This window comes from Streptomyces arenae (assembly GCF_022343545.1).
Classification (GTDB): Bacteria; Actinomycetota; Actinomycetes; order Streptomycetales; family Streptomycetaceae; genus Streptomyces; species Streptomyces humi.
On the sequence record NZ_JAKQYH010000038.1, the window covers coordinates 1 to 48,468 of the forward strand.

At 72.3% G+C, this 48,468-nt stretch carries 49 protein-coding genes and 2 pseudogenes; 21 read left to right on the forward strand and 30 right to left on the reverse strand.

Translation table 11 applies throughout. The annotated features are described in order from the left end of the window. From MB828_RS15755 to MB828_RS15775, 5 genes are all read right to left on the reverse strand, one after another. Window positions 1–1,052: serine/threonine-protein kinase (locus MB828_RS15755; protein WP_301648711.1), on the reverse strand; the 1,052-nt coding region annotated here is incomplete at its 3' end. Window positions 1,053–1,161: 109 nt separating this feature from the next. Beyond that, window positions 1,162–2,007 (reverse strand): oxygenase MpaB family protein, encoded by an 846-nt coding sequence (locus tag MB828_RS15760; RefSeq protein ID WP_301648712.1) that lies wholly within the window; start codon window positions 2,005–2,007, stop codon window positions 1,162–1,164. Between the two features lie 9 nt (window positions 2,008–2,016). Then, window positions 2,017–3,195 (reverse strand): acyl-CoA dehydrogenase family protein, encoded by a 1,179-nt coding sequence (locus MB828_RS15765; protein ID WP_301648713.1) that lies wholly within the window; start codon window positions 3,193–3,195, stop codon window positions 2,017–2,019. A 126-nt stretch (window positions 3,196–3,321) separates the two neighbouring features. Then, a complete protein-coding gene (locus tag MB828_RS15770; protein WP_133025141.1) occupies window positions 3,322–3,846 on the reverse strand; it encodes a cupin domain-containing protein in 525 nt (174 codons plus the stop codon). 143 nt (window positions 3,847–3,989) lie between these two features. Further along, window positions 3,990–4,364 (reverse strand): four-helix bundle copper-binding protein, encoded by a 375-nt coding sequence (locus tag MB828_RS15775; RefSeq protein ID WP_301648714.1) that lies wholly within the window; start codon window positions 4,362–4,364, stop codon window positions 3,990–3,992. A 173-nt stretch (window positions 4,365–4,537) separates the two neighbouring features. Between MB828_RS15775 and MB828_RS15780 the strand changes: the two genes are divergently transcribed. Continuing rightward, window positions 4,538–4,906: a DUF6479 family protein gene (locus tag MB828_RS15780; protein ID WP_301648715.1), complete on the forward strand. Its 369-nt coding sequence runs from the start codon at window positions 4,538–4,540 to the stop codon at window positions 4,904–4,906. A gap of 16 nt (window positions 4,907–4,922) precedes the next feature. On the opposite strand, the gene MB828_RS15785 is transcribed toward MB828_RS15780, so the two are convergent. Both MB828_RS15785 and MB828_RS15790 read right to left on the reverse strand, forming a co-directional pair. After that, the gene (locus tag MB828_RS15785) at window positions 4,923–5,378 is read right to left on the reverse strand and encodes an RpiB/LacA/LacB family sugar-phosphate isomerase (protein ID WP_301648716.1); all 456 of its coding nucleotides are present in this window, start codon (window positions 5,376–5,378) and stop codon (window positions 4,923–4,925) included. 9 nt (window positions 5,379–5,387) lie between these two features. After that, window positions 5,388–6,296 (reverse strand): NAD(P)-dependent oxidoreductase, encoded by a 909-nt coding sequence (locus MB828_RS15790; protein ID WP_301648717.1) that lies wholly within the window; start codon window positions 6,294–6,296, stop codon window positions 5,388–5,390. Window positions 6,297–6,579: 283 nt separating this feature from the next. Here MB828_RS15790 and MB828_RS15795 point away from each other — a divergent pair, with 283 nt between their 5' ends. Beyond that, window positions 6,580–7,386, forward strand: a complete 807-nt coding sequence (locus tag MB828_RS15795) for a class I SAM-dependent methyltransferase (protein WP_301648718.1) — start codon at window positions 6,580–6,582, stop codon at window positions 7,384–7,386. A 222-nt stretch (window positions 7,387–7,608) separates the two neighbouring features. Continuing rightward, on the forward strand, window positions 7,609–8,418 hold the full coding sequence (locus tag MB828_RS15800) for an SCO2400 family protein (RefSeq protein ID WP_301648719.1): 810 nt from the start codon (window positions 7,609–7,611) through the stop codon (window positions 8,416–8,418). Window positions 8,419–8,437: 19 nt separating this feature from the next. Here MB828_RS15800 and MB828_RS15805 read toward each other — a convergent pair whose 3' ends face one another. Beyond that, complete coding sequence (locus MB828_RS15805) at window positions 8,438–10,408, reverse strand: hypothetical protein (protein WP_301648720.1); 1,971 nt, start codon at window positions 10,406–10,408, stop codon at window positions 8,438–8,440. Between the two features lie 267 nt (window positions 10,409–10,675). Between MB828_RS15805 and MB828_RS15810 the strand changes: the two genes are divergently transcribed. Then, window positions 10,676–11,674 (forward strand): LacI family DNA-binding transcriptional regulator, encoded by a 999-nt coding sequence (locus MB828_RS15810; RefSeq protein WP_301648721.1) that lies wholly within the window; start codon window positions 10,676–10,678, stop codon window positions 11,672–11,674. A gap of 33 nt (window positions 11,675–11,707) precedes the next feature. Here the strand turns inward: MB828_RS15810 and MB828_RS15815 are convergent, their stop codons facing one another. The 5 genes from MB828_RS15815 to MB828_RS15835 all read right to left on the reverse strand — a co-directional run bounded on the left by MB828_RS15815 (window position 11,708) and on the right by MB828_RS15835 (window position 17,056). Beyond that, the gene (locus tag MB828_RS15815; RefSeq protein WP_301648722.1) at window positions 11,708–12,790 is read right to left on the reverse strand and encodes a hypothetical protein; all 1,083 of its coding nucleotides are present in this window, start codon (window positions 12,788–12,790) and stop codon (window positions 11,708–11,710) included. A gap of 47 nt (window positions 12,791–12,837) precedes the next feature. Then, entirely contained in the window at window positions 12,838–14,067 is a 1,230-nt protein-coding gene (locus MB828_RS15820; protein WP_301648723.1) for an SPFH domain-containing protein, read from the reverse strand. A 54-nt stretch (window positions 14,068–14,121) separates the two neighbouring features. Further along, window positions 14,122–14,694 carry a GNAT family N-acetyltransferase gene (locus tag MB828_RS15825; RefSeq protein WP_301648724.1) on the reverse strand — a complete coding sequence of 191 codons (573 nt, stop codon included), beginning with the start codon at window positions 14,692–14,694 and terminating at the stop codon, window positions 14,122–14,124. Window positions 14,695–14,838: 144 nt separating this feature from the next. After that, window positions 14,839–15,906, reverse strand: coding sequence for a phosphotransferase (locus MB828_RS15830; protein WP_301648725.1), 1,068 nt, complete (start codon window positions 15,904–15,906; stop codon window positions 14,839–14,841). 241 nt (window positions 15,907–16,147) lie between these two features. Next, window positions 16,148–17,056, reverse strand: a complete 909-nt coding sequence (locus MB828_RS15835; RefSeq protein ID WP_301648726.1) for a LysR family transcriptional regulator — start codon at window positions 17,054–17,056, stop codon at window positions 16,148–16,150. Window positions 17,057–17,156: 100 nt separating this feature from the next. Here MB828_RS15835 and MB828_RS15840 point away from each other — a divergent pair, with 100 nt between their 5' ends. Beyond that, a complete protein-coding gene (locus MB828_RS15840) occupies window positions 17,157–18,209 on the forward strand; it encodes an NADP-dependent oxidoreductase (RefSeq protein ID WP_301648727.1) in 1,053 nt (350 codons plus the stop codon). Window positions 18,210–18,239: 30 nt separating this feature from the next. Here MB828_RS15840 and MB828_RS15845 read toward each other — a convergent pair whose 3' ends face one another. The 3 genes and pseudogenes from MB828_RS15845 to MB828_RS15855 all read right to left on the reverse strand — a co-directional run bounded on the left by MB828_RS15845 (window position 18,240) and on the right by MB828_RS15855 (window position 20,148). Next, window positions 18,240–18,827 carry a hypothetical protein gene (locus tag MB828_RS15845; protein ID WP_301648728.1) on the reverse strand — a complete coding sequence of 196 codons (588 nt, stop codon included), beginning with the start codon at window positions 18,825–18,827 and terminating at the stop codon, window positions 18,240–18,242. 75 nt (window positions 18,828–18,902) lie between these two features. Continuing rightward, window positions 18,903–19,103: pseudogene (locus tag MB828_RS15850) on the reverse strand (transposase family protein); the annotation flags it as partial. A 34-nt stretch (window positions 19,104–19,137) separates the two neighbouring features. Next, complete coding sequence (locus MB828_RS15855; protein WP_301648729.1) at window positions 19,138–20,148, reverse strand: aldo/keto reductase; 1,011 nt, start codon at window positions 20,146–20,148, stop codon at window positions 19,138–19,140. A gap of 263 nt (window positions 20,149–20,411) precedes the next feature. On the opposite strand from MB828_RS15855, the pseudogene MB828_RS46890 reads away from it, so the two are divergent. Then, window positions 20,412–20,639, forward strand: a pseudogene (locus MB828_RS46890) (IS630 family transposase); the annotation flags it as partial. 61 nt (window positions 20,640–20,700) lie between these two features. Next, the gene (locus MB828_RS15860; RefSeq protein ID WP_301648730.1) at window positions 20,701–21,189 is read left to right on the forward strand and encodes a DUF5959 family protein; all 489 of its coding nucleotides are present in this window, start codon (window positions 20,701–20,703) and stop codon (window positions 21,187–21,189) included. A 110-nt stretch (window positions 21,190–21,299) separates the two neighbouring features. Here MB828_RS15860 and MB828_RS15865 read toward each other — a convergent pair whose 3' ends face one another. Genes MB828_RS15865 through MB828_RS15885 form a run of 5 tightly spaced genes read right to left on the reverse strand, consistent with a single transcriptional unit; the run spans window position 21,300 to window position 25,362 of the window. Beyond that, window positions 21,300–21,896 carry a hypothetical protein gene (locus MB828_RS15865; RefSeq protein WP_301648731.1) on the reverse strand — a complete coding sequence of 199 codons (597 nt, stop codon included), beginning with the start codon at window positions 21,894–21,896 and terminating at the stop codon, window positions 21,300–21,302. Next, a complete protein-coding gene (locus tag MB828_RS15870) occupies window positions 21,893–23,203 on the reverse strand; it encodes a hypothetical protein (RefSeq protein ID WP_301648732.1) in 1,311 nt (436 codons plus the stop codon). The genes MB828_RS15865 and MB828_RS15870 overlap by 4 nt, the downstream gene beginning before the upstream one ends. Beyond that, a complete protein-coding gene (locus MB828_RS15875; protein ID WP_301648733.1) occupies window positions 23,200–23,994 on the reverse strand; it encodes an ABC transporter ATP-binding protein in 795 nt (264 codons plus the stop codon). The genes MB828_RS15870 and MB828_RS15875 overlap by 4 nt, the downstream gene beginning before the upstream one ends. A 31-nt stretch (window positions 23,995–24,025) precedes the next feature. Further along, window positions 24,026–24,826 (reverse strand): hypothetical protein, encoded by an 801-nt coding sequence (locus MB828_RS15880; protein ID WP_301648734.1) that lies wholly within the window; start codon window positions 24,824–24,826, stop codon window positions 24,026–24,028. Beyond that, entirely contained in the window at window positions 24,823–25,362 is a 540-nt protein-coding gene (locus MB828_RS15885) for an RNA polymerase sigma factor (protein ID WP_301648735.1), read from the reverse strand. The genes MB828_RS15880 and MB828_RS15885 overlap by 4 nt, the downstream gene beginning before the upstream one ends. Window positions 25,363–25,562: 200 nt before the next feature. Here MB828_RS15885 and MB828_RS15890 point away from each other — a divergent pair, with 200 nt between their 5' ends. From MB828_RS15890 to MB828_RS15925, 8 genes are all read left to right on the forward strand, one after another. After that, window positions 25,563–26,198 carry a GDSL-type esterase/lipase family protein gene (locus tag MB828_RS15890; protein ID WP_301648752.1) on the forward strand — a complete coding sequence of 212 codons (636 nt, stop codon included), beginning with the start codon at window positions 25,563–25,565 and terminating at the stop codon, window positions 26,196–26,198. 488 nt (window positions 26,199–26,686) lie between these two features. After that, window positions 26,687–27,970, forward strand: a complete 1,284-nt coding sequence (locus MB828_RS15895; RefSeq protein ID WP_301648736.1) for a serine hydrolase domain-containing protein — start codon at window positions 26,687–26,689, stop codon at window positions 27,968–27,970. 34 nt (window positions 27,971–28,004) lie between these two features. Then, window positions 28,005–28,511 carry an MMPL family transporter gene (locus MB828_RS46895; protein WP_430381392.1) on the forward strand — a complete coding sequence of 169 codons (507 nt, stop codon included), beginning with the start codon at window positions 28,005–28,007 and terminating at the stop codon, window positions 28,509–28,511. Window positions 28,512–28,555: 44 nt separating this feature from the next. After that, window positions 28,556–29,773, forward strand: coding sequence for a sensor histidine kinase (locus tag MB828_RS15905; RefSeq protein WP_301648737.1), 1,218 nt, complete (start codon window positions 28,556–28,558; stop codon window positions 29,771–29,773). Continuing rightward, the gene (locus MB828_RS15910) at window positions 29,766–30,452 is read left to right on the forward strand and encodes a response regulator (protein ID WP_301648738.1); all 687 of its coding nucleotides are present in this window, start codon (window positions 29,766–29,768) and stop codon (window positions 30,450–30,452) included. The genes MB828_RS15905 and MB828_RS15910 overlap by 8 nt, the downstream gene beginning before the upstream one ends. Window positions 30,453–31,103: 651 nt before the next feature. Beyond that, window positions 31,104–32,096: a dihydroxyacetone kinase subunit DhaK gene (gene dhaK, locus MB828_RS15915; RefSeq protein WP_046733091.1), complete on the forward strand. Its 993-nt coding sequence runs from the start codon at window positions 31,104–31,106 to the stop codon at window positions 32,094–32,096. Window positions 32,097–32,144: 48 nt separating this feature from the next. Beyond that, window positions 32,145–32,744, forward strand: coding sequence for a dihydroxyacetone kinase subunit DhaL (gene dhaL, locus MB828_RS15920; RefSeq protein WP_133025126.1), 600 nt, complete (start codon window positions 32,145–32,147; stop codon window positions 32,742–32,744). After that, window positions 32,737–33,144 carry a PTS-dependent dihydroxyacetone kinase phosphotransferase subunit DhaM gene (locus MB828_RS15925; protein ID WP_301648739.1) on the forward strand — a complete coding sequence of 136 codons (408 nt, stop codon included), beginning with the start codon at window positions 32,737–32,739 and terminating at the stop codon, window positions 33,142–33,144. Before dhaL ends, MB828_RS15925 begins: the two co-directional genes overlap by 8 nt. A gap of 111 nt (window positions 33,145–33,255) precedes the next feature. Here MB828_RS15925 and MB828_RS15930 read toward each other — a convergent pair whose 3' ends face one another. Then, entirely contained in the window at window positions 33,256–33,942 is a 687-nt protein-coding gene (locus MB828_RS15930) for a glycoside hydrolase family 75 protein (RefSeq protein WP_301648740.1), read from the reverse strand. A gap of 440 nt (window positions 33,943–34,382) precedes the next feature. On the opposite strand from MB828_RS15930, the gene MB828_RS15935 reads away from it, so the two are divergent. Next, window positions 34,383–35,303, forward strand: coding sequence for a fibronectin type III domain-containing protein (locus MB828_RS15935; RefSeq protein WP_301648753.1), 921 nt, complete (start codon window positions 34,383–34,385; stop codon window positions 35,301–35,303). Between the two features lie 167 nt (window positions 35,304–35,470). After that, window positions 35,471–36,031 carry a hypothetical protein gene (locus MB828_RS15940; RefSeq protein ID WP_301648741.1) on the forward strand — a complete coding sequence of 187 codons (561 nt, stop codon included), beginning with the start codon at window positions 35,471–35,473 and terminating at the stop codon, window positions 36,029–36,031. Window positions 36,032–36,038: 7 nt separating this feature from the next. On the opposite strand, the gene MB828_RS15945 is transcribed toward MB828_RS15940, so the two are convergent. The 4 genes from MB828_RS15945 to MB828_RS15960 form a co-directional block, all read right to left on the reverse strand. Continuing rightward, entirely contained in the window at window positions 36,039–36,581 is a 543-nt protein-coding gene (locus MB828_RS15945) for a PadR family transcriptional regulator (protein WP_301648742.1), read from the reverse strand. Window positions 36,582–36,603: 22 nt separating this feature from the next. After that, window positions 36,604–38,619, reverse strand: a complete 2,016-nt coding sequence (locus tag MB828_RS15950; RefSeq protein WP_301648743.1) for an NADPH-dependent 2,4-dienoyl-CoA reductase — start codon at window positions 38,617–38,619, stop codon at window positions 36,604–36,606. Window positions 38,620–38,746: 127 nt separating this feature from the next. Next, window positions 38,747–39,115, reverse strand: coding sequence for a hypothetical protein (locus MB828_RS15955; protein WP_046727748.1), 369 nt, complete (start codon window positions 39,113–39,115; stop codon window positions 38,747–38,749). A 121-nt stretch (window positions 39,116–39,236) separates the two neighbouring features. After that, the gene (locus MB828_RS15960) at window positions 39,237–40,109 is read right to left on the reverse strand and encodes a hypothetical protein (protein ID WP_301648744.1); all 873 of its coding nucleotides are present in this window, start codon (window positions 40,107–40,109) and stop codon (window positions 39,237–39,239) included. Between the two features lie 274 nt (window positions 40,110–40,383). Between MB828_RS15960 and MB828_RS15965 the strand changes: the two genes are divergently transcribed. Beyond that, window positions 40,384–42,462, forward strand: a complete 2,079-nt coding sequence (locus MB828_RS15965) for a SpoIIE family protein phosphatase (protein WP_301648745.1) — start codon at window positions 40,384–40,386, stop codon at window positions 42,460–42,462. A 42-nt stretch (window positions 42,463–42,504) separates the two neighbouring features. Here MB828_RS15965 and MB828_RS15970 read toward each other — a convergent pair whose 3' ends face one another. Beyond that, complete coding sequence (locus MB828_RS15970) at window positions 42,505–43,299, reverse strand: putative protein N(5)-glutamine methyltransferase (RefSeq protein ID WP_301648746.1); 795 nt, start codon at window positions 43,297–43,299, stop codon at window positions 42,505–42,507. A gap of 48 nt (window positions 43,300–43,347) precedes the next feature. Continuing rightward, window positions 43,348–44,424 (reverse strand): hypothetical protein, encoded by a 1,077-nt coding sequence (locus MB828_RS15975; RefSeq protein WP_301648747.1) that lies wholly within the window; start codon window positions 44,422–44,424, stop codon window positions 43,348–43,350. Between the two features lie 135 nt (window positions 44,425–44,559). On the opposite strand from MB828_RS15975, the gene MB828_RS15980 reads away from it, so the two are divergent. Beyond that, a complete protein-coding gene (locus tag MB828_RS15980) occupies window positions 44,560–45,003 on the forward strand; it encodes a MarR family winged helix-turn-helix transcriptional regulator (RefSeq protein WP_133025116.1) in 444 nt (147 codons plus the stop codon). On the opposite strand, the gene MB828_RS15985 is transcribed toward MB828_RS15980, so the two are convergent. Then, window positions 44,964–45,713, reverse strand: coding sequence for a GNAT family N-acetyltransferase (locus MB828_RS15985; RefSeq protein ID WP_301648748.1), 750 nt, complete (start codon window positions 45,711–45,713; stop codon window positions 44,964–44,966). The two genes, MB828_RS15980 and MB828_RS15985, sit on opposite strands and share 40 nt — an antisense overlap. Next, complete coding sequence (locus MB828_RS15990) at window positions 45,710–46,633, reverse strand: NADP-dependent oxidoreductase (RefSeq protein ID WP_301648749.1); 924 nt, start codon at window positions 46,631–46,633, stop codon at window positions 45,710–45,712. The genes MB828_RS15985 and MB828_RS15990 overlap by 4 nt, the downstream gene beginning before the upstream one ends. 169 nt (window positions 46,634–46,802) lie before the next feature. On the opposite strand from MB828_RS15990, the gene MB828_RS15995 reads away from it, so the two are divergent. Beyond that, window positions 46,803–47,408 (forward strand): sulfite oxidase-like oxidoreductase, encoded by a 606-nt coding sequence (locus tag MB828_RS15995; protein ID WP_301648750.1) that lies wholly within the window; start codon window positions 46,803–46,805, stop codon window positions 47,406–47,408. After that, complete coding sequence (locus MB828_RS16000; RefSeq protein WP_301648751.1) at window positions 47,401–48,195, forward strand: ferredoxin reductase; 795 nt, start codon at window positions 47,401–47,403, stop codon at window positions 48,193–48,195. The genes MB828_RS15995 and MB828_RS16000 overlap by 8 nt, the downstream gene beginning before the upstream one ends. Window positions 48,196–48,468 lie beyond the last annotated feature (273 nt).

A 48,468-nucleotide genomic window follows, 5' to 3' on the forward strand; every position in this document is an offset into this window, starting at 1 on the left:
GTGGGGGCGGCCGGGCGGGCGGTCCACTCGCCGGTGAGTCCGGCGCCGGGGTCGGGCGGGGTGCTGCTCAGGGTGGTGCCGGCCGCCTTGTGCCCGGTGGTCATCCCGCGTGTCCAGGACGGCAGCCGGGTCTCCCGGGGAGCCGGTCCGTGGGGCCGGAGCCGGGGCTGCGCGGTGACGACGGTGGGGACGTAGGTGGGGGTGGCCCGCCCGGAGGTGATCCGGCGGCCCAGCTCCCGGGCGTCGTACGGCCGTTGCTCCGGGCGTTTGGCGAGCAGGTCGAGGACGACCTGCTCGAACCAGCCGGGCAGTTCGGGGCGGTGGGCGCGCGGCGGGGTGGGCCGGGTGTCGCGGTGGCCGATCAGGATCGCCCAGGCGTCGTCGAGGTCGAACGGCGGTGCCCCGGTGGCGATCTCGTACAGCACACAGCCCAGCGAGTACAGGTCGCTGCGCGGATCGACCTCGGTGCCGCCGATCTGTTCCGGTGACATGTAGTGCGGGGTGCCCATGGCGATGCCGGTGCCGGTCAGCCGGGAGGTGAAGCCGATGTCGTGGCCGAGCCGGGCGATGCCGAAGTCGCAGAGCTTCACGGTGCCGTCGGTCAGCCGCATGATGTTGGCGGGTTTGAGGTCCCGGTGCACGATGCCCTGCTGGTGGGTGTAGGCGAGGGCGGCGGCGACCTGTTCGGCGATGTCCACGACGTCGCCGACGGGCAGCGGATGGTGCTTGTTGTCCTCCAGCAGCCGGCTGAGGTCGCGGCCGTCGAGGAGTTCCATCACCAGGTAGAGGACGCCGTCGGACTCGCCGAAGTCGTGGACGACGGTGACGCCGCGGTGCGAGAGCGCGGCGGCCACTCTCGCCTCGCGGCGGAACCGCTCGCGCAGTACGCGGGTGAAGGCCTGGTCGTGGTGCGGGCCGAGCGGTTTGAGGCACTTCACGGCGACCAGCCGGCCGAGGGACTCGTCGCGGGCTCGCCACACCTCGCCCATCCCGCCCCGCCCGATCAGGTCGAGCAGCCGGTACCTCTCCTGGACCAGCCCGCCGTCAGCCATCGCGCGCCGTCGCCCCCCGTCGCCTCCAGCTCCGCCCGTTCCCGGCCGTAACGGTGCGACCGCGCCGAACCGGCCGAATCCGGGCCCCCTGGTCGACCAGTATGGCGGGCTAACGCCCGACTTTGTACGGTGCCGGGCGCGCGGCCGGGCCGAGCCTCGCCATGGCCCGCAGAATGTGTTTGGGCGGGAGTTGCCAGCGCAGACGTGCGGGAACACAGCGCAGCACGGTGCCGGTGGCACGCAGTCGCCGGGTGACGACGGCGGGTTCGGGGGCCGGAGTGCCGTACAACTCGTGGGCGTACGGCGGCAGGGCGGCGTACGCCAGGTGCGCCACGCGCCGCCACAGCACCTCGCGCGCCGGGATCAGGAGGGGGTGCGTCGGCGGCCGGAGCAGGAAGTCGTACACCTCGTGTGCGTCGGCCCCGGCGGCGAGCCGCGGACGGGACTTCTCGAAGTAGGCGGCCAGTTCCTCCCCGTCGGCGGGTACGGCGGCGGGGTCCAGGCCCACCAGGCGGGCGCTGGCCCGGTGTTCGGCGAGGTAGCGGTCGGCCTGGGCGTCGGTGAGCGGGAAGCCGGAGCGGCGGACGACGTGCAGGTACGAGTCGATCTCCGCGCAGTGCACCCACAGCAGCAGGTCGGGGTCGTCCACGCCGTACCGCTCGCCGGTCTCCGGGTCGGTCGCGCCGAGCATGCTGTGGATCTTCCGGACCCGGGCCCCGGCCCGCTCGGCGGCCTCGGCGGTGCCGTACGTCGTCGTGCCGACGAAGTTCGCGGTCCGCATCAGCCGCCCCCAGGCGTCCCGCCGGAAGTCGGAGTTGGCCATGACGCCGCGCACCGCGCGCGGGTGCAGTGCCTGGAGGTAGAGCGCGCGGATGCCGGCGACCCACATCATGGGGTCGCCGTGCAGCTGCCAGGTCACGGAGTCCGGGGTGAACAGCCCGGGGTCGGCGCCCATGCGGGCAGGCTACCGCCGTACCCGGGGCATCCCCAGTCCGATCCAGGAGATGATCTCGCGCTGGATCTCGTTGTTGCCGCCGCCGAAGGTGAAGATGACCGCCGACCGGTAGCCGCGTTCCAGGTCGCCGTGGAGGACCGCGCCGGCCGAACCCTCCTTGAGGGGGCCCGCCGCCCCGGCGATCTCCATCAGCCAGGCGTAGGCGTCGCGGCGGGCCTCGGAGCCGTAGACCTTGACGGCGGAGGCGTCCTGCGGGGTGAGGGTGCCCGCCTGGACGGCGCTGACCATCTGCCAGTTGAGAAGCTTCATGGCGTCGAGGCGGGTGTGGGTCTGCGCGAGGCGGCGGCGCACCCAGGGCAGGTCGACGACCCGGCGGCCGTCGGCGAGCTTGGTCTCCATGGCCCAGCGCTGCACGTCGTGCAGAGCGCGGATCGCCATGGTGCCGTGGGCGGCGAGGGTGACGCGCTCGTGGTTGAGCTGGTTGGTGATCAGCCGCCAGCCCCGGTTCTCCTCGCCGACCCGGCGCGAGACGGGGACGCGGATGTCCTCGTAGTAGCTGGCGGTGGTGTCGTGGGAGGCGAGGGTGTTGATGAGGGTGCAGGAGTAGCCGGGGTCGGTGGTCGGCACCAGCAGCATGGTGATGCCCTTGTGGGGCGGGGCCCCGGGATCGGTGCGGGTGGCGAGCCAGACCCAGTCGGCGGTGTCGCCGTTGGTCGTCCAGATCTTCTGTCCGTTGACCACGTACTCGTCGCCGTCGCGTACGGCCCGGGTCTTCAGGGCCGCCAGGTCGGTGCCCGCGTCGGGCTCGCTGTAGCCGATGGCGAAGTCGATCTCGCCGGAGAGGATGCGGGGCAGGAAGTACGACTTCTGCTCGTCGGTGCCGTACTGCATGATCGTCGGGCCCACGGTGTTGAGTGCCATCAGCGGGAGCGGGACGCCCGCCTGGGCGGCCTCGTCGAAGAAGATGAACTGTTCCATCGCGGTCAGGCCGCGTCCGCCGTACTCCTCCGGCCAGCCCACGCCGAGCCAGCCGTCCGTGCCGAGCCGCCGCACGGTCTCCCGGTAGAAGCGTTTCTGCGCGGCCGGATCGGCGTAGCGGGCGTAGGCGTTGTCCGGCACCAGGCCGGCGAAGTAGGCGCGCAGTTCGGTGCGCAGCCGCTGCTGCTCGGGCGTGTGGTCGAGGTGCACGGCGCCTCCAGGCTCCCCACGGGCGGTCCTGACGGCGCACACCGTAGAACGTGTTCCAGAAATTGGGAATGGCGGTGCGGGGGTGCGGGTGCGCGAGCCGGACCACGCCCGGCGCGGTGAGCCGGCTCAGGCCTCGCCGGCGGCCAGCGGGCTGCCGAGCAGGGAGCCGAGCACCTCGGTGCCGAGGAGCTTCAGCAGCGGCTCCGTGAAGACGCCGTCCACGAGGACGAACACCATCCGGGCCGCCGCGTCCGTGCGGTTCTCCCAGCGGTGGTCGGTGCCGCGCTGGATCACCACGTCGCCCGCGCGCAGCACCCGCTCGGAGTCGTCGAGGACGAGGACGACCTCGCCGTCCAGGACGATGCCGTAGTCCACGGTCTGGGTGCGGTGCGTCGGGGAGACGCAGCCCGGCGGGAACTCGTTGACGCGGATCTTGGTACCGCCGGGGGCCGGCGGCACGGTCAGGTCGCGCTCCGTGGGCTCGGGCTCGTCCGCCGCGAGGGGCGCCGGCACGGAGCCGGTGTTCCACATCTCGTAGAAGGCGGCGCCGTCGGGGGCGGTACGGACGACCGGCGGCTCACCGTCGGAGAGGAACACGGAGGTACCCGTCCCGTCGTGACCGGTGACGATCCGGCGCGGCGGCTGGCTCATGGGGCGCTCCTTCGCTGGGACGCTGGGCGGGGCGGCACCCGTGTCACGCTAGGCAGCCCGGCGGCACGGCGGAAACGCGCGTTCGCGATGCCAGCCATCGGCCGCCGCGCTCCACCGGTCAGCGCAGCACCGCGCGCCACCGGTCAGCGCAGCGCCACCATGAACTCCGTGCAGGCAGCGGCGCACGCCCGGCAGGCGTCCGCGCTCTTCTCGGCGCCGGGCTGGGTGTCGAAGGCCTGGGCGGACTCGAGGCAGACCGCCCGGCACCATTCCAGCTGGACCCGCAGGCCGGTCTCGTCCCGGCCGGTCTCCTCGGTGAGCGCCCGGCAGGTCGCGTCGCACACCTCGGCGCACATGATGCCCTTGCGGCGCACCTGTTCCACCAGGGCGGTACCGCCCGGGTCGAGGACACCCGCACGCAGTGCGCACGCCCGGGCGCATTCCGTGCAGGCCTGTGCGCAGGCGAACCTGTCTTCCAGGAACCGGTACAGCTCCTGCTGGGAAGTCTGCTGTGTCACCCGGTTCGGGTAGCCGGGCGCGGGGTACGGCAAACCCCTTGGCGGGCAGGGCTTCCGGCCAGCCCACGGCGCCCCGGGGGCGGCCCACGGACGTCCGGAACGTCGCCGTCCGTGCGCGATCAGCCACCGATTGCGTCCGGTTCGTCCCATTCTGGCCTGGGTATCCCCTTGCTATGAGTACGGTATCGATGGAGCAGCTGGCCGCTCCCAGCGGCCTGATGAGTCTCGCGCTCTTCCTGGTGGCCGTGGCCGTGCTGGCGATGCTGGCCGGGGGCTTCTGGCTGGGCAACCGGGTCAAGTACCGCGAGTCGGACCGGCCGCGCCCGGAGGAACAGCCCAAGCTGCCACCGGAGGGCGCGGTGCACGAGATCCTACAGAACCGGGAGTCGGAGGAGATTCCCGTGATGCCCGAGGGCGGTCGTCCGCTCACCCCGTACGAACTCGGCAACCAGCAGACCAGACCGAGCACGTCCAAGGACCGGCCGCGCTGGAGCAAGGGCTCCAGCGGCTCGTTCGGCGGCGGCGGGCTCGGCGCCCACTGACCCGGCCCGCTGCCCGCTAGGCGGTCCCCCGGCCCGCGTCGAGACGTCCGACGTGGGCCACGTTCCCGAGATCCTCGGCGTCCTGGCTCGGCGTGGCCGAGAACCAGGCGTCGAGGATCTCCTTGAGCACCGGCTGCGAGGTCAGCCGCAGGCTCAGGGCGAGGACGTTGGCGTCGTTCCAGCGCCGGGCGCCGTCGGCCGTGACGGCGTCGGCGCACAGGGCCGCGCGCACGCCGGGGACCTTGTTCGCGGCGATCGAGGCACCGGTGCCGGTCCAGCAGCAGACGACGGCCTGGTCCGCGGCCGCCGCGGCGACGTCCCGGGCGGCGGCCTCGGAGCAGACCGCCCATCGCGGGTCGGCGCCGGGCTCCAGCGCGCCGTACGTGCGCACGTCGTGGCCACGGCGCCGCAATTCCTCGACGAGGAGGCGGGCGACGGGTTCGTCCATGTCGGAGGAGACGGAGATCCGCATGGCGGGAGCCTAGTCGGTGGCGTCCGTGCGGGCCTCGATGGCGGTGAGGACCGAGGACATGTCGAGGCGGCCGTTGCCCAGCCGTACGCTCTCGCCGTACAGGTCGCCGCTCAGGTCGAGCAGCGGTGTGGCGAGCCCGGCCGCGCGGGCCGCCGCGGCGATGAGCCGGGTGCTGGCGTAGGCGTCGGAGGTGGCCGCCTGCACGGTGAAGTCGTGGGCGGCGAGCATCGGAACCTTGACCCGGGTCACCCCGCTGCCCAGCTGGCCGGAGTCGACCACGGCCCGGAAGGTCTCCAGGTCCAGGCCCTGCCGCTGGGCGAAGTGCACGGACTCGGCCAGCGCCGCGATCGTCGTGGTCAGGTACAGGTTGACGGCCAGCTTCATCAGCACTCCGGACCCGGCCGGACCGCAGTGCACGGTCTCCCGGCACATCGGCGCGAGCAGCGGCCGTACCTCCGCCACCGTGTCGGGGTCGCCGCCGAGCATCGCGACCAGTTCGCCGGCCTCGGCCGGCCTGCGCGAGCCGGACACCGGCGCCTCCACGAACCGGCCGCCCGCGGCCCGGACGTCGGCGGCGAGGCCACGGGCGTACTCCGGGGACGTCGATCCCGTCGACACGACGAGCCGGCCGGCGACCAGTTTCCCGAACCCCGGTCCGCCCCGGTCCAGGACGGTGTCCGTCACCGCCTCGTCGAGGAGCATCACGATCACGACGCGGGCGCGGGCGAAGACCTCCGCGGCGCTCGCCGCGACCTGGGCCCCGGCCGCCCGCAGCGGCTCGGCCCGCCCGGGCGTCCGGTTCCACACGACGAGCGGGGTGCCGGCGCGGGCGAGGTTCAGTGCCATGGGCTGCCCCATCACACCGAGTCCGACGAAGCCGTACAGCGGGCCGTCCGGACCGCCGGAGGTGTGCGTCATCGTCGTAACTCCTGCTCGTCTTACGGAGGATGAGGACCATCGGCACTGTACGGCGCGAGGGCGTCCCCACGGCTCCCGGGTGAGGTCGGGCGCCGCCTCCGCGAGGGGCCGTTGCCCCGATCGGCTCAGGCGCGGCGCGCCTCAGCCGGGTGGGAGGCGGCCGGTGCAGGATCCAGGGGACGGGCCCGGCCCGGCACCGCCCCACCGAGTGAAGAGGTCCGGTCATGAGACGCTTCGACGCCCCGCCCCTCCCCCTCCGCCACGGCGTCGCGTCGGCGGCGGCGTGACCGGCGCACCGGACGGCCGCTACGGCGAGGCCGTCTTCCGGCCCGAGCGGGCCGGTGAGGGTGAGCGGATCGACCTCGGCGCGCTCGCCTACGACGACATCACCATGGCGCGGCTGCGGGAGCTCGGGGCCGGCCCGGGCTGGCACTGCCTCGACGTGGGCGCAGGCACCGGCGCGGTCCCCCGTCGGCTGCTGGACGAGGCCGGGGTGGACAGCGTGCTCGCCGTGGACCGAGACGTACGGTTCCTCGCCCGGCGGCCCGGCCTCGACGTGCTGGAGACCGACATCACCGCCCCGCACGCCGTCCGTGGCCGGTTCCGGCTCGTGCACGCGCGGTTCGTGCTGATGCACCTGCCCGAGCACGAACGGCTGGTCGAGACGCTGGCCGGACTCGTCGAGCCCGGCGGGGTACTGGTGCTCAGCGACGCCGTCGACCTGACGACCGACCGCACGCCGGGCACCCCGTACGCGGCCGCGATGCGGGCGATGTGGCAGGGGCTGCGGGCGACCATCGGCACCGACGTCTCCTGGGTGCCGTCGTACCCGCGACTGCTGCGCGAGGCCGGGCTGGTGCCGGTCGCCGCCGAACTGCATGTGCCGCCGCTGCTGCCGGGCAGTCCCCTGAGCCGTTTCTGGGCGGACACCTGGGAGCGGAGCCGGGCGGCCATGGTCGCCACCGGCCTGCTCGACGACGCGGCCGTGGACGCGGCGATCGGCTACCTGGCCTCCGACGAGTGCGCCGCGCTGTCCGCGGGCATGCTGACCGCCTGGGGCTGGAAACCACCGGCGGAGACCGCGCACTGACCACCGCGGGACGCGGCCCGTGGGACGTACGCGTGCTGGTCGGCGGCGGTCAGGAGTGACGTGTGCGCGAGGTCCGGACGGCATCTGCGCAGAAGCACCACACAGGCTGCACACTGCCTGTCCAAAGGCTCGCTAGCGTTCTGGCCGTTCGATCCCACGTGCGAACGAGACCAGGCCACGGCCCGTCGGGCCGTCGGCGCAGTCGAGTCAGGAAGACCGCGGATGGACTACTGCACCACGTGCCGTCGGCACCTCAACGGCGCCCTGGTGTGCCCCGGATGCGGCGCCTACGCCCCGGACATCGCTCCCCGCGGTGACGCGGCGGCTCCCGTGACGGCCGGGACGGTGGCCTGGCAGGCACCCGCACCCGACACCTGGCACGACGGCCCGGACACGTACTCCCAGGACAGCGCCGAGGACAGCGCCGAGAGCCCGGACGAGGACCCGGGCGCCGCTCCGGTCGCGCCGCTCGGCCGGGCGGCGCGGCGCCGGCAGCGCGTCCGCTGGAAGAAGAACCAGCGCCGGGCCGTCGTCGCCACCGCGGTCGCCCTGGTCGGCGGCGGTCTCACCGTCGCCTCCATGGACCGGCACTCCGGGGACCGGGCGCAGGCGGCCGCCGCCCCGGACACCGCGCCCATGGGAGTGGTGGGCGGGCAGGCCACGGAGCCCACCCCGGCGGCGTCGGCGCCGACCGGCCGGCACCGGGCCCCCGACGCCACGCCCGCCGCCCGCCCGGTCACGTCGAACGCCCCGCACGAGCAGAGTGCGGGCGTGCCGAAGGCCACGCCGGCACACCGCGCGGCCGCCGCCACGCCGGAACCCGTGGCGACGGCGGCCGCGCAGGCGCAGTCCGGCACGACGGCCGGTACGTCGACCGGGTCCGGCGCCTCGGCCGCACCGGCGCAGCCGGCCGCCGCACCGACACCCACCGCGACCGCCGCCGGCGGCGGTGCACCGGCGTCGACGGCGAGCCCGGAGCCCACCGCGACCTCGCCCGCGCACCTCTGCCTGCTCGTCCTCTGCATCGACTGACCGCGGACCGCGGGCCGGATCAGTCGCCGACCTGGACCACCGCGGTCGCCCCGGCCCGGACCGTCGGTGTGGCGTACGTGTACGTCACGCCGTCGACCTTTTTGGTGCGCGCCCGCTGCCGCACGCCGTCGACCGTGATCCACTTGTGCGAGCCGCGGAACCGGGCCTCCCAACTGTAGGAGTCGTGCCGGGCGTTGTTCGTCAGCGTGGTCCTGGTGGCGCCGTCGTGCCGGACGGTGATCGTGTCCTTGCCGACGGGGACGTCCGCGACGCGGAGCCACTTCATGCCCGACGGCAGCCGCGACTCGGTGGTCACCTGGTGCGCGGCCGCGTTCGGCGTGATGCCCATCAGGCCCTCGACGGTCTGGCTGACCAGGGTGAACGACACCTCGGGGTAGTCACCGTCCGGGCCCTGGCTGGAGTTGACGTGCTGGGTGTTCCGCTCGCCGTAGATCTTCCGCATCCACCACCAGGCGGTGTCGGGGCGGTCGTTCCTGAAGAACATGTCCGGCAGGTAGGTCGTCGACTCGATGTTGGGTGACCCGTCCGGTCCGAGTTCCTGGGCCTGGATGTAGTCGAGGTAGGCGTCGTTGCGCAGGCCGGGGTCGATGATCTGCTTCATCGGCATGAAGACGCTGTTCTCCTTGCCCCAGCCGGTGACCGGGGTACCGGAGGTGGTGTAGGCGCGGACCATGCCGGCGCCGCTGCCGGTGCCGCTCCAGGTGTCGTTGAAGTACGTCTTCAGGTCGGCGGCTCTGCGGTCGTACTTCCTCGCCAGCGCGGTGTCGCCCTTGCCGCGGGCGAGCACGGCCATCGCCAGGTACGCCTGGTACTCGGAGGCGATGCCGTCCCCGGCCTCGGCGAGACCGTCGCCGTCCTGCTCGTTGTAGCTGGCGGCGCCCGAGAAGATGCCTTGGCCGGTGCCCTCGGCGACCTTGACCCGGCCGTTGGGGACGGCGCTGTCGTGCAGGTCGATGAACTGCTCGGTGGCGTGCCGGTAGAAGTTCCACAGCACCGGGTCGTCGACGTAGCGGCGGTCGCCGGTCCACAGGTAGGCCTGCGCCGCCTTCTCCACGAGTTCGAAGACCGCCGGGACCTCGCGCACGAAGTCGTCGGGGTTCTTGTAGTCGATGCTCAGGTACGTCTCGGCGTCGAAGTTGAGGGACCAGACCGGGAAGTACTTGTGCTCCGCGGTGGCCGAAGCGGCGTACGAGGTGAGCATCGTCCTGTTCTCGGTGCCGAGGCCGAGGATGGCGGCGCCGTCGAGCTGGTGGGTCATGTCCCGGGAGTAGTAGGCGCTGCGGTTGGCGTATCCGGCCCAGTAGGTGGGGCCGTACGTCGCGGTGCCGGTACCGCTGGTGTGGTACTCGTCGGCGTTGACCGGGCCTACCGTGCCGGGCAGTTGGACCCAGCTGTTGGCCTTCCGCCTGGCCCAGTCGAACATCTCGACGATCTCGGGGTCGGACGAGGAGACCTGCGGGTCGGCGGGGGCGGCCGGGGAGATCATCAGGTCGTCGGCGTTGACCCAGGCGGTGCCGGAGCCGAAGGCGATCTCCAGCCGGTCGCCCGCCTTCAGGGCGACGCGGCTGATGGTGTAGCGGGCGTAGGTGGGGCGTTGGGGCAGTTCGACGGTGCCGACGGTCTCGCCGTTGCGCCGGATCGTGTACGTGCCGCCGGTGCCGGCGCTCGCCACCCAGGCGGAGAAGTCGTAACTGCCGTCGCGGGGCGCGACCAGCACCTGTCTGGCGGTCTTGCCGGCGCCCGCGTCGAGGTAGAGGAAGCGGGAACCGCTGTGGACGTTCCCTTCGCCGACCCCGGTGCCCGGGTCGAAGGTCCAGCCGGTGCCGCCGCTCTCGAACCCCGGGTCGGGCAGGGCGAGTTGGGGGCGGGTGTCGGCGGCGGTGCGGGGCGCCGCGACGGCGGACGTGACGGGGGCGAGCGGGGTCAGCAGGGCAACGGCGGTGAGCAGCACGAGCCTTGAGGGCTTCATCGGATCTCCCGGTCTTCGGTCACGACGGGGCGGGGCGGCCGGGTCGTTGCGGAAAGCTAACAGCGGTGGAAGAAGCCGTTCAATGGTCCTGCACAGGAAAAATGCAAGACTTCTGACGTAGCTGCGAGTCAACATGCTTGATTGGACTGAAAGTTTTCACTCCTGTCTTGCAAGTTGAAGGGTGGGAGGCAAACTTGGTAACCGGATGCAGACAGCGAGGCACCTGAGGGGTCACACCGGTGACACCACGGGGAGGGAGGGAACCGTATGAAGGTCGGTATCACCGAGGTCGCGGTCCGGGCTCAGGTCAGTGAGGCCACGGTCAGCCGGGTCATCAACCGGCGCCAGGGAGTGGCCCGCAAGACCCGCGAGGCGGTCGAACGGGCGATGGCCGACCTGGGCTACGAACGGCAGACCCAGGGCCAGCTCGTCGCCGTCGTCACGGAACTGGTGTCCAACCCGTTCTTCGCCGACGTCTGCGAACGCATCGAGGCCACCCTCGCCCCGCACGGCCTCAAGACGATCCTGTGCCCCTGCTTCCCCGGCGGCGTACAGGAACTGGACTACGTCACCTCCCTCGCCGACCGGGGCGTGGCCGCGGTCGTCTTCCTCTCCGCCAGCAACACGATCGAGGGCGCGGACCCGCAGGCCTACGAACTGCTGCGCTCACGCCGGATCCCGTTCGTCGGCGTCAACGGCCAGTTCGAGGGCGGCTGCGACGCCCCGGTCTTCTCCACCGACGACCTGCTCGCCGCCGAACTGGCCGTCGACCACCTGTACCGGCTCGGCCACCGCCGCATCGGCATGGCCTCGGGCCCCCTCGGCAACCGCCCCGCCGACCGCCGCGTCAGCGGGTTCCTCGCCGCGCTGGCCCGGCGCAGCATCACCGACCCCGAACAGTGGGTGGTCCGCCAGTCGTACACCGTCGAGGGCGGCCAGTCCGCCGCGCTCGCCCTGCTCGCCCGCGGCGCCACGGCCGTCGTCGCCGCCAGCGACTACATGGCCCTGGGCGCGATCCGCGGCGCCCGCCGCCAGGGCCACCACGTCCCCCGCGACGTGTCCGTGGTCGGCTACGACGGCTCCATGATCATGGACTTCGTCGACCCCCCGCTGACCACCGTCCGCCAGCCCGCCGACCGGCTCGCACCCGAGGTCGCCCGCAGCGTCCTCGCCCTCCTCGGCAACCGGGACGTCCCCGCCGGCGAACTCCTCTTCGACCCCGAACTCGTCATCCGCGCGAGCACCGCCCCGCCGAGGAAGGAGTGAGCCGGCCGTACCGACACGGATCCGGTGCGGGCTTCAGTCGCGCAGCATCAGCACGAGCAGGACCGTCAGGGCGATCAGCAGCGCGCCGCCCACCGACGCCAGAGCGATCTTCATCGCGCTGTACGGCCGCTTGCCGATGACCTCCCCGGTGCGGGCGTTGACCATCACCGGCCACGCCTTCCCGGCGTGGAGGTAGGTCAGGAACCAGACGGGCAGCAGCACCAGTTTGAACGTGAGGCCGCTGTAGAGGGTGGACATCGAGTGCACCCGCTGCTCGTCGCCGCCGATGTCCCGCTTGCAGTCGGCGCGGATCACCGGCGCCATCCGCGCCTTCGCCGACTCCAGGCCGGCCTCCGGCTCGACGTCGTACCTGACGGTACGGAAGCCGGCCAGGTACTCCTCCTGGTAGGGGACCGTCTCCTCCAGCGGCCAGGGTGCCAGCTCGTCCAGTTCCGCCTCCGGCACCTGGCTGCTGCCGGGCACCAGTACGTCGTCGAAGAATCGGCCGACCGTTCCGGACGTGTGGTGCCAGCGGGTGTGCCGTACCTGGCGCTTGCGGCCCTCGGTGTCCTCCTCCTCCACCCAGTAGTGCTCGCCGCGTTCGCCGGTGTACCGGGTGGCGGTCTGCGCGTCGTACGTCCAGTGCGGCAGGTAGCTGCCCCGGAAGGTCTCCGCCTCGGTGACCTTCTTCAGTTCGCCGGGCGCGAACCAGCGGGACGCGGTCCACTTCGCCAGCGCGTCACGGGCCTGTGCACGGCCCACCCCGAAGGGCAGTACCGCCTCCGGCACCACTCGCTCGGTACCGGAGGCGTCCGTGACCAGCGGGGTGGCGCAGAACGGGCACCGGTCGCTGAGCGTGTCGCTCTCGGTGACGGCGTGGCAGCCGGGGCAGGCGAACACCTTCACCCCGCCCGGCGCCGCCGCCCTGGGGGGCAGTTCGGCCAGCTCCTCGATCGGGTGCTCGGTCACCTGCCGCGGTATCGGCGTGATGTCTTGCTCGTGCCGACAGTACGGGCAGCGGAGCGCGTACGTTCCGGGCGCGTACTCGCTGACCCCGCCGCACGCCTCGCACTGGAACGCCCGGCCGGGTGCCGGAGCGACCTCCTGATCCGTCAACTCAACTCTCCTTGGGACCTGTTGCCGGGAGTTTCAGGGGGCCGGACTCAGCCCTGCGGGGGCAGCGGCGGGGGGACGTCGGCGAGCAGCGGTGCCAGCTCCGGGACCTGGTCCGCGGGCTGCCAGGCGGCCTGCCCGCTGCGCCAGACCAGCGTGGTACGGGTCAGGTCGCCGGCCGCCACTTGCCCGGCCAGCGCGCTCTCGTCGTACGGGCCCTGCTGCCGGCCGTCCACGGCGAGGAACCAGCGCGGCGCGGCGGGCAGCGGCGGCGGGACGTCGGCGGCAGCGGGGGCGGGGGCGGGCTGCGCCGGGACTGCGGGTGTCGGGGCTGTGGATGCCGGAGCTGCGGGCGCCTGGGGTGCGGGTGTCGGAGCTGCGGGTGCCTGGGGTGCGGGTGTCGGGACTGCGGGTGCCTGGGGTGCGGGAGCCGGCGTGCCGGACGTGCTCTGCACGATCCGCTGGCCCAGCGCCATGCCCACGCCCAGCCCGACCGCGTCACCGCCGGTGCCGGGGTTGGCGGCGGCGGTCTGGATCGCGTCGGCCGCCCGGAGCTTGGCGTAGTCGTCCAGGTCGCCGGCGATCGCCATCCTGGAGCGGGTGTCGATCGCCGCCTCCACCTCCGGCGGGACGCTGATGTTCTCGATGTGGAACCGTGGGACGGCGATGCCGGTGGCGGCCAGCTCCAGGGTCAGCGACTCGGCCAGCTGCCGCCCGATGCCGTCCTGCCGGGCGGCGAGGTCCAGCAGCGGCACACCGGACGCGCCCAGCGCGGAACCCAGCTTGGAGACGATCAGCTGCCGCAGGTGCTCGCCGACCTCCTCGGTGCGGAACTGCGGGTCGGTGCCGACCAGTTCGCGCAGCAGCGCGGCGGCGTCCACCACCTTGGCGGCGAAGGTTCCGAAGGCCCGGACCCGGACCATGCCGAAGTCGGCGTCGCGCAGGATCACCGGGTTCTGGGTGCCCCACTTGAAGTCGGTGAACTGCCGGGTGGTGACGAAGTAGACCTCGGCCTTGAACGGCGACTCGAAACCGTGTTTCCAGCCCTTCAGGGTGGACAGGACCGGCATGTTCTGGGTCGAGAGGGTGTACGTGCCCGGCTGGTAGACGTCCGCGAGCCGGCCCTCGTTGACGAAGACGGCCACCTGCGACTCGCGCACCACGAGCCGGGCGCCCATCTTGATCTCGTTGCCGTGGCGCGGGAAACGCCACACGATGGTGTCCCGGCCGTCGTCGGTCCACTCCACGATGTCGATGAACTCACCGCGGATACGGTCCATCAGCCCCACGACAATCCCCCCACTCCCCCGCGTCACCGCACGACGATCAAGCGATCAGCCGACAGTATGCCCATGACGGTCCGCGGGCCGTGCATCCCGGTCCCCGTTTCCGTCGGCGCGGCCGGAGGAGACCTCGCGCCGCATGCAGAGCAGCTGAGGGCGCTCGTCCCACGAGTCGGTGACGGTGAAGCCGAGCCGTTCGTACAGGGCGACGGCACCGGTCCGCCAGGTCCACACCGACAGCCGCACGCCGCTCACGCCGCTCTCGGCGGCATGCGTCAGCGCGGCACCGATCAGGCGGGACGCGATGCCCCTGCCCCGGAAGCCGGGGTCCGTCCAGAGCCTCTTGATCTCCGGCCAGCCGTCGACGGGCGCGGTCACCACCAGGCATCCCACGGGGGTGTCCCCGCTCAGGGCCGTCAGCACGACGTCGTCGGCGAACGCGGTCCGCGGGTCCGAGATCTCTGCCCGGTAGCGGTCGGGCAGCCCGTCCACGTCGGTGACGGCCGCGCCCTTCTCCGCCTCCGTCCGCAGGTGGTAGGCCGCCAGCAGCTCGGCCAGGCCGTCCTCGGCGGACAGGGTCCGGCCCGGCCGGCGGACGACGCGGACCTCGCGGTGATCAGTCATGCCGCCAGCATCACACGGCGGTGCGGGACGGGGGCCGGCCAGGGGTCAGTGGGAGGCCGGGGCCTGGAGGGTGAGGACGAGTTCCGGTCGCGTGGCGGGGTCGTACAGCCGGCGCAGCAGCCCCTGGGTGCCGGTGTGGCCTGTTCACAGCAGCCGGGCGGCGTCCCAGTCGTCGACGGCCGTCAGGCAGCGTTCGAGGATCGGCAGGGCGGCGGGCCACCGCCGGCCCTCGGTGGTGACGGCCATGACGTGCAGCGCCACCGGAGTGGTGAGGTTCCACAGCAGCGCGGCCCGCAGGTCCCCCACACAGGCGTCGAACCCGTACCCCGTCACTCCGTGCGCGGCCAGGCACGCCAGGTACTCCGTCAGGAGGTCCCGCTCGGCCGCCCTGCGCACCTCGGTGGTCAGGCTGGTGGCCAGGAAGCGGGCGACGTCCAGGAGACCGGTCGCGCGCTGCACGAACTGGAAGTCGACGAGCCGGGCCGGGCCGTCGGCGCGCTCCCCGGCGAAGGACACGTTCTGGCTGTGGAAATCGCCGTGCACGAGGGTGACCGGGCCCGCGGTCAGCGCGGCGGCGATCCTCTCGTACCGCGCGGCGAGCCGTGGCACGACCGGTTCCAGCACGGCGGGCCAGTCGCCGTGGTGGGCGTGGAGCCAGCCGCGGCAGAACTCGCCCACGAGCGACTCGCCAGGGGGCCGCACCCACGCGGCGGAGCCGGGCAGCTCGCGACCCCACCAGCGGGCGTGTACCGGGGCGACGGCGCGCAGTGCGCGGGACGCCTGGTCGGGGGTGCAGCCGTCGAACTGCCGGACGAACCCCGCGTCGCCCAGGTCTTCCAGCAGCAGGCAGACGGATCCGTCGCCGCCTCCGGCGCAGTAGTAGACCTCCGCGGTCCGCGCGTCCGGGACGAGCAGCTCGCGCTGGAGGTAGAGCCGTGCCTCCAGGGCGCCGAAGGCACGGCTCTCGGCGAACTCGGCGGAGGGCAGCTTCGCCATCACCGACCGGGGACCCTGGGCCTCCGGGTCGGCGTACTCCACGCGCAGTCTGCTCACGCTGCCGACCATCCCGGCCTGCCGCCCGCCGACGACGGTGACCGAGGCGACCTGTCCGGTCGCCTCGCGCCCGCCGCGGCGCAGTGCCCGGGTCAGGAAGTCCGGTGTGATGTCCTGCGGTGCGGCGGGGACGCCCCACGGGCCAAGGGGATCCGGCAAGTCGGCACACCTTCGTGTTCGGTCGCGGTTTCCGGGACGTGTGTCGGGAGGTGTTTACGGGACGTGTCTCGGGAGGTGTTTACGGGGGGTGTTTCCGGAGGCGTCCTCCGGGACTCGCTTCCGGGAGCTGTTCCGGAGATCCGTTCCCGGGAGCTGTTCCGGAGACCCGTACCCGGGACCTGTTCCCAGGAGCTGGGAGATTACCGCAGTCGTGCCGGCGATCGGGGGTCGTGCGGAGCGGTCAGCGGGGCGGCAGGCACCCGGCGGGGAGCGTCGCCCGCAGTTCCCTCACCAGGGCACGCACCGCGGCGGATCCGGCCGCCTCGGCGCCGGTGACGTAGCCGACCCGACGGGTCGGGCGCCCGGGGCCGAGGGCGACGGTCGCCACCGAGTCCGGTGCTCCGGTCAGGGCGAGCGCGGGCATGATCGCCATTCCGTGCCCCGCGGCGACCAGCGAGAGGACCGCCCCGTCGTCCTCGGCCTCGACGGTCGCCCTGGGTATCCAGTCCTGCGCGGCCCACCACGCGCGGGTGCGCGAACCGCAGTTCTCGGCCCAGTCGACCAGCGGCAGGGTATCCGGGGCGGTGTGCCCGGCAGCGTGCACCAGGGCGTAGGGCTCGTCGAAGAGGGCGCTCGCGACCAGTCCCGCCGGCAGCGGCACGGTGCCGCCCAGCGTGGCGACGGCGATGTCGGCCTTCCCGTCGGCGACTTCGCCCGCGGTGCCGCGCCCCACCTCACGGACGATCCGTACCCGCGGGTCGAGCTCCGGGTACCGGTCCCGCAGCCGCTGGAGGGCCGGTGGCAGCAGGTGCAGGGCCGCGCTGCGGAAGGCCGCGATCCGCAGTGGTCCCGCCACGGTGCCGGAGCGGGCCGCGGCGCGCGCCTCAGCGCCCAGGACGTCCAGCAGGCGCAGCACACGGCGGGCGTGGGCCACCGCCCGCTCGCCGGCCGGGGTGGGGCGGGCACCGGCGCGACCGCGTCGGAAGAGGACGGCACCGATCTTGCGTTCGCTGCCGCGGACCGAGTGCGACACCGCGGACTGGGTCAGACCGAGGGTGCCGGCCGCGGCCGAGAAGCCGCCGGCGTCCGCGACCGCCACCAGGACGCGCAGTTCGTGCGGGGCGAGGTCGGAGTCGGTCGTGCGGGCCACGGGGCGCTCACCTCAACGTATGAGTACGGCTCATGGAACGGGGCGTGCCATGAGCCCAACCGGCTGCCCGGCGGGCGCATTCCCGCCCTACGGTCCGCTCATGAACGAGAGCGCGCTCACCGTCCACCAGACCGCCCGCCCGCACGGGCATCCCACCGCCGGGCACTTCGCCTTCGTCGAGTCCCCGCTTCCCGAACCCGCCGCCGGCGAGGTGCTGGTGGAGAACCTCTACTGGTCCGTCGACCCCTATCACCGCGAGCTGATGGACGACGTGCCCGGCGGCTTCGCCCTCGACGCCCCGCTCGAGGGCCGGACCATCGGGCGCGTCGTCGCCTCCCGCACGCCCCTGCTGGCGGAGGGCGAGATCGTGTTCCACCGGCGGGGCTGGCGCACCCACTCGGTGGTCACCCCCGAGGAGATCCGGCGGTTGCCGCGCTTCGACGGCGTCCCCCTGACCGCGTACCTGAGCGTCCTCGGCGGCACCGGGCTGACCGCCTACGTTGGCCTGACCCGGATCGCGCGGCTCAGGGAGGGCGAGGACCTGTTCGTGTCGGCCGCGGCGGGCGGGGTCGGCACGGCGACCGGGCGGTTCGCCCGGCTGCTCGGTGCCCGGCGGCTCGTGGGCAGCACGGGCTCGGCGGCGAAGGCCGGCCACCTGACGCGCGAGGTGGGCTACGACGCCGTCTTCGATTATCACGACGGCGACGCCGGTGACCTGCTGCACGAGGCCGCGCCGGGCGGCATCGACGTGTGCGTCGACAACGTCGGCGGCGAGCAGCTGGCCGCCGCGGTGCGGGCGCTGCGCGACCACGGGCGCATCGTGCGCGTCGGCACGATCAGCCAGTACAACACCCCCGACGCGCCGCCGCCGCGCTTCGACCACGCGGACGTCGTGGAGAAGAGTCTGCGCATCGAGGGCTTCCACGTCCGGCACTACCTCCATCTTCAGGAGGAGTTGTACGAGTTCGCCGTGCCGCACCTGCAGAGCGGCCGGCTCACCGCCGACGAGACGGTGGTGGACGGGTTCGAGCACATCGTGGACGCGTTCCTGGGCATGCTGCGCGGCCACAACACCGGCAAGATCATCGTCCGGGACCACACCGTCCGCGACGGGGCGGAGGCGGGCCGGGGCGACCGGACCACCTCCGCGTGAGGGAGCCCCGCTCAGCGGGACCGGAGACCGTCAGGAGAGCTTGATCGGCGCGTAGTCGTCGCAGTACCCGGCCGCCGAACCGGAGTTCTTGTAGCAGTACACGCCGGCCGAGGTGGTGGAGACGCCCGTGGTGAAGAAGACGGGCTGCTGGGTGTAGGACGTGGTCGAGGCCCGCAGGTACGTCTCCGTGCCGCCGAAGCTCTTCACGCCGACCGCGACCTCTTCACCGGCCGTGGCCGCCTTGGCCCAGCCGACCAGCAGACAGGTCCCGCTGGGGGTGAGACCGCTGACGGTCTGGATGGCGCCGCCGTAGCCGGCCTTGTTGCCGTCGATCAGGGCACCGTCGTTCTTCACGACGAGGATGTCGTCGGCGCCGTCGTAGGTCATCGTGTTGTTGCGGATGACGGTGTTCGTGGTGAGGCCGGTGCCCTGGCCGTCCCCATCGGGGGTGACGGCCACGGCGAGGCGGTCGACGTGGTCGAAGGTGTTGTTCTCGACGACCACGTCGTCCCAGGTGGAGACGGGGGTGGGGTGGCCGGTCTGGACGCCGACGCCCGCGTTGGTGGAGTACCAGCCGCCGCCGTAGCCGACGATGTTGTGGATGTACATGTGGTGCACGCGGATGTGGTGCAGGACGCCGCCGGAGCTGTTATCGGCGAGGACGCCCGAGAGCCAATCTACATCCAGTGAACCTCAGTTTGAGCTGGTCAGGTGCAGGGTGAGGACGGCTTGGACGAGGCTGGTGATCCGGGTCGTGGAACAGCGCAGTCTGAGCAGGAGCCGCCAGGCTTTCAAGGTGGCGATCGCCTGTTCGCCAAGTACCCGGATCTTCGCGTACGAGCGGTTGACGGCCTGTTGGCCTGCGGAGAGACGCTTCCACCGGCCGCGGTAGGGCGTGGACTCGTCGAAGGCCCGGCGGTAGCCCGGACTACCGGGAGCCCGCCACAGGGCGCGACTTGTAGAAGGACTCCTCCAGGTAGGCGGTGGCGTGCGGCTGGTAGGGCTCCTCCAAGTAGGCGGCCTCGTCTTCGTCGAGTTCGACGTCCACCGCGGCGACCGCGTCGGCCAGCTGGGCCGGCTTGGTGACCCCGACGACGGGCGAGGTCACCGCCGGGTTGCGCATGACCCAGGCCAGGGCGACCTGGGCCGGGGACAGACCCCGCTTGCCCGCGATCTCGTGGACACGCTCGGCCACTGCCTGGTCCCCGTCGCGGTAGAGGATCTTGCCGCCCTCGTCGGTCTCGGCACGCGCCGTGGCGGCGTCCCGGACCCGCGTCAGCCTGCCCCGCGCCAGCGGGCTCCACGGGATCACGCCGATGCCCTGGTCGGCGCAGAGCGGGAGCATCTCCCGCTCTGCTTCTCGGTGGATGAGATTGTAGTGGTCCTGCATCGACACGAACCGGGTCCAGCCGTTCAGGTCAGCCAGGTACAGGGCCTTGGCGAACTGCCAGGAGTACATGGAAGAGGCTCCGATGTAGCGGACCTTCCCGGACCTGACCACGTCGTGCAGCGCCTCAAGGGTTTCCTCGATCGGGGTGTCGTAGTCCCAGCGGTGGATCTGGTACAGGTCGATGTAGTCGGTCCCCAGTCGCTTCAGAGAGGCGTCGAGCTCGGCGAAGATCGCCTTGCGGGACAGCCCGGCGCCGTTCGGGCCGGGGCGCATCCGCATCCAGACCTTGGTGGCGAGAACGACCTCCTCGCGCCGGGTGAAGTCCTTGACCGCCTGACCGACGATCTCCTCGCTGCTTCCGGCGCTGTACCCATTGGCCGTGTCGAGGAAGTTGACGCCGGCCTCAAGGGCCTGCCTGATGATGTCCCGGCTGGCGTCCGCGCCCAGCGACCAGGGCTCACCGCCCCGGTCCGGCTCGCCGAAGCTCATGCAGCCGAGGGTGATGGCGGAGACTTCCAGTCCGGTCGTTCCGAGTTTGATGTATCGCATGCATCGGAACCTAGGAGTCGGAGTGCGCTCCAACGCAAATTCAGAGACGTGGGGCATGCGCGCCCTGTCTAGTAGCGAGTAACAAACTGTCAATACTCGGCCGAGCGCGTGGGGCACTACTCAGCCCCTCGACGGCAAACCGCCTTCGCGGGTCCGTCGCCACCACCGACCATCGCTCGATCACTAAAAGATTCCGCCGGTCCGGGCGGCGGTTTCGCGGCACTCGCGACGGCGCCCCTACCCGCGGCATCTCTTAGTCCGGTAAAGGGCGCAAGGACCAGCCGAAGGGCTTCGGCTGGCACGACTTCCGTGATCTGATCGTCCGGGCCCGCATTCAGCTGGACGGGCCGATCGGCAACCTCGCCGCCGCCGGCCTCAGCCAAGTCACCCGCGCGGTCAAGCACCGGCTCAAGACGCTCCGGTACCGGCCGGACGTGATCGACGGCTGTCTGGCCGGCACAGGCCTGGCTGTGTCGCTCGTCCGGCGATAGGAGACCATGCAGCCCACACCAGCGCACGAAAGCGAGCAACTTCATGACGGAGCCCGCTCCGATGGACCTTATCCACCTCGCCGATCCCGCCGGGGACCGCTGCATCGTGCGCGTCGTGGGACGGCTCCAGCCGGGCGTGCTGACCGGCCACGACATTCTGCACGCGGACGTACTCGCCTCCACGAGTTTCGTCGACGCGAGGCTCGACCTTTACCTGTTCCAGCACGACCTGGACTCCTGGGAGCAGGAGCTGTCCAACCTTGGACCAGGCCAGACGGTCAGCATCGGCGGAGACCGTGGCCTGAGCCTCGACATCCACATGCACGAAGACGGCTGGCTGTCGATCCAGATCAACGACCCGGACCGCCTTACGGCGCTTCTGGGAACCCGGCCCGAGGGGGACTGGATCGCCGAGCACCGCGGGCGCCTGGAACAGGTCCGGCTGACCTGGCCTCGTGAAGTCATCGAGACGGCCCCAGGAGCCTACGAGTGGAGCCCCGACCGCACAGGCGGTCCTCACACGCCTACGCGCGCGGCTCCAAGCCGCTGACACCAGACGATGCACCGAACGCACCGGTGGGGACAAAACGCTCTTCAACGGAGTTGACGTCCGCCTCACCACGTAGGAGGCCGTCTTGCTGTGAGCGAGCGAGTACAAGCTCAGACGGGCTCGGACGACGTCCGGTGGTGCGGGCCCCGGCTGACGTAGGCGACGGTTCCAGCGACGGTGAGTGCCGCTGAGACCAGGGCCGCGGGTCGGCTGTCGGAGGCCTGTGTCTGCCAGGTCAGCGCCTCCCCCGCGGTGCCCATGCCCGGGAACGCCGCCGCGCCGAGCGTCCACCCGAGAGGCAGGAACCACGAGCGAGCGGTGCCGACCGTGGCCGTCCCCAGGGCGGTCAGGCCCAGCAGGCCGGCCGCGTCGCGGACGACGCATCCGAACGGCCCGAACCGCGTGCCGGTGAGCAGTGTGGCCAGCGGCAGCATGAGTACGCATCCCAGGGCCGTGGCCAGGTGGGACATCCGCAGCCATCCCCACGGCCTCGCCGCCGTGCGGTCCAGGGTGTCGTCGGGACCTCCGAGCGTGGTGGTGGCGACGGCTACCAGGAGCAGGACCGTCAGGGCGAGTACGGTGCTGCTCACCTCGCCCTTGACGCTGAAGGCCCTCGCCAGCAGCCAGGCGATGGCAGTGCCCGCGACGGCCGCGCCGAGCGCCGCCGTCACCTGGCGCGAGCGGACGTAGAGCGTCAGTCCTGTCATCGGGCGCCTCGGCTCAGGAGGTCGGTGGTGTCCTGGCACTTCTGGGCGGCCTGATAGACGGCGATGACCCGGGCTTCGGCGTCGGCTCGCGGCAGTGCCCGCAGTCCCTTCCAGAGCTTGACGGCGTCCGGGTCATCGAATTCGAGGCCATCGGGACCGGTGGTCGGCTCCCGGTCGAGCAGCCAGTAGGCCGCAGCGGTGGCGACTGTCAGGTTCCGGTTGTCTCCGCAGCTGAGAGGGCCGGTGAACACTCCGGTGAGCATCGTCGGTTCGAACCGACCCGGGTGGGCGAGGTGACCGTGCTTGTCGACCGTGATGGTCATCAGCGCGGTGTCGGCCCGCGACCTCGGTGACGTAGGAGGAGAGAACGTGGAGGTGTCCTCATGTGCCTCGACGATTGATGTCTTCGTCAGCAGTTCCAATGCGTGCCGGGCCTTGGGGGTCACCTCGGGCAGCAACCCTTCGTGCGCCCGGCTGACGCAGACCCGCGGGGTGTCGTCGGTGCACACCAGTTCCTGGGCGACCGGGTCGAGCGTCCCTTGGTCGTAGGCATCGCCGGTCGGCGCCACCAGAGCCGTGGCCGTGGCCCCGATGGCCAGCGGCAGCAGCGCGGCGAACGCGAACCTGCGGTTTTGGACGGCGAAGAGCACGACGCCGGCCACCGCGACCGCGGCCATCCAGAGTGCCTGGGCGGCGCTGACTTGGCTGTCGACGGTGTCGTAGTCGCTGAACATGCTCATCCCCATGGCCGGGGAGAACGCCGCCGTGAATCCGCCGTCCGGAAGGGTGTGGGGCGCGAGGATCAACAGCGCGAAGCCGATCACGGCCAGCGCGGGTGCGGTGGCGAGCGCCGGCACCAGGCGTCCGACGGCCAGCCCGAGCCAGACCGAGGCGATCATCGCGACCAGCCCGACGGCCACGACGAAAAACGCGGCCGGCGGCAGGTAGCGCGCCGTGTCGGCGATCCGTGGTGCCGCCGCGAGGAGCGTGACCAGGTAGGCGACGAGCACCGCCAGGGCCGTCGCGGCCAGGATCGGCACCATGCGCTGCGGTCTCGGGCGGGGCACGGCGGCGAGCAGTTCGGCGACGTTCGCCCGGTGCTCGCGATAGGACTGCCAGGCACCGGCGGCCATCGCAAGGGGCGAGAGAACCGCGAGGTATTCGCGCTGTGTCATGGCCAGCGCCATCCACCCCGTGGACCATCGCCCCGCGGTGGCGTGGAGGACGATCGTGCCGGCGACGGCGATCAGGAGCGCGGCGCCGAGGGCGGCCGAGCGCCGGAGCTCGATGCCGAGGATGCGGTTCATGCGTTGCTCCGGTGCCGGCGCAGGAGTGCGGAGTAGCCGCGCTCCGCCGGGCTGTCGCCCGCGTCGCCCTGCCCACCGCGGGCGATCAGGTCGTCGGGGGTGCCCTGGAAGAGGAGTCGGCCTTCGTTCATGAGGATGACGTCGGTGCAGGCAGCGACGACGTCCTCGACGAGGTGGGTGGAGACCAGCACACAGCTGTCGGCGCCGAGGTCACGCAGCAGGTCGCGGAAGTCGAGACGCTGTCCGGGGTCGAGTCCGACGGTGGGCTCGTCGAGGAGTAGCAGTTCGGGGTCGTTCACGATGGCCTGGGCGATGCCGGCCCGGCGCAGCATGCCGCCGGACAGCGTCTTCATCCTGGCGTCGGCCTTGGTGGTCAGACCCACCCGATCGATCGCGCGTTGTACGGCGTCGGGTATCGCGGTTTTGGGCATTTCCTTGAGCCAGGCCATGTACGCGACGAACTCGCGGACGGTGAACCGCGGGTAGAAGCCGAACTGCTGCGGCAGATACCCCAGTTCGCGACGCACCTCGCGCAGGTCGGCACGGCCGTCCACCTGCTCGCCGAGCAGCGTCAATGAGCCGCTGGCGGGCTTGACGACGGTGGACAGGGCGCGCATCAGCGTGGTCTTGCCGGCGCCGTTCGGGCCGAGCAGGCCGTGCACGCCGGCCGTCAGCGTCAAGTCGAGTCCGTCGACGGCCAGGTGCCGGCCGGCCCGGACACGCAGTTCTTGTGCGTGGACGAGCCAGGGATGAAGGGTGGGAGCCGTTTCGGCAGCACGCACCGCTCGCATGGGTCTCTCCTGTCGGTCCTGTTGATGGGGGTCAGTTGCCACTGGTCAGGCGGCGGAAGTGCGTGGCGGCGAGTGGTGTGATCGCGGCAAGGGCCACGGTGGCCGCCACCCAGTCGGCGGTGCTGCCCGGCTGCAGTACCGGGGACAGGGACTGGGCCGCCACACTCGGCAGCAGGACTGCCGCGGACCAGACCACCGCGAGTCCGATCGCCGCGCGCCGTACGCCGATGAGGGCGCCGAGCACGAGGGTGGCCGCCGTGAACGCCAGGCACGGCAGCAGGGTGAGGGCCAGCGAGGTTCCGGTGCTCACACCCGCCACCAGCAATGCCGGGAGCACGACGACGAGCACCGCGAGCGTCCGCCGCAGCACCATGGCCAGACCGGCTGCCGGTGTGGTGGCGATCAGTTCCCAGGCGGGGTCGATCCGCCGGCTCCAGGCCACGGCGACGCCGGGCAGCGGAGCCACCGGGGCCAGCAGCAGCACGAGCGACGGCAGGCTCGGCTCAGCGGAGTCCAGGAGTACGCCACAGCCGAGCACCGCGACGGTCACCGCGAGCCAGGGCAGCAGCGTCCACGCGAGCCAGCGCCGGTGCACGGCGGCTGCTGGTGTGCGTTGCCGGGTCGGCGACGGGCTTGCTTCGATCGCCTGGCCGAGCGAGACGGCGACACGGTCGAGCAAATCCGTCGTGGCAGGAGTGGCCTTGGCGGCCAGTGACTCACGGCAGTGGGCGCACGCGTCGAGATGGACCTCGATCGACCAGAGCGCGGCGTCGTCGAGTCCGTGCCCGCCGTCCGCGTAACGGGCCAGGATCGTGGTGGTGGGATGAGTCATGACAGCGCCTCCCGCAACGCGATCCGGGCCCGCCGCGCGCGGGTTTTCACCGTGCCCTCCGGCACACCGAGCAGCACCGCCGTCTGACGGACCGACAGGTCGTCCAGCACCATCGCCTGCAGCACCTGCCGCAACTCCGGTGGCAGCCGCAGCAGCGCCTGTTCGAAGTTCTGGTCGACGCGGTTCGCCATCACCTCGTCCTCGGCGGCCGGCGCGGTCGTATCGAGCAGGGCAACGGCCGGCACCCGCTCCTGCCGGGCCCGCCGACGAAACGCGTCGACGAGACGATTCGCGGCGATCGTCCAGAGCCAGCCGACCGCACTGCCCTCGGTCACGGAGCCCGCGTAGCTGCCGGCCGCACGCCAGACCGCCAGGTAGGTCTCCTGGAGCACGTCGGCGAGGACGTCGTCGTCGGCGCAGCGGCGGCGGAGCCGCACCGCCAACCAGGGTGAAGTACGCCGATACAACTCGTCGAACGCCACCCGGTCACCACCGGCGACGCGACGCACGAGTTCTGCCTCGTCGAGGTCTGCCATGCCTTTCACGATCAGGGAGACGAAACGACCGTCCATTCAGGTTCTCGGACGCTCCTCCTCCTGGCTGATCGGTGCTTTGACCAGGGGTGATCGGGCGTCGGAGCCGTGGTGTCGGCGGCATGTCGGGGGCTGTCGGTCCGATGTCGGCCTGACGTCGGCGGGGTCTGACACCTTTCACTGTCCGACCGGGAAGCACCGTGATGTTCACCGGCGATTCGATCACCGACTGCCAACGGCTGGCGAGCGAAGACGGCCTCGGGTTCGGCTATCCGCTGCGCCTCGCGGGTGAGTGGGGACTCCGGCGCCCGGACCGGCCCGTGACCTGGCTGAACACCGGAATGGGCGGCCACAAGGTGATGGACCTCGAAGCCCGCTGGCAGACAGACGTACTCGACGCACACCCGGACGTGGTGTCGATCCTCGTCGGGGTCAACGACATGGGCTGGCACACGCTGGACCCGAAGGGGTATGTGATTCCCGCGGAGGAGTTCGAAGCGGGTTATGACCGGCTGCTCGCTCCCCTCGCCGAGGCGGGTACGAAGCTGATCCTCATCGAACCGTTCCTCCTGCCGATCCGCGGCGTCGTCGAGGCCGGGGCCGGATACGCACTCATCGGAGAGGAAGAGCGAAAGCAATGGCGCACCAACCTGGACCCGAAGATCCAGGCCGTGCGCAAGCTCGCCCGCAAGTACGGTGCGCATCTGCTCGGCGCCGACGACATGTTCGCCGACCTCGCTGTGACGACCGGGCCGGAGTATTGGGCCGCGGACGGCGTACACCCGACGCCGGCCGGTCACGCCGCACTCGCCGCGGCCTGGCTGCGCCTGGTCGCGTGACCGGGCCTCGCGATCGCCCGCGCCCTGCAAACGGCCTTGCCCGAGGCGATCGCCGAGCCTCTCATCCGGAGGCGTATGGGCTTGGGCTCGCCGGCCGCTTCCACTACGCCGCCTTCGCCTTCCTCCTTGGCGTCATCCTCGGGATCCTCATCCGCCGCACTGTCACCGCCATGGCCATCACCCTCGCGGCCTTCGCCGCACTCCAGATCGCCATGCCCCTGTACCCGGCCTCGCCGTGGCCCTGGCCGCCTGCTACGCCTGGTGAATCCGCGGTCTGACCAGCGTCTCGCCGAAAGAGGTCATTCCTTGGAGTGACACCGGCGCAGGATGCCGTCGTCCGGGGGAGTGACGGCGGTGCGGAAATCGCCCGCCAACGAGTGACGATCTTGTGCGGCCGTCCTGGCTGAATGGTGTCCGCGCGGCTGTCGCGCCGCAAGGGAGATCAACCTCAGGAGGAAATGATGGGTCGCCGATTCGCCGAAAAGCGCATGCCCTCCCGACGTGCCTGCTCGGCCGTGTCCGCCGCTCTGACCGCGCTGGCGGCCCTCGCCTGCGTCACGCCGGACGCGGTCGCGCTGAACGACTCCGCGCCGCGGGGCGTCGACAGCAGCCGGCTGGCCGGCCGACCGGCCGGAGAGGACGCCGCGGCGCGGCGGCTGTCCGCGCTGATGCAGAAGGAAGTCGACGCGGGCGCGCCCGGGGTGGTGGTTCGGGTGAACGACGGCAGGAAGACGATCTCGCTCGCGCGGCAGGCCGGGTGGACCAGGCCCGACCACAAGCTGTCCGCCGACGATCAGTTCCGGATGGGGTCGAACACCAAGACCATGGTCGGTCTGCTGGTGCTGCAACTGGTCGCCGAGCACAAGGTGTCGCTGCAGGACCGGGTGGAGAAGTGGCTGCCGGGCCTGGTGCCCGGCGGCGGGAACATCACGCTGAAGATGCTGTTGAACCACACCAGCGGCCTGTTCGACTACATAAACGATCCCGGCATCCTCGCCCGGGTGACCGGTGCGGACACGTCCTCGGTGACGCCGGAGGAGTTGCTGGCGGTCTCGGCGCAGTACCCGCCGCTGTTCACACCGGGCGCCGAGTACGCCTACAGCAACACCAACTACGCGGCACTGGGCCTGGTGTTGGAGAAGGCGACCGGCCAGGACCTGGCAACGCTGCTCCAGCGTCGGATCATCGGGCCGCTCGGCCTGCACGACACCTACCTGGCCACCAGCGGGGCGTCCCGGGACGGCGACAAGCTGGCCGATGGCTACGAGCCGGATGCCGAGCACCTGGCGCCGCTGCTGCCACCGGAGGCGCCCAAGGGCACCGCGTTCGCCGGCCCCGCCCGGGGCGACCATGTGCTGGTGACCTCGCTCAACCCCGAATGGGCGTGGGCCGCCGGCGCCATCGTGTCCACGCCGGCCGACGAGCAGCGGTTCCTGCGGGCGCTGGCGTCCGGCAAGCTGCTGCCGCCCGCGCAGCTCGCCGAGATGAGGACGACCGTGGTGGAGACGCCCGGTGACCCGGACAGCGCGCGGTACGGGCTCGGTATCGAGAGGTACCTCAGCCCGTGTGGACCGGTGTGGGGGCACACCGGCGGGGTTCCCGGCTACTCCAGCCAGAACTACACGGACGAGACCGGGAAGCGCTCGGTCACCGTGGTGGCCACGACGCTGTTCGGGATGCGCGCCGAGGGTGTGGGCGCCGCGGATCAGAAGGTGGTCGACGCCGCGGTCTGCACCATGCTCGGCAAGTCCCTTCCGAGCGACGCCAACTGACGCCGACTCACTCCGACCGGAAGAGGAGGCGATCATGGAGCGCCGGACGACCACGATGGAACACCCGATACCCGGGGCGAAACGCCCGATGGTGACCGTGCGGATCGCGCGGTGGAGCGCGACACACCCGTGGCGGGCGATCGTCGGCTGGGTGCTGTTCGTCGCGGTCTGTGTCGCGGTGGGCGGTGCGGCCGGCACGAGGACGGCCGACGCGGGCGCGGTCCGCGACGGACTGCCGAACCGGCAGGCGGTCGCGCGCGGTATCACCACCTCGGTCGGCACCGTGACCAGCGCGGCCGTGGTCATGGTCGCCGTCTTCTCCATCTTCGGCACCCTGACCACCCTGGACATGAAGCAGCTCGGAGTCGGACTCGCCGCGGCGATCCTGCTGGACGCCACGATCATCCGGGCCGTGGTCCTGCCCGCCGCGATGATCATGCTCGGCGAGTGGAACTGGTGGACGCCACGGCCTCTGCGCCGCGAACAGCACGCGGTGCCGGAACGGCTCCCTGCCGCCGCCGCCAACATCGGCTCCGATTAAGGGAATTGACGATGCCGCGAGAGATCGCCGCTAGGGTCGGACGGGTGAGGGAGTACTCCAGCCGGTGGCGTTCCGGATGGCGCCCCCGGGGTGTCGACGCCGGGCTCGTCGTACTGACGCTGTGCGCGCCGTTGCTGATGCAGTCCAGCGCGGATGTGTCGGCGCGGGCCTGGTGGTTGCTGGCCGGCTGCGAGGTGGTGGTCGCGGTCGCCCTGCCGTTGCGGCGCAGGCTGCCGGTGGCCGTGTTCCTGGCGATCACCAGCGCCCTGGTGACCGGGGTCGTCTGGGGCGCCGCCATGGGTGTGCGGCTGTCCCTGCTGGTCTACCTGTCGCTCGCCGTCGCCCTCCACAGCGTGGGCAGCCACTGCACGAGCCGGCCGCGCACCTGGCTGGCCGTGCTCGGCGGTGGTGCGGTGGTCGCCGTCGGGATGTGGATCAATCACATGACCGCCTTCTCGGCGGACTACCAGGGCACTTCGGATGTGTTCGCCGTCCTCGCGCCGATGCCGTTGGCCTGGGCCACCGGGTTCGCCGGCCGCGTCCACCGCGCGAACCTCGCGGCGACCGAGCGGCGCGTCGAGGACGTACTGGGCGAACAGCGGTTGCGTGAACAGCAGGCCGCGCAGCAGGAACGGGTGCGGATCGCCCGCGAGATGCACGATGTGGTCGCGCACTCGCTCACCCTGCTCGTGGTGCGCGCGGAGACCCTGCGCGCTCGCGGCGGCGAGCTGCCGGAGTGGGCGCGCACCGAGACCGACGGGCTCGCCCTCGCGGGCCGTCAGGCCGGCGGCGAACTACGGGACCTGCTGCGGGTGCTGCGCGGTCCCGACGACGCGGCGCCGCTGCAACCGATGCCCGGTCTCGGTGATCTGCCCGACCTGCTGGACCGCAGCCGGGCCGCGGGCGCGCGCGTGGACGCGCGGATCGAGGCGGAGGTGGACGCCCTGCCACGCCCGGTACAGCTCACCGTCTACCGCATCGTGCAGGAGTCGCTCACCAACGCGCGCCGCCACGCACCGGGCGCGCCGGTCCGGGTCACCGTCGCCGAGGAGGCTGGGCGGTTACGCTGCGAAGTGGTCAACCCCCGGCCGGCGGGGCCCGTCCCGGCCGACTGGGGCACGGGTCTGGGACTGGTCAGCATGCGCGAGCGGGTCGACGCGTTGGGCGGCGAGCTGAGCGCCGGACCGACCGGCGAGGGCGGCTTCCAGGTGGTGGCCACGCTGCCTCTGAGCCCCATGACACGGGACGCCGCCGGTGTCTGAGCCGATCACCGTGCTCGTCGTCGACGACGAGCGGATCATCCGCGACGGCCTGGCCGTGATACTGGACAGCCAGGAGGACATCACCGTGGTCGGCACGGCCGGGGACGGCGAGGAGGCCGTCGAGGTGTGCGTCCGGCTGAAACCCGACGTGCTGATGCTGGACATCCGCATGCCGCGCAGGGACGGGCTGTGGACGCTGGCGGAACTGGCCCGGCGGGGCATGCTGGGCCCCCGCCGCACCCGGGCGCTCATGCTGACCACGTTCGACCTCGACGAGTACGTCGACCAGGCGCTCGCCGCAGGCGCCGTGGGATTCCTGCTGAAGAACAGCTCCTACGAAGAACTCACCGCCGCGGTACGCGCCACGGCCGCCGGGCACAGCGCGCTCAGTCCCGCGGTCACCCAGCGGATCATCGCGAGCCACCTCGCCACCCGGCAGCGGCCGGACAACGGCGACCTGAACCGGCTGGCCGACCTGACACCACGGGAGCGCGATGTGCTGCACCTGGTGGGCGACGGGCTGAGCAACGCGGAGATCGCCGTCCGGCTCGTGGTCAGCCTGCACACGGTGAAGACGCACGTCAGCCGCGTATTGGCGAAAACCGGATGCCAGAGCCGCGCCCAGGCGGCCGTACTGGCCCGTCGCACGGGGAACCCACTACCGCCCCGTACGGAGTGACACCGCGCGGACGCCTGCCACGAGCGGCGTGTCAGGTCACGAGCCCTCGCCGGCAAGCGTGGGCGACCGCCTGGACGCGCCGGGAAACCTCGCTTCGGTCAACGCCCCCGCCGCCGCCACCTCCTTCGACGGCAGCACCGGATTCCTGGAGAGCGACCACACCGCGTCAACACCCTCGCCGACTGCACCGTCTCCGGATCACGCGCCAAGATCCGGACCAGGTGCGGGCCAACTCGGCTCAGCGGCAAACCATTCCACCCCTTGCCGCAGGTCAGAGGTGACGGCGAGTGTGTACCACCAGCAGACGCGGAATCTGCTGGCCGAGCTTCACTCATGCCAGCGCCACCACCCCAGCGGGACCGCCGGCGGTGAGCAAGCCGCCTCGGGCCCCGGCGTGTTTCGCGAGACCGCCCACGTGACCTTCGCGCCCGCAAGGTCGATACTGCGGTCAGGAGAACTCAGCCGCTCGCGAACACACCCCGAACTCGCACCTGACGAACCGTCACCGAAGTCAGCATTCGGTCAGCATCAGCCTCGCCACGGGCCGCCCGAAGCCGCCGTGGACCGCCAAGATCGAAACTGGAGAGATGCACTCCGATCTGCAAAGACGCAGGTCAGAGACTAGTCTGCTAGTGTTATCAGGAGGCCCCCATGAAGATGCTCATCAACGTTCCTGAGACCGTGGTGGCGGATGCGCTGCGGGGTATCGCGGCCGCGCACCCCGATCTCGCCGTGGACGTAGAGAACCGGGTGATCGTACGACGGGACGCCCCCGTCTCCGGGCAGGTGGCGCTCGTCTCGGGTGGCGGTTCCGGGCACGAGCCATTGCACGGCGGATTCGTCGGTCCCGGGATGCTGTCGGCGGCCTGCCCCGGTGAGGTCTTCACCTCCCCCGTGCCGGACCAGATGGCCCGGGCCGCCGCGGCCGTGGACAGTGGGGCCGGCGTGCTGTTCATCGTCAAGAACTACACCGGTGACGTGCTCAACTTCGACATGGCCGCCGAACTCGCCGAGGACGAGGGCATCCAGGTGGCGAAGGTGCTCGTCAACGACGACGTGGCGGTCACCGACAGCCTCTACACCGCCGGCCGGCGCGGCACCGGCGCCACCCTGTTCGTGGAGAAGATCGCCGGGGCCGCCGCGGCCGAGGGGCAGCCGCTGGAGCGGGTGGAGTCCATCGGGCGCCAGGTGAACGAGAACTCCCGCAGCTTCGGGGTCGCGCTGAGCGCCTGCACCACCCCGGCCAAGGGCACCCCGACCTTCGATCTGCCGCCCGGTGAGCTGGAGTTGGGCATCGGCATCCACGGCGAGCCAGGCCGGGAGCGGCGGGCCATGATGACCTCGGGCGAGATCGCCGACTTCTCGGTCAACGCCATCCTGGAGGACATGACACCGCGCAACCCGGTGCTCGTGCTGGTCAACGGCATGGGCGCGACCCCGCTCCTGGAGCTGTACGGCTTCAACGCCGAGGTCCAGCGGGTGCTCACCGAGCGCGGGGTAACCGTGGCTCACACCCTGGTCGGCAACTACGTCACCTCCCTGGACATGGCGGGCGCCTCGGTCACGCTCTGCCAGGTCGACGAGGACCTGCTGCGGCTGTGGGAGGCGCCGGTGAAGACCCCGGCCCTGCGCTGGGGGATGTGAGCGAGCAGCAGAACCGACCCGCATCCGTACCGCACGCAAGGAGTTCCAGTGCTCGACGCCGAATTCTTCCGCCGCTGGATGGCGGCGACGGCCGCGTCCGTGGACCGGGAGGCGGAGCGGCTCACCGCCCTCGACTCCCCCATCGGGGACGCCGACCACGGCAGCAACCTCCAACGCGGGTTCAAGGCGGTCACGGCCGCGCTGGAGAAGGACGCCCCCGACACCCCGGGTGCCGTGCTGGCACTCGCCGGACGCACGCTGATCTCCACGGTGGGCGGTGCCTCCGGGCCGCTGTACGGCACGCTGCTGCGCAGCACCGGCAAGGCGCTCGGCGACGCCGCCGAGGTCGATGAGGCGCAGTTCGCCGAGGCGCTGCGGGCCGGGGTGGACAAGGTGATGGCCCTGGGCGGAGCCGCGCCCGGGGACAAGACGATGATCGACGCCCTGGTGCCGGCCGTGGACGCGCTCGGCGAGGGTTTCGGCGCGGCGCGGGCCGCCGCCGAGGAGGGGGCCGTGGCGACGACCCCGCTGCAGGCCCGCAAGGGCCGGGCGAGCTATCTCGGGGAGCGCAGCATCGGCCATCAGGACCCGGGCGCCACCTCGTCGGCGCTGCTGGTCGCGGGGCTCGAGGAGGCGGCCGGTGAGTGACGACAAGCTGGTGGGGATCGTGCTGGTGTCGCACAGCGCCGAGGTGGCGGCCTCGGTGGCCGACCTGGCGAAGGGGCTGGCGGGCGGCGTCTCGGTGCCGGTGGCCCCGGCGGGCGGCACCGAGGGCGGCGGGCTCGGTACCAGCGCCGAGCTGATCGCCGCCGCGGCCATGTCCGTGGACCGGGGCGCGGGGATCGCCGTCCTCACCGACCTGGGCAGCGCGGTGCTCACCGTGAAGGCGCTGCTGGCCGAGGGCGACGAACTGCCGGACGGCGCCCGCCTGGTGGACGCCCCGTTCGTGGAGGGCGCGGTCGCGGCGGTCGTCACGGCGGCCACCGGGGCCGACCTCGACGCCGTGGCGGCCGCGGCCGCCGAGGCGTACACCTACCGCAAGGTCTGAGAGCGGGCGGCGTCGGTCCGTCCGCGCGCCGGTGCGGGCCCGGGACGTGGTCTCCGCGAGCTCGGCCCGCACCCCCGGCGACGGCCGGGCGGGCGGCCGGCGCCGGCGGTCTCAGTCCACGCCGGTGAACCGGGCCGCCAGACGCTCGCCCTCCGCCTCCGCCGTCGCCCGGTCCTCGATGGGGCTGATCGCCGAGTCCCGGAAGACGATGTAGGTCACGCCGGAGGCCACCCCGCCGACCCGTGGGTCGGGGTTCACGTCCAGCCCCTTCGCGGTGGCGTAGGACGCCTCGCCGATGATGTCGCGCGGCCCGGTGTCGCCGACGACGGCGTACTGGACCCGGCCCTTGTAGATCACGGCGGCGATCGCCCCGCCCCGGATGCCGTACGCCCGGTGGTTCCAGCGGCGGCTGGAACCGGGTACGACGACGTAGGGCAGCTTCTCCGCGTCGAGATGGCGGCCGTCGGACTGCTGGAAGGCGGTGGCGGCGGAGAACGCGGGATCGGCGGCGCGGTTGCAGTGGGCGGTGACCCGGCCGTCGCAGTCGATGTCGAGGTCGGCCTTCCAGTAGACGGCCTGGTCGGTGCCGCACACGGGGACGGTGGCGGCGGTACCGGCGTCGGTGCGGAAGCGGCCCCTGGACACCTGCTTGCAGTCGTGCACCCGGGCCAGCAGATCGGTGGCGGTGATCCGGTGCCGGTCGCTGTGGGCCGTGAGCGACGCGGCGGGCGTGGGCAGCGTGGTCGGGGTGAGCAGGGCGGCGCCGGCCGCGGCCAGCGTCAGCGTCTGGACACGCACGATGAGGGACCCTCTTTCGTGGGGGACACGGAGTCAACCGGTCCAATCTGAGGGGGTCCCGGCGCCCGGGCCAGCAGGTGAGGGCCTTACAGGGCCGTACGGAGCAACGAACTGACGCCCTGTGAGATCCCGTCAGGGGCCGGGGCCGCCCGAGCCGGTGTCGACCCGGGGCGGCCCCGGCCGCCCGCGTCGGCGCGGGATCAGCGACGACAGCGTTCCGCGCCACAGGCGCGAACTCCCCCGTTCTCCGGGGAAGTTCGGCCGCAGTGCGGTCAGCATACGTAACTCCTCCCCGTCGTCTCCAATACGGGCCTCTTGATGTCCGCATCCCGGGCAGGCCATAGTGGTCCGGAGATTGGTCCGGACCATTGCCGTGCTGCCGTCCCCGGGGAGGCGGAACCGTGCGCCGTGTCGTCGTCCTGGTCCCTGCGCTGCTGTTCATGACGTCGTGCGGCCCGGGTGGCGCCGACGGGGACAGCGGCAGGCTGCCCGGTGCCCCGGCCGGGGTCACCGCTGCGGCCGGGAGCGCCACCAGCGTGCACGTCATGTGGAACGCGCTGCCGGACGGTGCGGGGGTCCGCGCCTACGAGGTGTATCGCGGCACCACGAAGGTCGAAGAGGTACCGGGGACCGAGCACATGGTGGACGTCGTCAGGCTCAGGCCGTCCACCGCGTACGTGTTCTCCGTGCGGGCCCGGGGCGGCGACGGCAGCCTCGGGCCGCGCAGCCGCGAGGTGCGGGCGACCACACCGGCGCTGGTCGCGGCGGACCGGTCGGCACCGACGCGCCCGGTGCGACCGGGCGGACGCGCCGTGGGCAGCCGTGCGGTGCAGCTGTCCTGGGACGCCGCCACCGACGACCGGGCGGTGTTGTCGTACGACATCTACCAGGGCGACGCGAAGATCCACAGTGTGGGCGGGAACCAGACCGCCACCGTGGTGACAGGACTGCGTCCGGGCACGCGCTATGTGTTCACCGTCCGGGCCCGGGACGCGGCCGGGAACCTCTCGCCCGCCAGTTCGGCGGTGCGCCTGACCACACCGGGCACCGACGACGGCCGGGCCACCGCGCCCACCGGGTTCACCGCGCGGAGCCATGAGAAGGGCGGGGCGTACTACCTTGATCTGGCCTGGGATCCGCCACGGGTGGACGGGGTGGTCACGGAGTACCAGATCCGGCTCGACGCGGCGACGACCACCTCACTTGTATGGGGCGGCACCCCACCCACGGGCCGCTCGGCCTCCAGCTTCTATGTGGGGCGGGACCATGGGGTGGAACACCGTGTGCGGTTGCGGGCGCGGCTGCCGGACGGGACGTGGGGCGGGTGGTCGGCGGTGCGGTCCGTGACGACGGGGGCCTGAGGCGCATCCCGGCCTGGGCCGGACGGATGAAGAGATCACCTGACCGGGCGCCTGCGCGTGCGCGGCGGTCCGCGGCCGCTTTCGCTGAACCCGAGGCAGCACGGGAGTTCCCCGACCCTCGGCGGCGCAAGGGACGTTCCGCCAACCGTGCCGCCGGAGGGCAGCCCATGCGCACTACCCGACGTCTCGTCCGCTCCGGCCTGACCCTGGCGGCCGCCGCCGCGCTCCCGACCTGGCTCGCGGGCCCGTCCGCCGCGGTCTCGGGCATCTCGGTGAGCACCACCGGCACCACGGTCTCGGTGGTCACCAGCGCCTGTACCCAGAACAACGGCAGCTGGGGCAACGCCTCGCTGCTCAACAGCAGTCAGAGTTCGTTCGCCCAGGGCCGGCAGGCGGCCCTGGCGGGCACCACGGTGAGCCAGTCGGCCGCCTGGTCCGGTGTCTCGCCGGGCACCTACACGGTGGTCGTCGTCTGCTCCAACGGCGGTACGGCCGGCAACCAGTCGGTGATCGTCTCGGCCGCCTCCGCGCCGGCCGTACCGGCCGTCCCGACCACTTCCTCCACCAGCAGGTCCGCCGCGCCCTCCCGGGGCGTGATGGGCGGTCTGGGCGGCGCCGCCCGCGACTACGGCCCGCTGACGCTCGGCATCGGAGCGGCGCTGGTCGGCTCGGGTGTCATCGCCGCGGGCTGGTACCTGCGCAAGCGCTCGAAGCCGTACCGGCTGTGACCCCGGCTCAGCTCTCGGGGAGTTCGCCGAACTCCCCGATGGCGTGGGTGAGCCACCGCGTCCAGAACGTCTCCAGGTCGATGCCGGCCCGCAGCACCAGGTGCCGCAGGCGGTCCTCGGGGGTGTCCTTGCCGGGCGGGAAGTCGCGGCGCTGGATCTCCTCGTACTCGGCCAACTGCCGCTGGTGCAGCTCCAGATGCCGGCGCAGGTCGGCCTCCAGGCCGGTCGTGCCGACCACCGCGGCGGCGCGCAGCCGCAGCAGCATGACGTCCCGGAGGGGCTTGGGTTCCTGGGCGGTGGCGGTCCAGCGGGCCAGCTCGGCGCGGCCCGCGGGCAGGACCTCGTAGCTCTTCTTCTGCCCGCGGGCCGGCTGCTCGGCCGGCAGGGTGCGGATGTAGCCCTCGGCCTCCAGTCTTCCCAGCTCGCGATAGATCTGCTGGTGCGTCGCCGACCAGAAGTACCCGATCGACCTGTCGAACCTGCGGGTCAGCTCGAGCCCCGACGACGGCTTTTCGAGCAGGGCGGTGAGGATCGCGTGCGGGAGTGACATGGGCTCATCCTAGGAATAGCGCCTACAGGGCGGCCGCCAGTTCGGTGCCCTGCTTGATCGCCCGCTTGGCGTCCAGTTCGGCGGCGACGTCGGCACCGCCGATGAGGTGCGCGGCGATGCCCGCGGCGACCAGTTCCTCGTAGAGGCCGCGGCGCGGTTCCTGCCCGGTGCAGAGCACCACGGTGTCGACCGGCAGGACGGTGCTCCGTCCGTCGACGGTGACGTGCACTCCGGCGTCGTCGATCAGGTCGTACCGGACGCCCGGGACCATGGTGACGCCCCGGTGCTTGAGCTCGGTGCGGTGGATCCAGCCGGTGGTCTTGCCGAGGCCGGCGCCGACCTTGCCGGTCTTGCGCTGGAGCAGGTGGACGGTGCGCGGGGGCGCGGGGCGTTCGGGGGCGGCCAGACCGCCGGGTTCCCGGTAGTCGGTGTCGACGCCCCAGAGCCTGAAGTACGTCGCCGGGTCCTCGCTGGCCTTGTCGCCGCCGTCGGTCAGGTACTCGGCGACGTCGAAGCCGATGCCGCCGGCGCCGAGGATCGCGACCCGGTCGCCGACGGGGGCGCCGTCGCGCAGCACGTCGAGGTAGCCGACGACGCTGGGGTGGTCGACGCCGGGGATGTCGGGGGTGCGGGGGGTGACGCCGGTGGCGACCACGACCTCGTCGTAGCCGGTGACGTCCTCGGGTTCGACGGTGGTGCCCAGGCGTACGTCGACGCCGTGCGCGTCGAGCTGGTGGCGGAAGTAGCGCAGGGTCTCGTCGAACTCCTGCTTGCCGGGGACCTTGCGGGCCACGTTCAGCTGGCCGCCGATCTCGGCCGCCGCGTCGAACAGGGTGACCTGGTGGCCGCGTTCGGCGGCGGAGACGGCGCAGGCCAGGCCGGCCGGGCCGGCGCCGACCACCGCGACGCGCTTCTTCAGCCGGGTCGGGGCGAGGACCAGTTCGGTCTCGTGGCAGGCGCGCGGGTTGACCAGGCAGGAGGTGATCTGCCCGCTGAAGGTGTGGTCGAGGCAGGCCTGGTTGCAGCCGATGCAGGTGTTGATGGCCTCCGGTGTGCCGGCGGCGGCCTTGGCGACGAAGTCGGGGTCGGCGAGCATGGGGCGGGCCATGGAGACCATGTCCGCGCAGCCTCCGGCCAGCAGTTCCTCGGCGACCTCGGGGGTGTTGATGCGGTTGGTGGTGACCAGCGGGACGGACACCTCGCCCATCAGCTTCCTGGTGACCCAGGTGTAGGCGCCGCGGGGCACCGAGGTGGCGATGGTGGGGATGCGGGCCTCGTGCCAGCCGATGCCGGTGTTGATGATGGTCGCGCCGGCCGCCTCGACGGCCCTGGCGAGGGTGATCACCTCGTCGAGGGAGGAGCCGCCGGGCACCAGGTCCAGCATGGAGAGCCGGTAGACGATGATGAAGTCGTCGCCGACGGCCTCGCGCACCCGGCGGACGATCTCCACGGGGAACCGCGTCCGGTTCTCGTAGGAGCCGCCCCAGCGGTCGGTGCGCCGGTTGGTCGCGGCGGCGATGAACTCGTTGATCAGGTAGCCCTCGGAGCCCATGATCTCGACGCCGTCGTAGCCGGCCTGCCGGGCGAGGCGGGCGGTGCGGACGTAGTCGCCGATGGTGCGCTCGACGTCCTCGTCGGTGAGTTCGCGCGGCGCGAAGGGGCTGATGGGGGCTTGCAGCGGGCTGGGGGCGACCAGGTCGCGGTGGTAGGCGTAGCGGCCGAAGTGCAGGATCTGCAGCGCGATCCGGCCGCCCTCGCGGTGCACGGCCTCGGTGATGGCTCGGTGCTGCCCGGCCTCCTCCTCGGTGGTGAGCTTGGCGCCGCCCTCGTAGGGGCGGCCCTCGTCGTTGGGGGCGATGCCGCCGGTGACGATCAGGCCCACGCCCCCGCGGGCCCGGGCCGCGTAGAACTCCGCCATCCGCTCGAAGCCGCGCTCGGCCTCCTCCAGGCCCACGTGCATGGAGCCCATGAGCACGCGGTTGGGCAGGGTGGTGAAGCCCAGGTCGAGGGGTTTCAGCAGATGCGGGTAACGGCTCATCGGGCCCTCCGTGCGCGGTGTCGTCACCGCAGTTGTAGAGGACCGCGCACGGGTTATGCAACTAGTTGCACAAAGACTCCGGGGTGACGTGTCCCAGATCACCGACGAGCCGCTGCCGCATCGGTGGTCACCTGCTTTCGAGCAGGACGTGCAGCTCCCGCTCCTGGTCGCCCGAGGCGGAGGACAGGTTGCGCACCGCGAACAGGGAGTCGAGGGCCGTACGGAGCCGGTCGATGGCCCAGTAGCCGCCCTGCGCGTCGGCCTCCACCGAGGCCGCGAGCCGGGGCGGCGGGGTGCACTCGTGGGCGTCGGTGACCTCGAAGGTGCCGAGCCACACCATGGGGCGGGTCTCGTGCAGCTGCTGCGGCACGTCCTCGGCGTTCCGGTCGGACTCGAAGCACTCGCACAGCGCGTCGAAGACGATCCGGGCGTCCTCCTTGCTGCATCCGCTGATCTCGAGGGAGACGGGTTCCTCGTGCAGTCGTTCAGGGCCCATCGCGCACGCTCCTCTCATGGCGATGGCGCGGTGTCACGGGTTCCCCCGCGAACCGCGCCATGCCAACAGAAAAGCACCGATTCCCGGGCGCCGCACCACCCGCCGGCGCACGCGGGCGGGCTCAGCTCCGCGTGAACTTGTACGTCTTGCTGTCCGTGAGGACGCAGAAGCCGGGCGACATCACGATGACGCGCAGGGTTGCGGTGCGCCGGTCGTAGTCGATGCCCTCGGCCTCGTAGGTGCCGGAGCAGGAGCTGCGCAGCGGGAGCTGGCGCAGGGCGGTGACATGACCGGTGACGTCGCTCGTGCCGGGCCTGGCGGACAGGTCGATCTGCAGGAGCGGCTTGGTGTAGCCGAAGAGGCTGCCGTCCGGGTCGTCGGAGGAGCACAGCAGCGTGGTGGCGCCGGTGAAGTCGCAGCCCTGGACGTCGCGCACGGCGTGGTCGAGGTTCACGACGGAGGCCAGCGGGAGGTTCGCGGACGGCGAGGTGCTCTTGTTGGCGCCCGGTGTCGGGAAGACCAGGAAGCGGGTCATCGTGCCGTACTCGCCGGAGAGCATGTACTGGCTGTCGGGCGAGATCGCGTCCCAGGAGTTGTTGAGCGCCTCGCCGGAGGCGAGTGTGTGGGTGTACTCCGACCAGGTGCCGTCGGGGGCCTGCACCCGGTACATCTTGGCGGTGCCGGAGTCCGCCTGGTACGGCTCGACGTAGTAGCCGTCGTAGGACTCGTCGGGGTCGCCGACGTGGTTCCAGCCGCGGCTGGAGACGCCGACCGGGATGGTGCCGATGCCGGTGTACCGGTTGGGGCTGTTCGCGGGGACCTCGACCGAGGTCAGGCCCTGGCTCTCGGTGAGCGGATCGGCGCGGTCGGAGCCGGTCTCGGTCCAGGTGTCGGCGGCGGAGGCCGGGGAGGCGGTGGCGAGGACCGCGGAGGTGGCGAGGGCGACCAGGACGGTCAGCCCCGCGCGACAACGTTGCCGGGTGGACGCGGGCATGGCGGCCTACTCCTCGGTGACTGGGGGGTGGGGGTGCGCGCGTCGGTCAGTCTGGCGTGCACCTGACGGTCATGTACAGACCAATGACGGAACGGGAAAATGAACTCGCGCCCCTGCCGCCCCGGTGGTTACTTCGCCATGAGGACGCCGCGGTGACGAGAGAGGGTGGAAAAGTCGGCGGCGACGTCGGAGAGTCGGGTGTGAGCGCGATAGAACAAGGGGAGTCGGCACGGGGGACGACGTGCCGTGCGAAGGTGCGAAGGCGGTGCGTGCGATGAGTCCAGCCGAGGCTGCGGCGGCCGGGGGCGAGGGGCCCGCGCGCGGGCCCGTGCGGCCCGGCGGGCTGCTGGACGTCCTGGGCGTGGCCTCCGTGGTGCTGGACGCCAAGGGGCGCATCGTGCTGTGGAGCCCGCAGGCGGAGGAGCTGTTCGGCTATCCGGCCGCCGAGGCCCTCGGGCAGTACGCGGCCCGCCTGATGGTGGACGAGCGGCACATCGAACTGGTCGGGAAGCTGTTCTCCGAGGTGATGCGCACCGGGCAGAGCTGGGCCGGGGGTTTCCCCATCCGCCACAAGGACGGCACCACCCATGTGGTGGAGTTCCGCAACATGCGTCTCATGGACGACAACGGCGACGTCTTCGCGCTGGGTCTGGCCGCCGACCAGTCGACGGTCCGCCGTCTGGAGCAGGACGTGGCGCTCTCCGAGCGGATCGTGAAGCAGTCGCCGATCGGGCTGGCCGTCCTCGACACCGATCTGCGGTTCGTGTCGGTCAACCCGGCGATGGAGCGCATGAACGGCGTCCCCGCCGCGGAACACGTGGGCCGGACCATCCGCGAGGTGCTGCCGTCCCTGGACGCCGACGAGCTGGAGTCGGCCTACCTGCGGGTGCTGCGGACCGGCGAACCGGTCGTCGACGAACCCGCGGTGGGGCGCACCCCGGCCGACCCGGACGAGGAGCACATCTGGGCGGTGTCGGTCTACCGGCTGGAGGACGCCCTCGGCAACGTCCTGGGCGTGGCGACGTCTGCGGTCGACATCACCGAGCCGTACCGGGCCGGCGTGGAGGCCGAGAACGCGCGCCGGCGACTGGCCGTCATCGCGGATGCCTCGGCCCGCATCGGCACCACCCTGGACCTCGAACGCACCGCCCGTGAACTGGCCGCCGTCGCGGTGCCCGAGCTCGCCGACGTGGCGTCGGTGGATCTGCTGGACGCGGTGGTCGAGGGCCGGCGCAGCACGCTCGGCCCGGCCGAGCCCGCGGTGCTCCGCGCGCTCGCCGTGCGCGCGGAGCCGGAGACGGACGCGGCGGGGGCCGCCGAGACGCCGGGCACGGTCACCCGGTACGCGCCGGACCGGCTGATCACCGGGTGCGTACGGACCGGCGAGGCCGTCGTCGTCCCGCGGGTCGCGGCCGAGGACCTGGCGAGGATCGCCCGCTCGCCCGAGGCCGCCGAGCTGCTGGCCCGGGCCGGGGTGCACTCGTACCTGGCCGTGCCGCTGATCGCGCGGGGCGAGGTGCTGGGCGCCCTCGACCTCAGACGCACCCGCACTCCGGCGCCGTTCGACGACGACGACCTGCTGCTGGCCCGGGAGCTGGCGGCGCGGGCGGCCGTGCAGATCGACAACGCCCGCTGGTACCAGAACGCCCGCACCACCGCGCTGACCCTCCAGCGCAGCCTGCTGCCCACCCATCCCAGGGTCACCACCGGCCTGGAGGTCGCCTCCCGCTACCAGCCGGCGGGCGCCACCGTCGAGGTGGGCGGCGACTGGTTCGACGTGATCCCGCTGGAGGGCGGCCGGACGGCGCTCGTGGTGGGGGACGTGATGGGCAGCGGCATCAACGCGGCCGCGACCATGGGGCGGCTGCGGACCGCGACCACCACCCTGGCCTCGCTCGGCCTGGACCCGGCGGTGCTCCTGGAGCACCTGGACAAGACCACCTCGGGCCTGGACCACTCCATCGCGACCTGTGTGTACGCCGTGCACGACCCGCGGCTGCGGCAGGTCCGGATCGCCAACGCCGGCCATCTGCCCCCGGCCCGGATCCGCCCCGGCCGGCCGCCGGAGCTGCTGGACCTGCCCACCGGCGTCCCGCTGGGCGTCGGCGGCGTCTCCTTCGCGACGACCACCGTGGAGTTCGGACCGGGCGACGAGCTGGTGCTCTACACCGACGGTCTGGTGGAGACCCGCAGCCACTCCCTGGACGAGCGGCTGGACGAGCTGCTGGCCCTCCTCGACGCCCCGGCCGGCCCGCTGGAGGAGACCTGCGACCGGCTGCTGCGGGAACTGCACCACCCGGACAACCACGACGACGTGGCACTGCTCATCGCGCGGGCGCAGGAACTGTCCTAGCCCTCCCCCGGTTCGGCCGGCCTCGGGTGGTGCCCAGAGCGGTCAGAGCGAGACGGCCCGGTCGTGTACGCCGATCACGACGTTCGCGTACAGCTCCTCCGACACCGCGAGCCGGGCGGACAGTCCGGCGTCGGCGAAGGCCTCCACGGCCGTGCCGGCCTGGCGTTCACTCGTCTCGACGAGGACGCAGCCGCCGGGCGCCAGCCACTCGGGCGCCCCGGCGGCGACCCTGCGCAGCACGTCCAGGCCGTCGCCGCCGCCGTCGAGGGCGACCAGCGGCTCGTGGTCGCGGGCCTCGGCGGGCAGCAGACCGACCTCGCCGGTGGGGACGTAGGGCACGTTGGCCGCGAGGATGCCGATCCGGCCGCGCAGGGCCGGGGGCAGGGCGTCGTACAGGTCGCCGGTGTGGGCGTGGCCGCCGTAGGGGGCGATGTTGCGGCGGGCGCAGCCGACGGCGGCGGGGTCGATGTCGGCGGCGTGCAGTTCGACGTCGCCGAGGGCGGCGGCGAGAGCGGCGCCGACCGCGCCGGAGCCGCAGCACAGGTCCACCAAGACGGAGGCGCCGGGGGTTTGCGCCAGGGCCTGGTCGACCAGGAACTCGGTGCGGCGGCGGGGCACGAAGACGCCGGGTTCCACCCGCACGCGCAGGCCGTGGAACCCGGCCCAGCCGAGGACGTGTTCGAGAGGCTCCCCGGCGGTGCGCCGGGCCACCATCGCGGCCAGTTCCTCCGGCGTGCGGGCGGTGGTGAGGATCAGCTCCGCCTCGTCCTCGGCGAAGACACAGCCGGCGGCGCGCAGCGCGGCGACCACGGTGGTGGGGTCGGTGAGAGAAGTCATCGCGGGGAGCCTATCCGGACGCCGGCCGGCCGTCGGACCGTCGGGCTGTCAGACGCCGACCGTCTCCTCGGCCTCCTCGTCAGCCGCCTCATCGGCCGCCTCGGCCTCCCCTTCGGCCGCCAGAGCGGCGGGCGAGTCCGGTACGACGGCGGATGCGGCCGGGGTGGCGGCCCTGGCCCGCTCGTATCCCGCCGCGACCGCGACCGCCACCAGGCCGGCCAGCAGCCACACCGCCAGCGTGGTCACGTCGCGACCCAGGCCGTCGCCGCCGAAGTACAGCAGGCCGCGGAGGCCCTCGACGAAGCCGGCGCCGTTCCAGAAGGCGTGCAGTGCGCCGAAGAAGCCGTTCTGCAGTTCGGGCCGGAACAGCCCGCCGGAGCTGGTGAAGTTGAGCATCACGAACAGCACCATCATGGTCAGCGTGGTCCACCTCTTGAGGAAGGTGTGCAGGCCGACGCCGACGAGGAGGATGCCGGCGGAGTAGAGCCAGGCCAGGCCCCAGACGCCGGCCAGATCGTGGTGGGCCAGGTGGAACACCGGGCCGGCGAGCAGCGCCCCGATGCCGCCGACGACCGCCGACACGCCGGCCGCGAGCAGGGCGCGGATCCGCATGGGGAGCGCACCGCCGGCCGCGCCGAGGGCGGCGACCGAGGCGTAGGAGCCGATGCTGACCGCGACGAGCAGGAAGAACAGGCCCTGCCCCGTGGGGTCGTCCGCGACCGGCCGGGCCACATCGGTGACCTTGAGCGGCACGCCGTGCTGCTCCGCGACCGGGGCGAAGACCTGCTCGACGGCCGTGGCGCCCATGTCGGAGGCGGCGCTGGCGACGATCAGCTCGGGCGTCCTGGCGCTCGGGACGTAGGCGCCGGTCACCGTACGGGACTTCAGCAGGTCGACGGCCGCGGTCCGGGTCGGCACGGTACGGACGTCGAGCCGGTCGCCGGCGGTGTCCTTGATGGTCTGCGCCAACACCTTCGCCTCAGGTCCGGCGCCGACCACGGCCACGGGCATGTGGTTGGGCTCCGGGTGCACGAACGCACCCATGTAGGCGAGTCCCATGCCCAGGCACATCAGCAGCGGGGTGATCAGGTGCGTGAGCACATGGCGCAGTGCCGGTGACCTCATCGCGTACGACCTCCGGATCCCAAACTAGTTGGCTTATACAACTCAAACTTCAGTTGTACTATACAACTAGGCCGTCGGAGGAGGTATTCCCGTGCAGGTGCTGACGTCGCAGGTGCTGTCGCAGGAGGTCGTCCGATGACACCCGAGGAGACCGCCGTGGAGACCATCCAGCGCGAGATGACGGCCTTCGCGCGCCGGGCCCGGGCGTCGGCCGGGCGCATGCACCCCGAGCTGTCACTGGTGTCGTACACCCTGCTCGGGCACCTGGAGGAGAGCGGCGGCCGCCGGGCGACCGACCTCGCCGCGCACTACGCGCTGGACAAGTCGACGGTCAGCCGGCAGGTGGCGGCGCTGGAACGGGCGGGCCTGATCGAGCGGCGCCTGGACCCGGAGGACCACCGGGTCCAGGTGCTGCATCTGACGGAGGCCGGGCAGGAGATCCTGGCCCAGGTCACGCGCAGCCGCCGGGCCGCCTTCCGGGAGCGGCTGGCGGGCTGGGCGGAGGAGGATCTGGTCAGGTTCGCCGGGTACCTGGAGCGCTACAACGCCGGCACGTCGGCGGGCACCGGCGAGGACTGACCGAGCGTCTCCGGCACCCGGGCGGCGATGAAGGCGGTACGGCGACGCAGACGGAAACCCAGCGACTCGTACAGCCGGATGGCGGTGGTGTTACCGGCACCCGTGTGCAGGAACGGGGTCTCGCCGCGCTCCCGGATGCCGTGCGCGACGGCGCGGATCAGCCGGGTCGCCAGGCCCTCGCCGCGGTACGCCGAGTCGGTGCAGACCGCGCTGATCTCGGTCCAGCCGGGCGGGTGCAGCCGCTCCCCCGCCATGGCTATCAGCCGGCCGTCGCGGCGGATGCCCAGGTAGGTGCCCATCTCGATGGTGCGGGGCAGGAAGGGGCCGGGCCGGGTGCGCTCGATCAGGTCGAGTATCTCGGGCACGTCGGCGGGGCCGAGACGCACCGCCGCCGGCTCCGGGCGGGCCTCCATCCCCTCGTCCACCAGCTGCACGCCCGCGATGTTCATGGTGAGCTCCCAGCCGTCCGGGAGCGCGCCCCGGTAGCCGGGCAGGCCGACCTCGGCGCCGGGGCCGGCGAGGGCGGCGAGATCCGCCCAGTCGTCGGCGTCGGGCGCGTCGGGCAGCGCCAGCCAGGGGGAGACGTCGACCGGGTAGCGCAGTATTCGGCCGCGTCTTTCGGCGAAGAGCGCGTGCGGGCCGGTGAGCGAGGCGAGCGCGGGGTTGTCGAGGATGTGCGGGGCGCTGTCGCGCGGGTCCGGGACGCTCATCCGGCGACCTCGATCACGATCTTGCCGCGGGTGTGGCCGTCCTCGACGGCGCGCAGGGCCTCGTCGGCCCGGTCCAGCGGGAAGGTTCCCGAGACGTGCGGGTCGAGTTCACCGCCCACCACGAGTTCGGCCACCTCGTCCAGGACGGCGGCGGTACGGGCGCGTTCGACCCGGGCGCCGCCCAGCGCGGCCACGGCCTCCGGCGTGGCCCCCGCGGTGATCAGCTTGGCGGGGTCCGCGAGCAGACCGGCCGCCTCGGCGAGCACCTCGCCGCCGACCAGGTCGTAGACGCCGTCCACGCCGTCCGGCGCGGCGGCCCGCACCCGCTCGGCCAGGTCGGGTCCCGACGGCACGTGCACGGCGCCGAGGGACTCCACGAACTCCTTCTTCCCCTCGCTCGCCAGGCCCACGACCCGCAGCCCCCAGGCACGGGCGATCTGTACGGCCGCCGCGCCGACGCCGCCGCCCGCCCCGGTGATCAGCAGGGTGGCGCCCTCCGGGAGGTCGAGCTGGCGCACGCCGTCGTAGGCGGTGGCCGCCGCGACCGGAAGGGTGGCCGCGTCGGTGAAGGACAGCGCGGCCGGCTTGTGGGCGGTCACGGTGGCCGCCAGCAGGGCGTGCTCGGCGAACGCGCCTCCGGCCGTGTTGCCGAAGACCTCGTCACCGACGGCGAATCCGGTCACGCCCTCGCCGATTTCCTCGACGACTCCGGCGGCCTCGCTGCCGAAGACGACGGGGAAGACCGGATCGGCGGCGCCGGGCCGCCGCAGACCGCCGCGCAGCTTCCAGTCGACGGGGTTCACCCCCGCCGCACGCACCGCGATCAGCAGTTCGCCGGGGCCGGGACTCGGCCGGTCCACGTCGGCGAAGGCCTCGGTCTCGGGCCCGCCGTGCCTGGTGTAGACGTACGCCTTGGGCATCGTGTTTCCTCGCTCTCTGGTGCAGTCACCGGTGTCCCGGTAGCGGCACTCAGCGGCAAGGACGCGCGCGCGGCGGCTATTCCCACACCCGGGGATCGTTCATACGGCCGCAATGATCGACGGTCTGACCTGGGCAGGAGCACCCGGCAGGAGCACGTACCGTTGATGGATGAACATCACCCGGGGCTTCACCGGCCGCCCCCGCACCGATAACGCCGGACTGCCGCCGGGCCAGTACGACGCGGGCGACGACTGGCCGGTGCTGTCCGCCGAGGTGACGCCGGAGCTGACGGCCGCCGACTGGTCGTTCCGGATCGACGGGCTGGTGGCCGAGGCGCGCACCTGGGACCGGGAGGCGGCTCGGGCGCTGCCCGCGTCGGCGTACACGGGTGACATCCACTGCGTGACCGGCTGGTCGAAGTTCGGGGTGCGGTTCGGGGGCGTCTCCCTGGACGCGTTCCTGGACCTCGTCCGCCCCCATGCGTCCGCCACACATGCCGTCGCCTACTCGCACACGGGGTACACCACCAGCCTGCCGCTCGGTGACCTCACCGGTGGGCGTGCCTGGATCGCCTTCGAGTACGAGGGCCGGCCGCTGCCCGCCGAGCACGGCGGGCCGGCGCGGCTGCTGGTGCCGCACCTGTACTTCTGGAAGAGCGCCAAGTGGATCGCCGGCCTCACTCTCCTCGACCACGACGAGCCCGGGTTCTGGGAGCAGAACGGGTACCACGCGCGGGGCAACCCCTGGGAGGAGCAGAGGTACTCCGGTGACTGAGACGGCTGCGAAGACGACGGCCGCCGTGGCGTTCGCCGTGGCGTTCGCCCCGCCGACGCGGTTCGCGGTGCCGGGGCGCATCGCGGTGGCCGGTGAGGTCGCTGCGGTGTGGCAGACGGCCACGATCACCGAGGTACGGCGCGAGACACCGCACACGTCGACGTTCCGGTTCGCGGTGCCGGGCTGGGCGGGACATCTGCCCGGACAGCACCTGATGCTGCGGCTGACCGCCGGGGACGGCTACGCGGCACAGCGCCACTACTCCCTGGCCTCCGCGCCCGACGACTCCGGGCACATCGAGCTGACCCTGGACCATGTGGCGGACGGCGAGGTCTCCGGCTGGTTCCACACGGTGGCCCGGCCCGGTGACACCGTGGAGGTGCGCGGCCCCCTCAGCGGCTTCTTCGCCTGGCCGGGCGACCGGCCCGCGCTGCTGCTCGGCGCCGGTTCCGGGGTGGTACCCCTGATGTCGATGGTCCGGCACCACCGGGCGCGGGCCCTGGACGTGCCGCTGCGCATGGTGGTGTCGGCCCGCTCACCCGAGGAGCTGATCTACGCGCGGGAGCTGGGCCCCGAGACCACGCCCGTGTTCACCCGGGCCGCGCCCCGAGGTGTGCCGGTGGGACGTATGGCCGCCACACATGTGGCCCCGCTCCTGGCCGAGCAGCCGGCCGGTGGGTGGGAGGCCTATGTGTGCGGCTCCAACGGGTTCGCGGAGCACGCCTCGCGACTGCTGGTGGCGGCCGGCCAGCCGGTGGACCGCATCCGCATCGAACGATTCGGCTGACCGAACAACGGCACAACCCCGGCGGACCGGGGCGGGGGCCTCGGCGACTGGGGCCGGAGGCCTGTCCGAGGGCCGGGGGCCACGGGCCAGGGCGAGGGTCGAGGGCCGGGGGCCAGGGCCGGGGATCGGAGGCCAGGGCCGGGGATCGGAGGCCGGGGCCGGGGGTCGGAGGCCGGGGCCGGGGGTCGGAGGCCAGGGCCGAGGGTCGGAGGCCAGGGCCGAGGGTCGGAGGCCACGGGCGAGGGCTAGCGCCAGGGGGCGCCGGGGGCGAGG

Excerpts from the sequence above, each read along its gene's own strand:
- MB828_RS15760 (WP_301648712.1), bottom strand. The coding sequence starts at position 2,007 with ATGGGCGCCGACCCCGGGCTGTTCACCCCGGACTCCGTGACCTGGCAG.
- MB828_RS15770 (WP_133025141.1), bottom strand. The coding sequence starts at position 3,846 with ATGAGCCAGCCGCCGCGCCGGATCGTCACCGGTCACGACGGGACGGGT.
- MB828_RS15780 (WP_301648715.1), top strand. The coding sequence starts at position 4,538 with ATGAGTACGGTATCGATGGAGCAGCTGGCCGCTCCCAGCGGCCTGATG.
- MB828_RS15785 (WP_301648716.1), bottom strand. The coding sequence starts at position 5,378 with ATGCGGATCTCCGTCTCCTCCGACATGGACGAACCCGTCGCCCGCCTC.
- MB828_RS15790 (WP_301648717.1), bottom strand. The coding sequence starts at position 6,296 with ATGACGCACACCTCCGGCGGTCCGGACGGCCCGCTGTACGGCTTCGTC.
- MB828_RS15800 (WP_301648719.1), top strand. The coding sequence starts at position 7,609 with ATGGACTACTGCACCACGTGCCGTCGGCACCTCAACGGCGCCCTGGTG.
- MB828_RS15805 (WP_301648720.1), bottom strand. The coding sequence starts at position 10,408 with ATGAAGCCCTCAAGGCTCGTGCTGCTCACCGCCGTTGCCCTGCTGACC.
- MB828_RS15810 (WP_301648721.1), top strand. The coding sequence starts at position 10,676 with ATGAAGGTCGGTATCACCGAGGTCGCGGTCCGGGCTCAGGTCAGTGAG.
- MB828_RS15820 (WP_301648723.1), bottom strand. The coding sequence starts at position 14,067 with ATGGACCGTATCCGCGGTGAGTTCATCGACATCGTGGAGTGGACCGAC.
- MB828_RS15825 (WP_301648724.1), bottom strand. The coding sequence starts at position 14,694 with ATGACTGATCACCGCGAGGTCCGCGTCGTCCGCCGGCCGGGCCGGACC.
- MB828_RS15840 (WP_301648727.1), top strand. The coding sequence starts at position 17,157 with ATGAACGAGAGCGCGCTCACCGTCCACCAGACCGCCCGCCCGCACGGG.
- MB828_RS15855 (WP_301648729.1), bottom strand. The coding sequence starts at position 20,148 with ATGCGATACATCAAACTCGGAACGACCGGACTGGAAGTCTCCGCCATC.
- MB828_RS15860 (WP_301648730.1), top strand. The coding sequence starts at position 20,701 with ATGGACCTTATCCACCTCGCCGATCCCGCCGGGGACCGCTGCATCGTG.
- MB828_RS15865 (WP_301648731.1), bottom strand. The coding sequence starts at position 21,896 with ATGACAGGACTGACGCTCTACGTCCGCTCGCGCCAGGTGACGGCGGCG.
- MB828_RS15870 (WP_301648732.1), bottom strand. The coding sequence starts at position 23,203 with ATGAACCGCATCCTCGGCATCGAGCTCCGGCGCTCGGCCGCCCTCGGC.
- MB828_RS15875 (WP_301648733.1), bottom strand. The coding sequence starts at position 23,994 with ATGCGAGCGGTGCGTGCTGCCGAAACGGCTCCCACCCTTCATCCCTGG.
- MB828_RS15880 (WP_301648734.1), bottom strand. The coding sequence starts at position 24,826 with ATGACTCATCCCACCACCACGATCCTGGCCCGTTACGCGGACGGCGGG.
- MB828_RS15885 (WP_301648735.1), bottom strand. The coding sequence starts at position 25,362 with ATGGCAGACCTCGACGAGGCAGAACTCGTGCGTCGCGTCGCCGGTGGT.
- MB828_RS15890 (WP_301648752.1), top strand. The coding sequence starts at position 25,563 with ATGTTCACCGGCGATTCGATCACCGACTGCCAACGGCTGGCGAGCGAA.
- MB828_RS15895 (WP_301648736.1), top strand. The coding sequence starts at position 26,687 with ATGCCCTCCCGACGTGCCTGCTCGGCCGTGTCCGCCGCTCTGACCGCG.
- MB828_RS46895 (WP_430381392.1), top strand. The coding sequence starts at position 28,005 with ATGGAGCGCCGGACGACCACGATGGAACACCCGATACCCGGGGCGAAA.
- dhaK (WP_046733091.1), top strand. The coding sequence starts at position 31,104 with ATGAAGATGCTCATCAACGTTCCTGAGACCGTGGTGGCGGATGCGCTG.
- MB828_RS15935 (WP_301648753.1), top strand. The coding sequence starts at position 34,383 with ATGACGTCGTGCGGCCCGGGTGGCGCCGACGGGGACAGCGGCAGGCTG.
- MB828_RS15940 (WP_301648741.1), top strand. The coding sequence starts at position 35,471 with ATGCGCACTACCCGACGTCTCGTCCGCTCCGGCCTGACCCTGGCGGCC.
- MB828_RS15945 (WP_301648742.1), bottom strand. The coding sequence starts at position 36,581 with ATGTCACTCCCGCACGCGATCCTCACCGCCCTGCTCGAAAAGCCGTCG.
- MB828_RS15950 (WP_301648743.1), bottom strand. The coding sequence starts at position 38,619 with ATGAGCCGTTACCCGCATCTGCTGAAACCCCTCGACCTGGGCTTCACC.
- MB828_RS15955 (WP_046727748.1), bottom strand. The coding sequence starts at position 39,115 with ATGGGCCCTGAACGACTGCACGAGGAACCCGTCTCCCTCGAGATCAGC.
- MB828_RS15960 (WP_301648744.1), bottom strand. The coding sequence starts at position 40,109 with ATGCCCGCGTCCACCCGGCAACGTTGTCGCGCGGGGCTGACCGTCCTG.
- MB828_RS15965 (WP_301648745.1), top strand. The coding sequence starts at position 40,384 with ATGAGTCCAGCCGAGGCTGCGGCGGCCGGGGGCGAGGGGCCCGCGCGC.
- MB828_RS15970 (WP_301648746.1), bottom strand. The coding sequence starts at position 43,299 with ATGACTTCTCTCACCGACCCCACCACCGTGGTCGCCGCGCTGCGCGCC.
- MB828_RS15975 (WP_301648747.1), bottom strand. The coding sequence starts at position 44,424 with ATGAGGTCACCGGCACTGCGCCATGTGCTCACGCACCTGATCACCCCG.
- MB828_RS15980 (WP_133025116.1), top strand. The coding sequence starts at position 44,560 with ATGACACCCGAGGAGACCGCCGTGGAGACCATCCAGCGCGAGATGACG.
- MB828_RS15985 (WP_301648748.1), bottom strand. The coding sequence starts at position 45,713 with ATGAGCGTCCCGGACCCGCGCGACAGCGCCCCGCACATCCTCGACAAC.
- MB828_RS15990 (WP_301648749.1), bottom strand. The coding sequence starts at position 46,633 with ATGCCCAAGGCGTACGTCTACACCAGGCACGGCGGGCCCGAGACCGAG.
- MB828_RS15995 (WP_301648750.1), top strand. The coding sequence starts at position 46,803 with ATGAACATCACCCGGGGCTTCACCGGCCGCCCCCGCACCGATAACGCC.